Here is a 55569-nt window from a genome sequence, read left to right as displayed (position 1 = left end):
GTCCTCCTTGACCAGCACGAACGTCAACGCTCCCGTACGGCCGTCGTCGACGTGCTTGATCAGGCCGGCCAGCGCCACGTCCGGCCGCAGGAATGTGATGTCGAGCAGCTCGTTCCTGGTCAGCACGTCCTTCAGCGGGGTGCGCAGCGCGCCGGCCATGACCTCCCTGACCTGGGCGCGGCCGCGCAGCCGGGTGCCGGTGAAGTTGACCAGGCTCACCTCCTCGGTCAGCAGCCCGGTGAAACCGGCCACGTCGCTCTGCAGCTTCTCGGCGTCCCGGACCACCTGCTCGATCGCCTCGATGTCGGCGTTCATGTCACATCTCCTCAAATAGCGGAGCGAATCGCTCCGCTATGAGCGTATGCCGGAGCGATTCGCTCCGCAAGGGGTAAGCTGAAGGACGATGACCACGCGCAAGAACCTCACGGAACGCAACGACCGCGCGCTGCTCCAGGCCGCCCGGGACGTGCTCGCCGAGGACGGGGCGCACGCCTCCGTCGCCGCCATCGCCGCCCGCGCGGGCCTCGGCATCGGCAGCCTCTACCGCCGTTACAGGACGAAGGAGGAGCTGTTCCAGCGGCTCAGCGTGATGTCCCTCGACCACTGGAACGAGGTGGCCGAGCGGGGCCTGGCCGAGCCGGACCCGTGGGCGGGCCTGGCGGGGTTCGTGCGCGGGTGCGTCGAGTTCGGGCAGGGCTCGCTGGGGCCCATCGCCGGCGCCATCGCGGTGACCCCGGAGATGGACGCCAAGGCCCGGCGCGGCGACGAGCTGCTCGACGAGCTGGTACGGCGAGCGCACGAGGCCGGCGTCCTCCGGGGGGACGTCACCGCGGTCGACATCTCACTGCTCATCGAGCAGCTCGGCCGCTCCCCGGTGGTCGACCAGCTACGCAAGCAGGGCAGGGACGACCTGCTGCCCGCCGCCGCCGAGGCGCGCCGGCGGCTGATCGCGATAGCCCTCGACGGCCTGCGGCCGGGACACGGCCCCCTGCCCGGTTCGCCGCCGGGGGAGGAGCTCTTCACCGGCCGCTGGTCGAGCCCGCGGGACGCCGGGCCGGTCGCGGCCGAGGAGGACGCGCCCGGCCACGGAGGTGACGCCGGTCGCTGACGGTCGCCGCGAGGTGGCCGGCCGCCTTCGTTCAGCCGGTCGTCTTCGTTCAGCCGGGTGCCTTCGTTCGGCGCGGCGCCGTGGGCCGGTGGTGCGGGAGCAGCAGGCCGGCCGCCGCGACGGCCACCCCGAGCCCGGCCGCGATGAGGAAGACGCGGTCGTAGCCGGCGGCGAGGGCGGCCGGGGAGCTCCCGCCGTCCGTGGCCCAGGTGGCGGCGGTGGCGAGCACCGCCAGGCCCAGCGAGCCGCCTGCCTGGCCGGCGGTCTGGGCCAGGCCGCCGACGGTCCCGGCGTCGCCCTCGGGCGCGTCGGCGGTGGTGGCGGCCATGAGGGTGGGGAAGGTCAGCCCGATGCCGGTGGCGACGAGCAGGGTGGGGCCGAGGACGCCGGCCAGGTAGCCGCTGCCGGGGCCGGCCTGGGCGAGCCAGCCGAACCCGGCCAGGAAGCAGGCGCCACCGGCGAGGATCAGGGGCCGTACGCCGGCGCGCGGCAGCAGGGTGGCGGCCACCCGCGCGACCACCAGGAACGTCACCGCCGCCGGCGTCTGCCCGAGCCCGGCCCGGAACGCGTCGTGGCCGAGGACGTTCTGCAGGAACAGCGAGGTGAAGTACCACATGGCGATGGTGATCCCGCCGAACAGCAGTAGCATGCCGCCGCCGACCGCCACCCCCCGGATGCGCAGCAGCCGCAGGGGCACCGTCGGCCGGGCGGCGAACCGCGCCTCCACCAGGACGAAGGCACCGAGCAGGAGCAGGCCCGCCACGACCGGCCCGAGGACCGGCGCCGAGGTCCAGCCCTGCTCGGTGCTGTGCATGATCCCGTAGATCAGCGCGGCCGGCCCCGCCGTGCCGGTGACCGCGCCGAGGAGGTCGAGCCTGTCCCGCCGGGCGGCCCGGGTGCCGGGCAGCGCCCTCAGGGCCGTGACGATCAGGGCCACGCCGATCGGCACGTTGATCAGGAAGACCCACCGCCAGGACAGGCCGGTGGTGAGGGCACCGCCCGCGACGGCACCGGCCATGCCGCCGACGCCGCCCGCGGCCGACCACGCGCCGAACGCGCGGGCCCGCGGGCCGCCCTCGGCGAAGCTGGTGTTGATCACGGCCAGCGTGGCCGGGGCCAGCAGCGCGGCTCCCACGCCCTGCACGACGCGGGCCGCCACCAGGACGCCGGGGAGGGTCGCCAGGCCGGCGGCCAGGCTCGCGGCGCTGAACAGCACCAGCCCGGCGGCCAGGACCCGGCGCCGGCCGAACAGGTCGGCGGCGCGGCCGCCCAGCAGCATGAAGCCGGCGAAGGTGAGCAGGTAGCCGTTCACCACCCAGGCCAGGCCGGCGGGGGAGAAGCCGAGGTCCCGGTCGATCGAGGGCAGCGCGACGTTCACGATGGAGGAGTCCAGGATCACCATGAACTGGCAGGCGCACACCAGCGCCAGGACCATCCAGGCGGGGCCGGCCCGCCCCGGGTCGCGGACGCCGGGCACGGAGATGGCGGACGGTTGAGAGGTCACGAGGGCTCCTGAAGGGGACGAGGGCGGGGTGGTGGCGCCGCTCACGCGCCGTGGGCGGCCGCTTCGAGCCCGGCCCCGCCGTCGTCGGCGGCGGGGCCGCCCGCCAGCAGCCGGGTCGTGATCTCGGCCAGCCGCCGTCCCTGGTGGCGGGCGGCGTCCAGTGCCGCGCTCCCGAGGTCGGCCCCGGTCGGGCCGGTCACGGCGGAGGCGCCGTAGGGGTTGCCGCCGGCGGCGTACACGGCCGGGTCGGTGAAGCCGGGCGGGACGATCAGCGCGCCCCAGTGGTAGAACACGTTGCCCAGCGACAGGATCGTGGCCTCGTTGCCGCCGTGCCGGTTGTGGGCCGAGGTGAAGGCCGTGACCGGCTTGCCGGCCAGGCCGCCCTCCTGCCACAGCCCGCCGGCCTGGTCGATGAACTGCTTGAGCTGCGCGGCCGGCGTGCCGAACCGCGTCGGCGTCCCGAACGCGTACGCGTCGGCCCACACCAGGTCCTCGATCGACGCCTCGGCGATCGTGGTGGTGGCGTCGTGGTGGCGCTGCCACCGGGGGTTCTGGGCGATCGCGCTGCCGGGTGCCAGCTCGGCGACGCGCCGCAGCCGTACCTGGGCCCCGGCCGAGGCGGCGCCTTCGGTGACGGCCTGGGCGAGGGCGTGCACGGTGCCCGTCGCGCTGTAGTAGATGACGGCGACCTTCGCGGTCATGTCGGCTCCCTGAGGGTCGGATAAGATTAGTTATGCGGATAACGTTAGGCGCATAATAGTTATGCGCCTAACGAAGTTGTCAAGGGAGTGTTCGTGGACTTCGACCAGGCCGACGCCGTCAACCAGGCCATCCGCCTGCTGAGCCTGCGCCACCGGGCCAGGATCGCCGAGCTGTTGGCCCCTCACGGGCTGCACCCCGGGCAGGAGGCGCTCCTGCTCGAACTCGCCCGTACCGGCCCGATGATCCAGGCCCAGCTCAGCGAGGCGCTCGGCGTCGAGCGGCCCAGCGTCACCCTCATGGCCCGCAAGCTCGAAGCCGCCGGCCACATCCGGCGCAGCTCGGCTCCCGGCGACCAGCGCGCCACCGTCGTCGAGCTCACCGACGGCGGCAGGGCCCTGACCGACCAGGTCAAGCAGCTGTGGTGCGTCCTGGCACAGGAGACCGTCGCGGGGCTGAGCGCCGGGACGGTGGCGGAGCTGCCCGGCCTGCTCAGGACCCTGGCGCGCAACGTCGACACCAGGCACCCCCACAGGCGCCGGGACGACGCGGCCCCCGGCCCGCGTCCCGAGGACCCCCCGGCGTGACCCCGCCCTCCGGCGGCAGCTCGTGGACGAGTCCTGACGACCCCGACGACCCTGACGACCCTGACGACCCTGACGAAAGTAAGGGCGCGAGCTGGTCTTTCCGGCATGTCGGGCAGGATGGCGCCGTTTCTACAGTGCTGAGCGTGATCAGAAACCGACGTAACCCCGCAGCCCTCCTCCTCGCGATGGCGCTGGCCCTGCCGGTCGCGGCCACGACCGCCGCCGCCACGTCATCGCCCGCCGCCGCCACGCCCACCGCGCCCACCGCCGCTGGCGCCTCCGACGTGCGCTTCGCGATCCCCCGCCCCACGGGCCGGTACGGCGTCGGGCGCGACACCCTGCACCTCGTCGACACCGGCCGCCGCGACCCGTGGGTGCCCGCCGCCGCGCGCGAGCTGATGGTGTCGCTGTACTATCCGGCACGCACCGGCGGGAGCGCCGCGCCGTACATGACCGTCGACGAGGCCCGTGCCCTCCTCAAGGGGCAGCGGCTCGACACCGTCTTCGAGCCCGGGCAACTCGCCGGCGTCAGCACGAACGCGCGCCAGGACGCCCGCCCCGTCGGCGGCAGGCACCCCCTGGTGGTGCTCTCGCCCGGATTCACCCTCAACCGCGCCACCCTGACCACCCTCGCCGAGGACCTCGCCTCCAGGGGCTACGTCGTCGCCCTCGTGGACCACGCCTACGAGTCGTTCGGCACGAGTTTCCCCGGCGGCCGCACGCTGACCTGCGTCGCCTGCGAGGCGGTGGAGAGCGCCCCCTCCGACGAGGCGGAGAAGGAGCTGATGGCCAGGGCCGCGGCCGGCCGGGCGGCCGACCTGTCCTTCGTCATCGACCGGCTGACCGGCCCCGCGCGCTCCGTGCCCACCTGGAAGCACCGGCAGATGATCGACCCGCGCCGGATCGGCGCCGCAGGGCACTCGCTCGGCGGCAACGCCGCGGCCGCCGTCATGGCCGCCGACCCGCGCGTCCGCGCCGGGGTGAACCTGGACGGCTCGTTCTTCGCCCCCGTCCCGGCCTCCGGCCTCGGCGGGCGGCCGTTCCTCATGCTCGGCACCCAGAACCAGCACTCGCCCGGCGCCGCCGACACCACCTGGTCACGCGACTGGCCGCACCTGGACGGCTGGAAGCGCTGGCTGACCGTGGCCGGCGCCGGCCACTTCACCTTCATCGACCTGCCCATCCTGGGCGCCCAGGCCGGCATCACCGACCCCGGCGCGCCGCTGCCGGGCGGGCGGTCGGGAGAGATCACCACGTCGTACGTGGGCGCCTTCTTCGACCAGCACCTCCAAGGCCGGCACCAGCCCCTGCTGGACGGCCCGTCCGCCGCCGACCCCGAAGTGACCTTCCACAACCCCTGAGCCCGGGGCCCGTCGTTAAGCGAGAGGTTAACGCACGTTGTCGGACCTGCCGTTGTCGCCTGCCCCGGCCCGCGACCAAGCTGGAGCCGGAGATTTTCCCGGCTGAATCCGATGAGAAGGTAGGAAAGCGGTCATGAACCTGCACGTCACCGGCGACCCCCTCGGCGTCGCGGACATCGAGCAGCGGCAGCCCGAGCGGCGCCGAGCGAGATTCACGCTCAACGGCGTCCTCTGGTCGCTCCAGGTGGTGTTCGGCTTCTTCTTCGCCGGCAGCGGTTTCGGCAAGGTCCTGTTGTACGACGACGCCCTGTACGCGGCGGCGCCCCGGGCCGTGGCCTGGTACGCCGCGGTGCCGCAGCCGCTGATCGTCTTCATCGGGGTCTGCGAGGTGCTGGGCGGCGTCGGCCTGATCCTGCCGGCGATGGCGAGGGTCAAGCCGGTGCTGACGCCGCTCGCCGCCGCCGGGCTGACCCTGACGATGATCCTCGCGGCCGGCTTCCACATCATGCGCGGCGAGTACGCCCTGGTGCCGGCGAACCTCCTGCTGGGCGGCGCCTCGGCGGTCGTGGCGGCCGGGCGGTGGAAGCAGCGGCCCATCGCGCCCGCGGCCCTCACCACCTCGCGCGCGTTCGGGCCGGCCGCGGTCCTCGTCGCGGTGGTCCTGCTGACCTTCGTCCCGACGTGGTACACGATGACCAACGCGCCGTTCTGACACCGTGCCACGGCATGGGGGAGCGCCACGCGCAAAAATTGCGAGTCTCGCACTTTTGCGCGTGGCGCAAGTTCGTGTAGGGTCGTCTCATGGGGCTGCGAGAGCGCAAGAAGCAGGAGACCCGGATCGCGCTGAGCTGGGCGGCCATCAAGCTGACCGTCGAGCGCGGCTTCGACAACGTCAAGGTGGAGGACATCGCCGCCGAGGCGGGCGTCTCGCACCGCACGTTCAACAACTACTTCTCCAGCAAGGGCGAGGCCATCGCGGCCCGGCACCTGGACCGGGCGGTGCAGATCGCCGACGAGCTGCGGTCCAGGCCGGCCGGCGAGCCCCTGTGGGAGGCCATCGCGCACGCGGTGTTCGCCCGGTTCGCGCTGGGCGCGCGACCGGATGAGCACACGGTGGACGAGCGCTGGATCGCCGGGATCAAGCTGATGACCCAGCACCCGGAGCACCGCGGCGAGTTCCTCAAGGCCCACACGGCCGCCGTGGACGCGCTGGCCGCGGCGGTCGCCGAGCGCACCGGCACCGACACCACTCGCGACCTGTACCCGCACCTGGTCGCCGGCTCGGTCGGCGCCGCCATCCTCGCGGCCATCCACCTGTGGCTCCACGGGGACGCGCCGGCACCGTTCGAGCGGCTGCTGCGCGACGCCCTCGACCAGGTCGCCGCCGGCCTGCCCACACCCTGACCCTTCCCGTTCCCCCGTAGAGGACGCGCCGGCCCGCCGCCGGCCGATCCGTCATGCCCTGAAGGAGCACCATGATCGCCGATGTCGTCATCTCCGGAGCGGGGCCGAACGGGCTGATGCTGGCCTGCGAGCTGAGCCTGGCCGGGGTCCGCCCCCTGGTTCTGGAACGCCTGCCGGAGCGCACGGCGGACAACCGCGCCAACGGCCTGGTCGGCCAGGTCGTACGGATGCTCGACCGGCGCGGCCTGTACGAGCGGCTCACCGGGCACCAGGATCCGCCCCGCCCCGCTCCCGGGTTCGTCTTCGGCGCGCTGCCGCTCGACCTGGGCGTGCTGGGCGACGACAACTCCCTCTACCTCCTCCAGGTCCCGCAGCGCAGGATCGAGCAGATGCTGGAGGAGCGGGCCGTCGAGCTGGGCGCCGAGATCCGGCGCGGCCACGAGGTGACCGGCCTGCGCCAGGGCGCGGACGGCGTGAGCGTCGAGGTCGGCGGGCCGGCCGGGCCGTACACGATCGAGGCGCGCTACCTGGTCGGCGCCGACGGCGGCCACAGCGTCACCCGCAAGCTGGCCGGGATCGCCTTTCCCGGCGTGACGACCGACGAGGCGATCTCGCGCACCGCGCACGCCGCCGTGCCGGCCGAGCTCGTCGATCCGGTCACCGGCGGGCTCGACGTTCCCGGGTACGGGCTCGTCCCGCCGCTCATGCACCACCGGACCGAACGCGGCCTGTTCGTGTACGCGCCCCTGCCCGGCGCCCCCGCCCCGCTGATCTCCACCATCGAGTGGTCGGGACAGGACGCCGAGGGGCCGCTCACGCTCGCCGAGCTGCGGGCCAGCGTCCGCCGCGTGCTCGGCGCCGACCTCGCCCTCGGGCCGCCCGAAGGCCCAGGGCCGCACCTGACGCGCAAGCTCAACGGCGGCAGCACGCGCCTGGCCGAGCGTTTCAGGGACGGCCGGGTGCTGCTGGTCGGCGACGCCGCCCACGTGCACTCGGCGATCGGCGGCCCCGGGCTCAACCTCGGCCTGCAGGACGCGATCAACCTCGGCTGGAAGCTCGCGGCCGACGTGCGCGGCACGGCCCCCGCCGGCCTGCTCGACACCTACGAGTCCGAGCGGCGCCCGGTCGCCGAACGGGTGATCATGTCCGCGCGCGCCCAGTCCGCCCTGATCGCCCCGGGCGGCGAGGTCACCGGCCTGCGCGCGTTCCTCGCTGAGCTGCTCGACGACCCGCGCAACCTGCGCCGGGTCGCCGACCTGATGTCGGGCGCCGACATCCGTTACGACGTGGGCGGCGACCACCCGCTGGCCGGCCGGTGGGCCCCCGACCTGGAGCTCAAGGACGGCGCCCGGCTCGCCGAGCTGACCAGGGACGGCCGCCCGCTGCTGGTCGACCTGACCGGCGGCGGCGACTGGGGGTGTCCCGCGATCGCGGGGCTGCCGGACCCCGGCGTACCGTGCACGGCGCTGCTGCTGCGGCCCGACGGGTACGTGGCGTGGGCCACCGACGCCGCGCGGCCGGACGCCGGGTCCCGCGCGTCGCTCCGGGCGGCGGTGCGGCGCTGGCTGGGGGAGGGGGTGCCCCCACTGGACGGCGACTATCCAACCGCATAGTATCCTTTTCATCCGCACAACCAACTGTGCGGTTGAATAGGAGTCATGGGCTGTGACGACACCAACACCCGATCCTGAGGACCTGACCGCTCGCGCGCGGATCAGGGACGCGGCCCTGCGGCACTTCGGGGAGCACGGCTTCGAGCGGGCGACGACCCGGGCGATCGCCGAGACCGCGGGCGTCTCCCCGGGGCTGCTGCGCCACCACTTCGGATCCAAGCAGGCGCTGCGCGAGGCGTGCGACGCCCACCTCGTCAAGCTGATCAGCGGGGTCAACGAGCAGGCGGCCGGCGACCCGAGCGGGGTGAGCGGCGTGAACCACGTCGCGGCCTCCATGGCCGCCCTCGGCCCTTACCAGCGGTACCTGGCGCGAGCCCTGACCGAGGGGTGGGCCGAGCCGGTGTTCGACGCGATGGTCCGGATGGGCGAGCAGTGGCTCGCGCGGCGGGACGAGCGCCGCTCCGATCCCGCCTTCGCCGACCGCAAGGCCAGGGCGACGGTGAGCACGGCGATGGCGCTGGCCGTCGGCATCCTCCACAAGCACGTGTCCCGGGGGCTGGGGGTCGACGTGTCCAGCCGGGAAGGCGCCCACCTGCTCGCCCTGGCCGTGCTCGACCTCTACTCCCATCCCTGGCTCGACCCGGAGGAGGCCGCCACGTACCGCGACGCCCTGGACAAGATCCAGGCGGACGCCGGAGCCACCCCCCGCGAGACCGAGGAGCACGGCGATGAGTGAAGCGATCTCCGTAACCGGCCTGGTCAAGACGTTCGGCACCACCCGCGCGCTGGACGGCCTCGATCTCGTGGTGGGCACCGGAGAGGTGCACGGCTTCCTGGGGCCGAACGGCGCGGGCAAGAGCACCACGATCCGCACCCTGCTCGGCATGCTGCGCGCCGACGCGGGCACCGCCCGGCTGCTCGGCGGCGATCCGTGGACCGAGGCGGCGGAGCTGCACCGCAGGCTGGCCTACGTCCCCGGCGATGTCACGCTGTGGCCCCAGCTGTCCGGCGGCGAGGTGATCGACCTGCTCGGACGGCTGCGCGGCGGGCTGGACGAGCACCGCCGCGCCGAGCTGCTGGAGCGCTTCGACCTGGACCCCCGCAAGAAGAGCCGCACCTACTCCAAGGGCAACCGGCAGAAGGTCGCCCTGATCGCCGCGCTCGCCTCCGACGTGGAGCTGCTCATCCTCGACGAGCCGACCACCGGGCTGGACCCCCTGATGGAGGAGGTCTTCCGCGAGGCCGTCAGGGAGGAGCAGCGCCGCGGAGACCGCACCGTCCTGCTGTCCAGCCATATCCTGGCCGAGGTCGAAGAGCTCTGCGACCGGGTGACCATCATCAAGGACGGGCGCACGGTCGAGAGCGGCACCCTGGCCGGACTGCGCCACCTCACCCGCACCTCCGTCCAGGCCGACCTGGCGGCGCCGGCGGACGGGCTGGCCGGCCTGCCCGGCGTGCACGAGCTGCGTACCGAGGGCAGCCGGGTGTGGTTCGACGTCGACACCGCCGACCTGGACCCCGTGCTGCGCCACCTCGCCGACCTCGGCGTACGCGGGCTGGTCAGCCGGCCCCCCACCCTGGAGGAGCTGTTCCTCCGGCACTACGACCGCACCGGCGGGAGCGGCGGGCGGCACGCGGGGGCGGGACGATGAGCGCTCTCACCGGCACCGGCCACCTCGCCCGCCTGGCGCTGCGCCGCGAGCGGGCCATCGCCCCCTGGTGGATCCTGCTGACCGTGTCCCTGGCCCTGACGATGGTCGCCTACGTCAACAAGAACATGGGCACCTACGAGCTGAAGCTCGCCTACCTCGACATCATCCGCGACAACGCCTTCCTCCAGGGGCTCGGCGGCCGGTCCGTCGAGCCGCGGCTGGAGGTGCTCGCCACGTGGCGCAGCGGCGGGTTCCTCTACGTGGCGAGCGCGTTCGCGGCCGTCATGTCGGTCGTCCGCCACACGCGGGCGGAGGAGGACGCCGGCCGCGGCGAGCTGGTCCGCTCGGCCGTGGTGGGCCGCCACGCCCAGCTGGCCGCCGCCCTGCTGGTGGCGGCGGGGAGCAGCCTGCTCGGCGGGCTGCTGACGGCCGTCGTGCTGATCGGGATCGGGCTCGAACCGGTCGGGTCGCTCGCCTACGGGGCCGCCGTCGCGGTGGCGGGCTGGGTGTTCGCGGGCGTCGCCGCCGTCGCCGCCCAGCTCGCGCGCAACGCCCGTACGGCCACCACGATCGGCCTGTCCGTCCTGGCCGTCTCCTACGTGATGCGCTACGCCGCTGACGCGAGCGGGCAGGACTGGCTGCGGTACCTGTCCCCGATCGGCTGGAGCCATCTGGTGCGGCCCTACCAGGACGAGCGGTGGTGGATGCTCGGGATCTCGGCCCTGGCCGCCGCCGTCCTGGCCGCCGGCGCCCACCGGCTGCTCGCCCGGCGCGACCTCGGCGCCGGGCTGCTGCCCGAACGCCTCGGGCGCGCGAGGGCACCGGAGCTGCGCGGCCCGACCAGCCTGGCCTGGCGGCTGCACCGCGGCCTGCTGGCGAAATGGACGGCAGGGGTCGCCTTCTTCGCGCTGGCGGCCGCCGGGCTGAGCCCGCTGGGCCGGGACCTGCTGTCGCGGCCGAGCCTCGTGGTCGACAACATCAGGCACACCCTCGGCCTGCCCGCGGACGAGATGCTCGGCGCCTACTCCTGGTACATGATCCTGATCCTCGCGTACGCCGTCGCCCTCTACCCGGTGCTCATGACGCTGCGGCTGCGCGCGGAGGAGATGTCGGGCCGCGCGGAGGCCGTCCAGGCCACCGCGGTGACCCGGCTCCGGTGGGCGGCCGGGCACCTGGTCGTGACCGGGCTCGGCACGACGGCGCTGATGGCCGCCGCCGGGCTCGTGTTCGGCACGCTGTACTCGGTGCTCGTGGGCGACCTCGCCACCGACCTGCCCCGCTTCCTGGCCGGGGCGCTGGGCGCCGTGCCGGCCGCCTGGTGCGTCGGCGCGCTGTGCCTGCTCGCCTACGCGGTGCTGCCACGGGCGAGCGCGGCGATCTGCTGGGCCGTCTGGGTCCTGACCGCCGTGCTCGGGCAGGTCGCCGGCCCCCTCTACGGGCAGTGGGGCGGCAGCCCGCTGGAGCCGTTCCACTACATCCCCAACGCCTTCGCGGCGACACCCGTGGCCGCGGGACCGGTCCTGGCGCTGCTCGCCGTCACCGCGCTCCTGCTCGGCGGCGCCCTGCTCGCCCTCCGCCGCCGCGACTTCGGGTGAGGCAGGGCTCCCGTCGTCCGGTGTCCGGTCAGTGTCCGGCGCGTGTCCTGGCCGTGGGCGGGCTGGTAGCACAGCATCGGCCGTACACCGGCGACCCCGCTGGATCGAGAGGAGAGCTATGACCCGCAAGGCGCTCATCATGGCGTTCCTGACGCTGCTGGCCTTCTTCGTCAGCACCCTCCCCGCCAGGGCAGGCGTCAGCGAGCGGTCCTCCGCGACCTCGCACGCGACGGCGGCGAACGTCCCCGCGACGGCGCTGCTCGCCTCGTGCTCCCCGACGCCGCCGCCGTGGTGGTACAACTACAGCGCGTCGTTCACCAGCACCGACCCGTGCAACAAGTGCCTTGAGATGGGAAGGGTGTGGAACGCCCGGGGCTACCAGTCGTACTGCTGGAAAGTCGCCGACTGGCGGATCGAGCTCTGGCTCTACCACCCGTAGGAACTCGCCGTGACCGGGGCCCGCCGGGTCATGCCGGCTCCTGGAGCCGGACGACGGCCTTGCCGATCGTGGACGCCCCGCTGTGCAGCAGGCCCAGGAGGGCTTCGGGCACCCGCTCGATGCCGTCCAGCACCGTCTGGCGGTGGCGGATCTCGCCCGAGCGCACCCAGGAGCCCACCTCGGCGCGGAAGGCGGGCATCTGGTCCAGGTGGTCGGAGACCAGGAAGCCGCGCGCGGTCGCCCGCTTGGTGACCAGCTCGTACAGGTTACGCAGGCCGTAGGGCTCCCGGCCGTCGTACTGGCTGGCCATCCCGCACAGGGCGAGCCGGGCGCCGACCCGGAGCCGCGCGATGGCGGCGTCCAGCTGGGCGCCGCCCACGTTGTCGAACACCACGTCGATGCCGTCCGGCGCGGCCTGCGCCAGGTGCTCGCCGGCCGCGCCGTCGTGGTGGTCGAAGGCGGCGTCGAAACCGAGGTCGTCCACCAGGTGCCGTACCTTGGCGGCGGACCCCGCGCTGCCGATCACCCGCTCGGCCCCCCGCAACCTGGCGATCTGGCCGGCGACGCTCCCGACCGCCCCGGCCGCTCCCGTCACGAACACCGTGTCGCCGGGTCGCACCGACGCCACCTGGGTGACGCCCAGCCAGGCGGTCAGGCCCGTCGCGCCGAGCACGCCGAGGTAGACCTCGGCGGGCAGCTCGCCGGTGTCGATCGGGACGACCCCGGACGCGTCGGTCACGGTGGCCTCGCGCAACCCCAGGAAGTGCTCGACCACCTGGCCCGGCTCGATGCCGTCCGCGCGGGACTCGACGACCACGCCGACCGCCGCGCCCTCCAGCGGCGCGTTCAGCGGGAACGGAGGGATGTAGGACGGGCGGTCGTCCATCCGGCCCCGCATGTACGGGTCCACCGACAGGTGGGTGTTGCGGACCAGCACCTGGCCGGGGCCCAGCTCGGGAATCCGGGCTTCGACCAGCGCGAGGTCGTCCACCGACGCCTGCGCGGACGGCCGCCGGACCAGGTGCCACTCCCGGGCGTACCCCTTGCTGGTGATCGTCGTCATCGGAACTCCTCCACAGATACTTGATCCAATCAAGCATCATCCTGGCACAGATACTTGAGTCCATCAAGTTGTTGTAGGGGTGGCCGCATGGCCGTCCCACAGGGGCCCGTCACCGCGTCGACGGATGCCGAACGAGCGATGGTCGACTTCGTCGACGCCTACGATCGCACCTACGAGACCACCGCCCTGACCGCCCGCGAGCAGGACCACCTCCACCGCCGGTCACCCCCTGGAGTTCACCACCAGCGCGGGGTCCAGGGTCAGTGTGGTCACGGCCAGCGCCAGGAACACGATCGCCAGGTAGAACTGGGGCACGAAGTCGTGGACGCGCAGGTGCGTGTAGAGGGCGCAGACGAAGTACAGGACGAGGCCCGCGGCGCTCGCCGTACTGATCAGGGGCACGCCGAGAAGGCCGAGCGCCAGCCCGAGCGCGCCCGCGACCTTGAGCGCCCCGATCGGGAACACCAGCCACGTCTCCGGCACTCCGGCCCGGTCGAGCGCCGGCCCGAGAGTCCGCATGATCGGCTTGAGGCGCGTCATGGCGGCGAGGCCGGAGAAGGTGTTGGCGGCGATCGTCACGATGGCGGTCACCTCATAGGCAAGGGACATGAGAGCTCCGTGGGATGGTCCGGTGGCGGCGCCGCTCGCCGGCAGCCGTCGATGGGTTGGCTCATGCGGCGGGCGGTTCGGGGAGGTGCGTGAGCTTGTCGGGGTTGCTGATGGCGTAGATGTCGCGCACCTGCGAACCGTCCGGGGTGAGGTCGACGACCATGACGGCGTACGGGGCGTTCTGGACGAACAGCACCGCGGACGGCTCGCCGTTGACCTGCCGGTACCGGACCTCCAGGCCCTCGACGGGCCGGGCGGTGCTGGCGACCAGCACGCGGGCCACGTTGTCGCGGCCGCGGACCGGACGCGGGCCGGCGGCGGACGACTTGCCGCCGCCGTCCGACCACAGGGTCACCTCCGGTGCCAGGAGCTCCATCAGGGCGTCCAGGTCGCCACCGAAGGCGGCGGCCACGAACCGCTCGGTCACCAGCCGCTGAAGGCGGGGGTCGATCCGGGTGCGGGGGCGGCGGGCCTGGACGTGCTCACGGGCGCGGTGGGCGAGCTGCCGCACCGCGGCGGGGGTCCGGTCGATCATCGCGGCGATCTCGGTGTGCTGGTACGCGAACACCTCGTGCAGGATGAACACCGCGCGCTCCAGCGGGGTGAGGGACTCCAGCACCACGAGAAGCGCGATCGACAGCGACTCCGCGCGCACGGCGTGGTCGGCGGCGTCGGCGGAGGTGACGAGGGGCTCGGGCAACCAGGATCCGACATAGGTCTCGCGCCGGCGGCGCAGCGCGGTCTGGTGCGCCAGGGCCTGGTTGACGGCGACGCGTACCAGGTAGGCGCGCGAGTGGCCGATCCGGGCCGGATCCCTGGACGACCAGGCCAGCCAGGTCTCCTGCAGGACGTCCTCGGTGTCGGTGACGCTGGCGAGCATGTTGTAGACGATGGAGAACAGCAGCTCCCGATGGGCCGCGAACAGCTGGGTGGCATCGGACATCGACAGGTCTCCCTCAACGTGTGACTGCTGCCTGAGAGCGCCGGCGGAGGCCGGCGTGTGACACCGTCCCGCCGAAAGTGACTCAGATCTCATCCCCGGCGAATCCGTTCACCGCTCGCTCGAACGCGGGCCAGGGCCGCAACGCCCCCGCCCGCCACCTGCTCCGCCAAGGCCGGGACGTGCGAACGCTGACCCGTGGCCCCGGGACGCGGCGTGACCCGCCAGGCGATCCGACGCCGCCCGCCGCCGCTGCCGGCGCGGAGAAAAACGACATGATCGTCCGTTGGCCTTGGCATGGGAGATGCGGACGGTGGACGAGGCCCTTCAGCCGGCGGCGAGAGCGCGGGCGGGCGGGCGAAGGTGATGGCCGGGCTGGGCGTGGTCGCGGCGGTCCTGGCGGGGCTGGTGGCGGGGGCCGGCGCGCTGTGGGCCGGTGCCGCCGCGAGCGGCAACCGGTACGTGGCGTCGGCCGCGGCCGCGGCGGTCCTGACCGGCGTCGCCTGGTATCTGTGCCGGTCGGCGCTGCGGCGCGTGGCGAGCGCCCGGGCGCGGCGCTGGGTGCCGATCGCGGTCGCCGGCATCGAGCTGGCGGCCGTGGCCGTCCCCGTCGCGGGCCTGCTGTTCGGCGGGCCGCCGTACCGGCCGGCGGTGGCCGGGCCCGGCACGCGGTACTGGGACCTGCCGACCGGCTCGCGCATCGCCTACGTCCGCACGCCGGCCGCGGGCGAGCGCAGGGAGACGCCGGTGATCCTCGTGCACGGCGGGCCGGGCTCCCCGGACCCCGAGCCGTCGCCGCTGGCCCCCGCGCTCGCCGCCGCGGGCTTCGACGTGTACGACTACCACCAGGTGGGCGCCGGCCTGTCCAGCCGGCTGCCCGACGTACGCGCTTACACGGTCGCCCGGCACGTGGCCGACCTGGACGCCATCAGGGCGGCGATCGGCGCCGACCGCGTCGTGCTGGCCGGCGTCTCCTGGGGCGGCCAGCTCGTCGCCGCCTACCTGGCCGCGCATCCCGACCGGGTGGCCCGCGCGGTCGTGGCCTCGCCGGGAACCCTGTGGTCCCCCGCCTTCCCGGGCAACCGGCACCTGACGGCCGGCGGGCTGCGCGACCAGAACCAGGTGCTGTGGGAGCACCACCCGCGTTTCCTGCTGGCGCACCTGCTCACCGAGGTCACCGGGCCGCGGACCGCGCACGCGCTGCTGCCCGACGAAGCGATGAGCGGCGAGTTCGAATCCCTCACCGGCGCGTTCGACATGCGGGCGGGCTGCCCCGGGCGGCCGCTGCGGGTGCCGCGCTCGGGGGCGGGGTTCGGGTTCTGGGCCAACGCCATGACCACGCGCGACGCGCGCGGCGTCGCCGACCCCCGGCCCGTGCTGCGCCGGGTCGCCGTGCCCGTGCTGGTGCTGCGCGGCTCGTGCGACTACCTGGCGCCCGAGGTGGCCCGCGAGTACGCCGACGTGCTGCCGAACGCCGTCCTCCGCACGATCGACGGCGCCGGCCACGACATCGCCCACGACCGGCCCGCCCCGTACGGGAAGCTGGTCACCGCGTTCCTGCTCGACCGGCTCCCCGCCTGAGCCGGCCGCCACGGCCCCTCCTGCTCGCCTCGGCAGGCTCTCGTACGCGCCCCGCCTCATCGCCGCAGGGCGGCCAGGGTGTGGAGAGGGTTGTCCAGGAGGCCGGCGAAGGCGAGCTCGGCGGCCCCGGCGAGCGTGGTGTCGGCGCCCAGGGCCGTCACCGCCAGGCGGACACGCTCGCGCGACACCGGCAGCACGTGCGCGTCGATCCGGGCGCGGACGCGCGACGCGGCACCCGGGTAGACGTCGCGGAGCATCCCGCCGAAGACCACGAGCGCCGGGTTGAACAGGTTGATGAGGTTGACGACGCCGACGCCGAGCCAGTCGCCGACGCGGTCGAGGGCGTACCGCGCGCGGGCGTCACCGGCCCCGGCGAGGGCGACCACGGCCCGGATGCCGTCGCGTCCGACGAGGTCGGCGGAGCGGCCCGCGTAGTCGAGCAGCGCCTCCTCTCCCACCTCGGCCTCCAGGCAGCCGCGCGACCCGCACAGGCAGGGCCTGCCGTCGAACGGGTTGACCAGCATGTGCCCGAGCTCGCAGCCGTAGCCCGCGTCGCCGTCCAGGAGCTCGCCCCCGACGATGATCCCGCCGCCGACGCCGACGTCCCCGTGCAGGTAGATGAGGTTGTCCACGTCGCGCCCGGCGCCGCGCACGTGCTCGGCGATCGCGCCCAGGTGCGCCTCGTTGCCCACCTCGACGGGAAGGCCGAGGCCGAGCCCGGCGGCCAGCTCCGGGCCGAACGCCTGATCCACCCAGCCGAGGTGCGGGCCGTACCGGACGGTGCCGTCGGCACGCCTGATCAACCCGCAGTACGACGCGCCGACACCCACGCACCTCGCGTCCGGGCCGGCCCCGGCGACCAGCTCGCGGCCGAAGGCGGCGAGGACGCCGACGACGTCCTCCAGATCGACCCCCGCGCGGGTGCGTACGGCCTCGCGGCGGTCGTGGACCCGGCCGCCGAGCCCGACGCGGGCCGCCACCAGCCGGTCCACGGCGACGTCGAAGGCGAGCCCGTACACCGTGCCCTGCTCCGGCATGACGACGATGGACGGCCGCCCCGCGCGGCCCTGACCGGTGGGGGCGTCCTCGCGGACCAGCCCGGCCGCGATGAGCTCGGCGGTCAGGTCCATGATGGTGCTGCGGTTGAGGCCCATCCGGCGGCTGAGCGCGGCCCGCGACACCGCGCCGTCCTGGTGGACGCGGCGCAGCACCTCGCTCAGGTTCCGCTGCCGCACCTGCTCCTGCGTCCGCACGCCCGCCGCCGATCCCGTCACCCCCGCCAGCCTAGAGCGTGTACGGAGTCGCGGTCAGGGGGATCCGCCCGCGGCGGGCCGGTGGAGCGCCCCGCCGACGGGGCCGGCGCGCCGGCACCGGACAGTAGAGTGATCACGATGACGGACCCGCGGCTGACCACCCACCGTGACCTCTCCACGGCCATCGCCCGCCACGACGACCGGGAGCTGGCCGAGCTGCTGGAGCGCGAGGCCGTGCCCCTCGGCACCGGCATCGGCGGGGCGTCCGCGCGGCTCGATCTCGGCGGCACCTCGGTCTTCGTCAAACGCGTGCCCCTCACCGAGCCCGAGCTGCGCCACCCGCACTCGACGGCCAACCTGTTCGGGTTGCCGCCCTTCTGCCAGTACGGCATCGGCTCGCCGGGTTTCGGCGCCTGGCGCGAGCTGGCCGCGCACACGATGACCACCGAATGGGTGCTGACCGGCCGGTTCCCCGGCTTCCCGCTGCTGTATCACTGGCGGATACTGCCCAACGCCGAGCCCGCCCCGCTGCACGGGGAGCTGGCCGACATCGACCGGGCGGTCGCCTTCTGGGAGGGCGCGCCCGGCGTGCGCCGCCGCCTCGAAGCGCTGGCGGAGGCGCCGGCGAGCCTGACGCTCTTCCTGGAGTACTTTCCCGCCAACCTGCACCAGTGGCTGGGCGAGCGGGTGCGCGCGGGCGACGCCGACCGCGCCTGCGCCCTGGCGGGCCAGGGGTTACGCGAGGCCGTGTCCTTCATGAACGCGGGCGGCCTGCTGCACTTCGACGCGCACTTCGAGAACGTCCTCACCGACGGGCACCGCCTCTACCTGACCGACTTCGGGCAGGCCGTGTCGAGCCGGTTCGACCTGTCGGCGGAGGAACGGGCCTTCTACCGCCGGCACCTCACCTTCGACCGCACCTACACGCTGACGTACCTGGTGAACTGGCTGGCCGGCACCTTCCACGGCGCCGACTGGCCGCGACGCCGCGAGCTGGTGCGGCAATGGGCGGCGGGACAACGGCCGGCCGGCGTGCCCGACGGGGTCGCGGCCCTGCTGTCGCGGCACAGCCCCCTGGCCACCGTGCTGAACGACTTCTACCACGCTCTGCAGAGCGACAGCAGGAAGACGCCGTACCCGCTGGAGGAGATCCGCCGGTTCCCGCCGACCGGTCGCGGCGCGTACTGAACGCGCGTCACCCCCACGCCCGGGTGCCACAGGATTCGGCCGAACCTGTCCGGCGACCCGGCCGCCACGACCGCGGCCAAGGCCGCGAAACACTGCGGAGCGGCGAGCCAGACGGTCCTCGCGGGGTCGGCGGTGTTCACCGGCGCCCAGCGGATCCACCACGTCGCCCCGCCCCCTCGTGAGCCGCGGTCAGAAGGTGGCGATCGGGTTGATCGGGCTGCCGGACGTGCCGGCGAGGCGCAGCGGCGCGACCGCGAGCTGGAAGTCCCACTGGCCCAGCTCGGCGGCCGTCGCCGCGCACGCCTCCAGGTCGCAGTTGTCGAGCATCCACAGGCCCATCGCGACCAGGCTCACGGCGTGGACCGGCATCAACACGTCGTCGTACCCCGACGGCTGAACGTCCTGAGGGCTGTCGGCGCCGATCAGCGCGACCTGCCGCTCGTGCAGCCACGGCAGGCAGGACGCGTGCCAGCCGGGCTGCGTGAAGCCGCCGTCCGCACCGGCCTCGTGCCGGGCGCGGCCGTGGCCGGTCCGCAGGAGCACCGCGTCGCCGGAGCGCACCCGCACGCCCTGGCGGCGCTCGGCCTCCTCCAGATCGTCGGGGAACACGCCCTGCCCCGGCTCCAGCCACGGCACGTCGCGGGCCCTCGCGACGTCCAGCAGGACACCACGCGTGACGATCCCGTCGGCCGCCGCCGTGACGGCCCCCCACGCCGATCCCGTCGCGGCGTCGACCAGCGCGTGCGACCGCCCGTTGTACATCGTGCCGTCCCAGAAGATGTGGCACGGCGAGTCGAGGTGGGTGAGCGTGTTGCCGTGGAAGGTGAGGCCGAGCCGCTCGGTCGAGAAGCCCCAGCGCCGGTCGTTGTGGAACGCGCCCGCCGGCATGTTCTCGGCGCCCGGCATGTCGGCGGCGTACGGGCACGCCGTCGTCGACCGCTCCATGTCGTCCGGCACGGCGACCTCCCACGCGCACGACACGCTCCTGCCGTGGCGCACGGCCCGCGCCGCCGCCAGCCGGACGTCGTCGGTGATGTGGTTGAGCGTGCCGAGCTGGTCGTCGTCGCCCCACCGTCCCCAGTTCGACAGCGTGTCGAAATATCCGAGCACGTCGTCCTGCGTGGGCATCGCTCGCTCCGCCGTCATCGCAGCATCGGCTCCTTCGGTCACGCGGCTTCGGGGCACCGCAGGCAGGTTATCCCGATCCGTCCTTCGCCATGACCCTGCCGGGAGCGGGAAAACGCGTTGCCCCGCCATCGCGTCGCCTGACATCCTCACGCCCGTGACCGCCGCCCGCCGCCCCGTCATGACCACCGTCGCCGTCCCCGTCGGCGTGCGCGACCTCCTGCCCGGCGACCTGCCCGCGTGCGCCTGGTCGGGTTCGGCCACCCACCTGCGCCAGGTGGGGCGGGCGCTGGCCCGCGCCGCGAAGGGGGAGGTGGACTATCTGGCGGTGTGCACCCCTGTGGACCTGCCTGTGGCCATCGGCGGCATCGACTACCAGGCCCGTGCGGGTGCCGGGACCCTGTGGCAGCTCGCCGTGCTCCCGGCGCTCCAGTCCCGTGGCCTGGGAACGCTGCTGATCGGCGCCGCCGAACGACGCATCGGCGACCGCGGCCTGCGCAGGGCGGAACTCTCCGTCGAGGAGGACAATCCCCGGGCTCGCGCCTTGTACGAACGCCTGGGCTACGTCGCCTATGGCCGAGAGCCCGAAGCCTGGGACGAGGAAGCTCCCGACGGTTCGGTACGCCGCCACGAGACCATGTGCGTTCTCATGCGCAAGAGCCTCTGAACCCCCGTCCCGTGCCCGAGACCACGAGAGGGGAGCGGGCGTGAGACCCATGCGGGCGGGTATCGACCTGACGGCGCTGCGGAGTCCCGCCTTCCGGCTGATCGCGCTGGCGCAGATCGGGTTCGTGACGGGGGAACAGGTCCTGGCGGTCGCCGTCACCGTCTCGGTGCTCAGCGCCGGGGGTGACGCGGCCGCGGTCGGTGTCGTGCTGGCCGCCAAGGGCATCGCGTCGTCATGCCTGCTCCTGGCCGGCGGGGTCTGGTCCGACCGGCTGCCGCGACGGCGGGTCCTGACCGTCATGCTCGCCGTCGATGCCGTGGCGGCGAGCGTTCCCATCCTCGTGGCCGGGCGTTCTGCCGCCGTGTGGTCGGCGGCCGCTGTCCTGTTCGTGATCGGGGCGGCGGAGGCCTTCATCCGGCCCGCGTTCAACGCCCTCCTGGCAAGCTCGCTGGACGAAGGCCGGCGGGTGTCCGGCCGGGCCCTGATCAACATCTGCACCCGGGTGGGGGTCATCGCCGGCCCGGTGACGGGCACGCTCCTCGCCGGCGGGAGCGGGGCCCTTCCCTTCGTCCTGGCGGCGCTGGCCTTCGCCGCCGGCGCGCTCGCCTTCCTCCGGGTGAAGGAGCCGCCGTGGACGCGGGTCGCCCGCCGTTCCCTGCTCGCGGAGGCGATGGCGGGGTTCGCCGACGCCGCACGGCGGCCGTGGCTGACGGCCCTTCTGCTCTTCTCGCCGATCAGCCTCATGTTCGTGATCGCGCCCAGCCAGGTGCTCCTGCCCGTGCTTACCCGGGACACCTTCGGCTCCTACACGGCGTACGGCACGGCCCTGGCGTGCTACGGCGCCGGCGGGCTGATGAGCAGCCTCACGATGATGGCCTGGCGGCCGCGGCGCCCGGGAGTCGTGGCCATGTGCTCGATGTCCCTCTACGCCGTCGTCCCTCTCGGCCTGCTGTACGCCCCTTCGGCCTGGGTGCTCTTCTGCTGCTACCTCGCGGCCGGCTTCGGCGTGGAGACCTACGCCCTCTGCTGGGACGTCGCGTTGTACCGCGAGGTGCCCGGCCACCTGATCGGGCGGATCACCTCGCTGGCCTGGCTCAGCACGTTCGGCCTCATGCCGTTCGGCCAGGCGGCCACCGGGCCGCTGACGAGCCTGGCCGGCGAGCGAGCCGTCCTCCTGGGCGCGGCGGGGCTCGTGCTCCTGATCCCGCCGTGCCTGCTCCTCGTTCCCGGGATGGCCCGGCTACGGGGCACGCGCCCGTCGGGTCTCAGCTGATGGTGGCGGGAACTTTCCCGCTTCGCGCGTCGTCGTACTCTCACGATCGGCTTGTCGGTATCGGGGAGTTCGTCATGAGGGCGTTGCGTGCGATCGCACGGTCGGCCGCCGCGCCGGCCCTCGTGAGCTGTACGACTCATCGCGCCGCGTCACGGCCCACCGCGCGGGCCGCCGTGGCGCGGCAGCCCGTCCCGGCCCTGCCCACGCCGACCGCGACCACCGACCCCGAGCTGAGCCTGGATCGCGGCCACCTGGACCCGCACTTCCGCTCCTTCCGCACCGCCACCGCCACCGCCGCCGCCAGGCCCTCGGACGGCACGGAGATCACCAAGCTGGTCCAGCACCACCACCCGTGAACGACCCCGGCGCACCCCGGCCCGCGCCCGCTCCTCCGGAGGCACGTTGTCCATGCGTCTTCATCCAGGCGAGACCGAGGCCGCCGGCTGGCGGGTGGTGACCGTGCTCGACGCCGTGCGGCGGCTGCGCGACGCGTCACCCGGCGTCACCGGACGTCCGCGGGTGATCGCGATCGACGGCCGGGGCGGCGCCGGCAAGACGACCCTGGCCGGGCGGTTACGGGAGGCGGTGGCCGGTTCCGCCGTCGTGCACACCGACGACGTCGCGTGGAACCACGCCTGTTTCGACTGGGGCGCCGTGCTCGTCGAGAACGTCCTGCGCCCCCTGCACCGGGGCGAGGCGGTGGACTTCCGCCCCGATGCCTGGAAAGACCACGACCGGCCCGGATCGATCACCGTCCCCGCCGGCGCCCCCGTCGTCTGGGTCGAGGGCACCGGCGTCATCCGCGAGGAGCTCGCCCCGTGGCTGGACGCCTCCGTGTGGATGCAGGGTGACCTGGACGAGCAGGAGCGCCTGCTGGTCGCCCGGGACGGCGACTCCCCCGAGCAGCTGGAGCACGTGGCGAACTGGCTGCTGGAGGAGTTGCCGTTCCTGGCGCGGGAGCGGCCGTGGGTCCGCGCCACCATGATCGTCGCCGGCCCGCCGCACCTCGCCCACGACCCGGACACCGAGCTGGTCGTCGCCCCGCCGGTCAGCCCCGAGGCCGGCCGCCCGTAGGCGAACATGGGGGTGAACGCGTCGCACCGCTTCGTCGCGGTGGCGCGGCCCTGCGGCGGGTGAAGCCCGGGAAGGCCGTTCCTACCTTTCTCTCCCCTTTCGCCGGATATCGACGGACAATCAGAGGGCGTCTCCGGTCAGCACCTCTGGCCGGCCCCCGTACGACACGCTCGATTGCCGGATGGAAGGAGAAGCACGCGGTGGCGACGGCTGAGGTGGTGCCGAGACGATGGTCCCTGGTGGGCCGTGACGCGGAGCTGGAGGCGTTCGGGGCGGTCCTCGACGACCCCGGGTGCAGCGGTTTCCTCATCTTCGGGGAGCCCGGCGTCGGCAAGACACGGCTGGCGGAGGAATGCCTCGCCCTCGCCGACCTGCGAGGACACGCCGTGGCCCGCGCCGCCGCGACCGGCGCGGCGGCCGAGATCCCCCTCGGGGCGATAGCCCATCTGCTGCCGGACGGGGTGGACCTGTCGCACCCCGTCGCGGGCTTCGCCGCGGCGGTCCGGCTCATGTCGCGGGCCTACGCCGCGACGGCCCGCCTCGTCCTGCTCATCGACGACCTGCACCTGCTCGACTCCGCCTCGGCCCTGCTGCTGCGCCAGCTCATGGAGACCGGCGCCGTCTTCCTGGTGGGCACGGTACGCTCGGACGCCTCGTCCGGGGAGAGCGCCGTGACGCTCGGGCGGGGCGACGCCGTCCATCACGCCGACCTCGCGCCGCTGACCTGGCGGGAGGTGAGCGAGCTCCTCGGGGCCGCCCTGGCCGGGCACGTCCACCGCGAGAGCGTCGACCGATTACACGCCGCCAGCGGGGGCAACCCGCTCTACCTGGGCGAGCTGGTGCGCGGCGCGCTGGCCGAAGGCCGGCTGACCAACGACGGGGAGATCTGGCGGCTGGCCACCGACGAGCCCCTTCCGGTCACCCGCCGCCTCACGGACCTGATCCGCCACCGGCTCGCGACGGTCGCCCCGCCCGCCCGCCGCGTCCTCGACGTCCTCGCGCTGTGTGGCCCGGTGTCCGTCGCCGACCTGGAGCGCGATCCCGGCGCCGACGTCCTGGACGAGCTGGAACGGGCCGGGCTGGTCACCGTCGTACGGGAACGGCGGCGCGCGTACGCCCGCCTGGCACACCCCCTCTACGCGGAGGTGCTGCCCGCGGACGTCACCGAGCCGCGCCGCCGGGAGATCCTGCGCGAGCAGGCGGACCGGCTGGAGGCGACCGGCGCCCGCCGCCGGGAGGACGCCATGCGCCTGGCCTCCTACCGGCTCGCCGGCACCGGCACCGCCGATCCGGCCCTGCTCCTCCAGGCCGCCCGGCTCGCCGCGTACGGCGACGACCACGCCCGCGCGCTCGCCTTCCTCCGGGCGATCCCCGAGGAGGAGCTGACCTTCCCCGCGCTGCTCCTGCTCGGCCGCACGCTGTCGGAGGCGGGCCGGCCGCTGGAGGCCGAGGACGTGCTGCGCAGGGCGGACGGGACGGCCAGGACGGAGTCCCGCGCGCTCGCGGTGGCGCTGGCGCGCACGCACAACCTCATGTGGTGCCGGGGCGCCGCCCGCGAGGAGGCCGTCGCCGCGAACGACGCCGCGCGCGACCGCGTCACGAGCCCCGCGGGCCTGCGGGCGCTGCGGGTGAACGAGGCCAACATCGTCTCCAGCCTGGGTCACCACGCCGAGAGCCTGGCCCTGCTCGACGGCATGCCGGACGAGGAACCGCCGGTGGACGACATCGCGGGCGTGATCGCGTGGACGGCCGCCGCCGCGACGAGGGCCAGCGCGCTGTCCTTCCTGGGGCGCGGGCAGGAGGCGGTGCGGTGGGCCGAGCGCGCCGTGGCCCTGTGCGTGAGGGCGCGGGACGAGGGCCGCGGGTACGCCCCGCAGGAGGCCGCCGCGCGCTCCGCCCTCGTCCTGGCCCTGACCGAGAGCGGGCGCCTGGAGGAGGCCCGCGTCACCGGCGAGCACGCCTACACCGACCCGGCCGGGGCACCGACCGGCTGGCAGCGCACCCTCCTGCTCTTCCCGCTGGCCCGCAACGCCTGGCTGGCCGGCCGCCCGGCCTCGGCGCGCCGCTGGTACGCGGAGATCGTGCACGACACCCGCCCGCAGGGAGTGATCATCCGTCCGCTGGCCCTGACCGGGCTCGCGGCGGCGGCCGCGCTGCAGGGTGACGTGCGCGCGGCGGAGGCCGCCCTCGCCGAGCACGCCGGCCTCGCGGCCCCGGCGGCGCGGGTGCCCGAGGAACGGCTCGGCGAGGCGTGGACGCACGTGGCGCGCGGGGAGCGGGGCGAGGCCAGGAGGGTGCTCCGGGCGGCGGCAGCCGAGGCCCGCGAGCGGGGCCAGTTCTCCTCCGAGGCCGTGCTGCTGACGGACCTCGCACGGCTCGGGGCCGCCGCCGAGGTGGCGGGCCGTCTCGCGGAGCTGGCGAGGGCCGGGGGTCCCTTCACGGCCGCCCGCGCGGAACTGGCGGCCGCACTGGCCGCGGCCGACCCGGACGGCCTGTCGGCGGTGGCGGGCGACCTCGACCGGATGGGGGCGGGCCTGCTCGCGGCGGAGGCGGCGGGCGCGGCGGCGGAGCTGTGGCGCCGCGCGGGGAACTCCCGGCGGGCGTCGGCCGCCGCCGCGCGTTCGGCCGCGAACGCCGCCAGGTGCGAGGGCGCGCGGACCCCCGTGCTGCGGACGGCCGGCGCGGCGACGCCGCTCACCGCCAGGGAAGGGGAGGTCGCGATCCTGGCCGCCGAGGGGCTGGCCAGCAGGGACATCGCGGCCAAGCTGTCGATCTCGGTGCGGACGGTGGACAACCACCTGCAGCGTGTCTACGCGAAGCTGGGCGTCTCGACCCGCGGGGAGCTGGCCGGCCGTCTCGGGCACCGGAGCACGTGAGCCGGCGGGCCCCGCCCGTGCCGGGTGGCACGGGCGGGGCCCGGAGGTCGCGGGCGGGACCCGGAGGTCGCGGGCGGCGCGTCAGGCCGCTTCGAGCCAGTAGTCGGAAACCCCGAACAGGCAGCCGGGCTCGTTCTGCGAGGGGGTGGTGAAGCTCGCCCAGCGCCCCTCGACGACGGTCTTCACCTCGCCCCGGTAGGTGAACCCCCACGAGCAGCTGGTGACGAGCCGCACCCGCGCGCTCATGACGAACGCCTTGGTATGGCACTCGTTGGCGAAGGCACGGTAACCGGAGGGTTCATAGGTGTCGTGGTAGGTTCCGGTCGCCCACACCGGACAGGCCACCTTGTCCGTCTCCAGATACTTGCCGACGGCGGCCGCCGGGGAGGACGAGCCCAGGACGGCGATCGCGGCGACGGCGGCGCCGGCCGTCGCCAGCGCTTTCTTGACGGCATTCTTCACGGCGTTTCCTGTCCTCTCGAATTCACGACGGGCTTTCTCACAACGCTGACGAGAACGCCACCGTGACGTTCTCGCTGCCGAGGGTGAGCTTGCTCTGCGGCAGGTTGCTGGCGTAGCAGGCGAACTGGGCGATGCAGAGGTTGACCGAGCGCGCCATGTGGGAGAGGAAGCGCGAGCCGGCCCCGGTGGTGTTGGTGCCGATCGCCGCGCCCACGGGGGCGTTGAGCACGTCCGTGACCAGGCCCTGCGGGTAGACGACGGAGCTCTTGTCGGTGAAGTAGTCGCCCCGGTTGTAGGGGGCCCAGGTGATGACGCGGGTCGTCTCCCAGCCCGAGATCTGGTTGGCCGTGCAGTAGGAGAAGGCGTGGTGCCAGGTGTAGATGGTGGTGCCCGACCAGGACGTCAGGGTCAGCGGGACGTCGATGTTCAGGCATAACTGCTGGTACGACGCCAGCGCCGCGCGCAGCGCGGAGGAGTCCCGGCCGCCGGAGCGCTGGGGCGGGTCCACCTTGGTGACGACCGGGGTGCCCACCTTGGCCGAGACCGGCACCGTACGGGCGAGCTCGGGGTCGTTCTTGATGATCTCCAGGTCCGCGGCGGTGGCCTTGCCCGACACGGCGTGCTCGACGGCGGCCCTGACGTCGGCCTCGGAAGGGTGATTCGCGGCGTTCGCCGGGCCCCCGATGGCCGTCACCGCCGTGGCCGCGACAGCGAGTCCCGCTGAAACGGTGCGGAGTTTCATTCTCATCATTCCCCTTCGAAATCGGAATTCCGCCTTCCGGCAGAAGAAACTCTGGCAGTCGCGAAATTCGGGGGGCAGAGTAATGACTACTCATTTCCGGGTACGCGATTCCTCATGCTCACCGCGGCCGGCGGGCCGGCCGGTGAGCGCTCGTCGCCGCGCCCCGCGCCGCCCCGCCGCGCGCACTGGCACGGCGGGGCCGGGCGGCGATAATGGGGTGATGCCGGATCCGTGGAAGGTTCCCGAGGCCGAGGTGGTCGCTCTGGTGGCGTCCGCCGGAGGGCTGGACGCGCTGTCGGCGGTGCTGCGGGAGCTGCCGGCGGACCTTCCGGCGGCGGTGGTCGTGCAGCAGCACCTGGGCGGCCGGGGCAGCGTGCTGCCCCAGATCCTGCGGAGGCTGACCGGGCACCAGGCGGAGTGGGCGGCCGACGGCGCGGCCCTGGTGCCGGGGCGGGTGAGCGTCTGCCCGCCGCGCCGGCAGCTGGAGGTCCTGCCCGACGGCACGTGCTCGCTGAGCCCGCTGGCGCCGCTGGAGCAGCGGCCCCGGCCGCACGACGTCCTGCTGACCTCGCTGGCCGACTCCTTCGGGACGCGCGCGGTGGCCGTCGTGCTCAGCGGATCGGGCAACGACGCGGCGGCGGGCGTGGCCGCGCTGAAGGCCCGCGGCGGCCTGGTCATCGCCCAGAGCGAGGACAGCGCTGAGTACCCGGCGATGCCGGGCGCCGCCGCGCGCGCCGGCGCCGACCTGGTGCTGCCGCTGCACGAGATCGCCGGCGTGCTCGCCGACCTCGCCGCCGGCGCGCCGGTGGCGCGGCCGGGCTCGGAGCGCGAGGCGATCCTGGCGACGTTCGGCGAGCCGGGCGAGGTGGCCGCCGCCGCGCACCAGATCGACTGGGACGCCACGCCGCTCGGCCAGGTGCACCTCTGGCCGGCCTGCCTGCGCGCGGTGGTGCGCCTGGCGATGGACGCGCCCGAGCCGGCGGCGGTCCTGTGGGGGCCCGAGGGGCTGACGCTGGCCAACGACGCGGCCACGGCGTTCCTGCGCCGCGCGCCGCTGGAGGTCCTGGCCCGGCCGCACGACGAGGTCTTCCCCGAGGCGCGGGCGCGGCTCGCGCCGCTGCGGCAGCGCGCGCTCAGCGGGCGGACCGCGTACGCCGAGCGGTTCAGGAGCGCGCTGCTGCGCGACGGGCGGCTGCGCGACGCCTGGTGGGACGTCGGGTTCCGCCCCGTCCGCGACCTGGACGCGCGCGTCGCCGGCGTCCTCGCCACCTTCCGCGAGCGTACCGGCGAGGTGCTGGCCGCGCGGCGGCTGCGCACGCTCAACCGGCTGGCGTCCGCGCCTCCGGCGCCCACGCGGCGCGAGGAGCTGCGGCAGGCGCTCGCGGGGCTCGGCGAGGCCGAGGACCTGCCGTTCGCGATCGCCTACCTGCTGGACGGCGGGTGGGCGAACCTCGCGGGCGCGAGCGGCGTGGCGGAAGGCGGCGCGCCGGCCCCCCGCGCCCTGCCCCTGACGGCCGGCGGGGCCTGGCCGCTGGCCGAGGTGGTGCACACCCGGCGGCCGATCGTGCTGGACGACGTCCACGAGCGCTTCCGCGGGCACGTCTTCGGTCCTGAGCGCCTGACGGTGCGCCGCGCCGTGCTGCACCCCTTGTACGACAGGACGGAGGGCCAGGCGAGGGACAAGGTGTCCGGGGTGCTCATCCTCGGCACCGAGCCGCGGTTACCGCTGGACGACGCCTTCGGCGAGTTCCTCTCGCTCGCCGCCGGGACGATCGACACCAGGCTGGCCGGGGCGGGCGAGCGTGACCGCGCGCGCAGGCAGCTGAAGCGGCTCGCCGAGCTCGACCGCGCGAGGACGGCGTTCTTCTCCGACATCTCCCACGAGTTCCGCACGCCGCTGACGCTGATGCTCGGCCCGCTGGACGAGCTGCGCAGGCACCCCGACAGGACCGCCGGCGAGCAGGCGGCGTACGTCGACCTGCTCGACCGCAACACCCGGCGGCTGCTGCGGCTGGTGGACACGCTGCTGGACTTCTCCCAGATCGAGGCCGGCCGGATGCGCGCCAGGTTCGCCCCGACCGACCTGGCCGCGCTGACGGCCGAGATCACCGCGATGTTCCACAGCGCCGCCGAGGCCGCCGACCTGAAGCTCACCCTCGACGCGCCGCCGCTGCCGGAACCGATCTGGGTGGACGCCGAGATGTGGGAGAAGACGCTGTCCAACCTGCTGTCCAACGCGCTCAAGTACACCTGGACCGGGACGGTCGGGGTCACCCTGCGGGCGCTGGCCCAGCACGCCGAGCTGGTGGTGCGCGACACCGGCGTCGGCATCCCCGCTGAGGAGCTGCCGCACGTCTTCGAGCGTTTCCACCGCGTACGCGGCGCCGGCGGGCGCTCCCACGAGGGCGCCGGGATCGGGCTGGCGCTCGTCCAGGAGCTGGTGCGCATCCATCACGGCCGCGTCCGCGTCACCAGCCACGTGGGCGAGGGGACCACGGTCACGGTGTGGGTGCCGCGCGGCGCGCGTCCCAGGATCCAGGACACCTCCCGCCCGGCCGACCGGGCCGCCCCCGCCGGGAGCCTGGCGACGGCGCTGGCCGGCGAGGCCGCCCGCTGGGAGACCGGCCCGCCGACCGGCCCGCAGTCGGGCTCGCCGACCGGCCCGCAGCTCGGTCCGCAGACCGGCTCGCAGTCGGGCCCGCTATCGGGCTCGTGGGCCGGTCCCGCTGACGCGGTCGGGACCGGCGGACGGCTGCCGCTGCGAGCCCCGGGAGCCCACGTCCTGATCGTGGACGACGACGGTGACCTGCGCGACTACCTGACCCGGCTGCTCGCCCCGGCCTGGCGCGTGACCGCCGCCGCCGACGCGGCTCAAGCCCTGGCACTGATCCGCGACCGGCGACCGGATCTGGTGCTGGCCGACGTGATGATGCCCGGCCTGGATGGTTTCGCTCTGCTGCGCACCATCCGCGCCGATCCGATCCTGGCCACGCTGCCGGTCCTCCTCCTCACCGCCCGCGCCGGCGAGGAGACCGCCATCGAAGGGCTGCTCGCCGGCGCCGACGACTACGTCGTCAAACCGTTCTCGGCCCGCGAACTGGTCGCGCGCGTCGGCGCGCAACTCGAACTGTCCCGGGTCCGCCGGATCAACCAGGAACGGCTGAGCCTCTTCCTGGAGACCGAGAACGTCGGGATGTTGTACTTCGACCACACCGGCACCGTCGTGGACGCCAACCAGGTCTTCCTGCGGATGAGCGGCTACACCCGCGACCAGATCGAGGCCCGGGCCCTGACCTGGCAGGCCATGACGCCACCGGAATGGCTGCCGGTCAGCGAGGCGCAGCTGGAGCTTCTGGCCGCCACCGGCCGGATCGGCCCCTACGAGAAGGAGTACATCCTGGCCGACGGCACCCGCCGCTGGATGTTGTTCGTCGGCCGCGGCCTCGCCGACGGCGACATCTGCGAGTACTGCATCGACATCACCGACCTCGACGACGCCCGGGGCGCCCCGCGCCCTGCGCGGTGAGACCGCGGCGCCGGGCCACTGGACCCGGGGCCGCCCGCGCACCCGGCTCATCCGTCGGCCGGCGGCTCCGCCCGCGACTCGTCGTCACCACTGCTCAGCCACCGGCGCCGCAGCTCCACCGCCTGCTCGGCGAGGTACTGGGCCCGGTGCCGCGCCGCCACGGCGCTCTGGCGGGCCAGCTCGCCCTGCCGGGTGGCCTCCGCGATCCGCTCCCGGAGATCGCGCGCACTCGCGGACACCCACCCGGTCGCCAGGTCGTCCACGCGAGCGGCGGGTGGCTGGTCCCGCTCCACCACGACCTCGCCCGCCACGATCCCGCCCGCCGCGATCCCGCCCGCCGCGACCTCCTCCATCGCGATCCCGCCCGCCGCGGCCTCCTCCATCGCGATCCCGCCCGCCGCGGCCTCCTCCATCGCGCTCTTGGCCGCCGCGACCTCCTCCGCCACGCTCGCCTGCTCGCGCTCGATGGCGTCCTGCTCGCGGTCGGCCCGCGTCGCCTGCCGGTCGGCGTGTGCGGCGGCACGATCTCGCGCGCCCGCTTCACGGTCACGCCGCGCCTGCAACCGGTCCTGCCCGGCGCCGGTCGCGTCGGCTCGGGCCGCGTGACGCTCCTTGTCCATCAACGCCCACGCGTCACGCAGCCGGATGCGATCCTGCTCGTTGCGTTCCCGGTCGGCGTCCCGCATCCGCCACTCCCCGGCCGCCTGCGTCCCCGCCGGGCCCTCGCCGTCCGACCGCCCGCCGTCCGGCCGCCCGCCGTCCACCTGCCCGCCGTCCACCTGCCCGCCGTCCACCTGCCCGCCGTCCGGCCCCGCGATCGTGCCGTCACCCGAACCGGCAGCCCGATCGCGCAGCTCGGCTGCCTTCAGCAGCTCGTACACGGCCTGGTCGCTGGCCTCCATCGCGGCCCGGGACCCCCGGCCCTCCCGGCGGCGCGCGACGGCGTCGGCATCACGCTGAGCCGCCGCCTCGTCCCGCAGCCGGGCGATGGAATCCCGCTGCTCCGCTGCCTCCTCCCTGTCCTCGGCCAGGCTCGCGCGCAGCTCGGCGGGCGAGGGAGGCGGCCTCACCACGCCGCCGCGCGCCTCGTCGAGCCGGCCGCGCAACACCGTGGCCAGCCGCTGGGCCTCGGCGCCGAGCGGAAACCCCCTGGCCTGGACGCTCACCTGCTCCAGCACCGCCAGGACCGCCAGGAGCTCCTGCTCGTTCACCATCTCTGGACCTCCCAGCGGGGGAGAAGCGCCGCCACTGACCTCGCCACTGGCACTGCCACTGACACTACGCTCGGCTCCGGCCCGGCGCATCCGCGGTCCGGGGCGCGGGCATCCGGTCGACGCGCGCCCGCCCGCCCGCCCGGCCGGATGGCAGTCATGTTCGCTATATTTAGTAAATGGTGAATTTGACGTCGACGCTGGCGTTGCACGGTTGTGCTCTCCACTACGCCGACAGTGGCGGGGACGGCGTCCCCGTGGTGTTCTCGCACGGCGCCGGGGCCGACCACGTGATGTTCGAGGCCCAGTTCGAGTACGTACGGGCCCAGGGCCATCGGGTCGTGATGTGGGACCTGCGCGGCCACGGCGCGTCCCGCCCGGCCGGGGCCGGCTTCACCGCCGAGCGGGCGATCGCGGACCTGCGCGCGCTGATCGAGCACCTCGCGCTCGACCGGCCGGTGCTCGTGGGGCAGTCGCTCGGCGGCAACCTCGGCCAGGCGTTCGTACGGCGCCATCCGGACCTGGCCCGGGCGCTGGTCGTCATCGGCGCGACCTGGAACACCGCACCACTGTCGTGGAAGGAGCGTCTGCTGGTGAAGACGGCCGCGCCGAGCCTGGCGATGATCCCGGCCAGGCACCTCCCCCGCCTGATGGCCGAAGCGTCCGCGGTCACCCAGGCCGCGCGGGCCGATGCGAGACGGGCCTTCTCGCAACTGCCGAAGAAGGAGTTCCTCCAGGTGTGGCGGGCAACTGTCGGCTTCCTCGCCTCCGACCCCGGCTACCGCACGCCGGTTCCGCTGTGCCTGATCCGGGGCGGGCACGACCGGACCGGCAACATCGCCACGGCGATGCCCGCGTGGGCGCGGGCCGAAGGCGTCGAGGAGGTCGTCATTCCCGGCGCGGGCCACATCGCCAACCAGGACGACCCCGGGGCGGTCAACGAGGTGATCGGGACGTTCCTGCGTACGCTCCCCGGGCCGAGGCGGGCGTCGTGACGAGCGCGACCAGGCGGCGCGCGTTCGTCACGTCGGTGGGCGACCTGCTGGCCTCGTGGAACCTGCCGCACGTGACCGGCCGTGTCTACGGGCTGCTCCTGGTCACCGAGGAGCCTGCCTCTCTCGACGCGATCGCCGCCGAGCTGGAGCTGAGCAAGGGGGCGGTGAGCACCGCGGTACGGCAGCTCAACGCGTGGGGACTCGCCAGGGTGATGCCGCAGCCGGGCAGCCGCAGGCTCCTCATCGAGGCCACGGCGGGGATCGAGGCGCTGCTGGAGGCCAGCCACGCGCGGGCCAGATCCCTGATCGCCGCCCTGCGCGACGGCGAGGGTCTGGTCGGCCCCGGCCCTGCCCAGGACCGGCTCCACGACGTGATCACCCTGTTCACCAGTTACGTCGGCGTCGGGGACCAGATGCTCGGCATGAGCCGTCGGCAACCCCCTGGACCTGGTGCGGGGTCTCGGTGAACGCCGATCGCGCGCGGCCGGGACGTCCTTCCGCTCAGCGCAGTACGGCCGTCAGCAGGTCGGTGCCCAGCGCCGTCAGGCCCGGGAGGTTGAGGGCATGGCGGACGTAACGACCGTGGCGCTGGGCCGTGAGCAGGCCCGCGCGGCGCAGGACGGCGAGGTGGCGGGAGACCTCCGGGGCCGAGAGCTCCCAGGCGTGGGCCAGCTCGCCGGTGGTGTGCGGGCCGCGGGCGAGGGTGCGCAGCAGCCGCAGCCGTACCGGATGCGCGAGTGCCTCCAGCCGTAGCGTGACCGTTTCCAGCGACACCGGCTCCGACGGCCCCGTCTCGGCCACGGGGTACTGCACCACCGGCTGCCAGCCGGGCGCGTGGACCACCACCAGGTGCGGGCGGCCGAAGACGCTGGGGAGGAAGGTGACCCCCGCCCCGTGGGCGGTGGTGGTGTTGTCCTGCAGCTTGTCCACGACGATGCAGGTGCCGTCCGGCGCCAGGGTGACGGCGCCGGAGACCGACGCGAGTGCCGCCCCGAGGCCCTGGCGCTTCAGCAGGTCGTTCTTCAGGCGCAGGTCGGTGGCGAGCCGCACGGCGATGTCGGTCCAGGCGGCGTCGAAGAAGGCCGCGGCGCACTGTTCGAGGGTGTGACGCACCCGCGCCCGCACGGCGGCCGGGTCCGCGAGCAGCCGCTCCGCGAAGGCCTCCTGGAGCGCGCCGCGGGCCTGGGCCAGGTCCAGGGCCCGCTCGCGCGCCGTGGCGTCGGCGAGCGGCGACGGCGCGGCGAAGTTGACCCGGTTGCTGCCGCAGGTGGTGATGAGCGCGGCGGTCACATAGGTCTCGTCGTCGATCAGGTCGACATCGTCCAGTTCCTCGGCGAGGGTCGGCCGGGGACGGGCCGGGACCAGGAAGTCGGCTCGCGAGGACCGCCAGAGGAACTCCGCCTCCCGCAACCGCTCGGCCAGCTCCGGCCGCAGCCCGGCCCAGACCTCCGCGGCCCAGCCGGCGAGCTGCGGGTGATGCTCGGGCTCGGCCAGCACGTGCAGCATCGCGGTCAGCTCGGCCAGCGGGGAGGCGGCGAACCGCAGCCGCCCGGACGGCAGGCCGCCGATGTCGATCCTCAACGTCATCCCTCCATCATCGCGGTCCGGGCGGCCGGCGGCCGCGACGATTGACGGTGTCCGTCAACCGACGTGGCCGGCCCTGCGGCCGGGCGCATCGTTGGCGCCATGGCAACCACCACCAAGATCCGGCCGCGCGCCCTCGTCCGCGCCTCCGGAGGCCCCCGCTATGCCGTCGCCCTGGCCGTGGACGCGCTCGGCACCGGCCTGCTGCGTCCCTTCCTGCTGCTCTACGGGGTGCTGGTGCTGAGGCTGTCCGCGCCGGTCACCGGCGTCGCCATGACGGCCGGCGTGGTGGTGGGCCTGGTGTGCGTGCCCGCGGTCGGCCGCTGGCTGGACCGGGGCGCGCGCAGCACGGTCGTGGCGGCGTCGATGCTGGTACGGGTGCTGGGCGTGGCGCTGCTGCTGGCCGCTCCGGCGGGGCACGTCTGGCTGTTCGCGGCGGCGGCGCTCTTCCTCGGCATCGGCAACCAGTCCTGGCCGGCCGCCCACGCGGCCCTCGTGGCCACGGTCGCCCACGGCCGCGAGCGGGACGCCGCTCTCGCGGCGGGCCGCGCCCTGCGCAACGCCGGCCTGGGCGCGGGTGCCCTCATCGCCACCGCGTGCCTGGCGGGCGGCACCACCGCGTTGCGGGTGCTGGCGGTCGTCACCGGGCTGGCCTATCTGGCCGCGGCGGCCCTGACCTGGTCGGTCCACCTGCGTACGCACCCGGCCGCCGCTCCGGCCGAGGGCGTGGCCGGCGGGCCCGCCCCCCGGATGCGCGCGCTGCCGGCCGCCAACGTGGTCTACGTCTTCTGCCTCAACGTCCCGGAGATCGCGCTGCCCCTGGTCCTGGTGACGCAGTTGCACGCGTCCCCGGTGTGGTCGGCGGCGATCTTCGTGGCGAACACCGTGCTGGTGGTCACCCTGCAGGTCCCGGTCACCGTCCTGATGTCCCGCTTCCCCCGGCGGGCCGTGCTGGCTCTGGCCGGCGTGGTGCTCGCCGCGTCCTATCTCGGCTTTCTCGCGGCCACCGGGCTGGGACCCGGCTGGGGCGCCCCGGCGGTCGCCGCGGTGTCCGTGGTCTGCACCATCGGCGAGATCATCTATGCGGGCAGCGCGACCGCGCTCGTCACCGCCCTCGCCCCGGCCCACCTCCTGGGACGCGCACTCGCCCGCTTCCAGCTCTCCACGGGCTTCGGCCTCGCCGTCTCGCCGGCGGTCATCACCGCTCTGGCCTCCCACGGCCCGGCCGCCCTCTGGGGCGGCCTCGCCGGCGCGACGCTCCTGTCCGCCTCCGCCGTCGCCGCCGAGAAGGACCGGGGAACGCGGCTCGGCGGCCTCCGCCGCCGGGCGCGAGCAGGCGGGTGAGCCCGCCGTTCCCCGGCACGGACGGTCACGGGGCGGTGCCCGCGCCGGGCCGCGGGCGGAGCGCGTCGGTGAGGAGGTCGAGCAGGCGGTCGGTCTGCTCCTGGGGAGCGCCGGCGGTGATGGCGAGGAACACGCCGGTGAGCAGGGTGGTGACGTCCTCGGGATCGACGTCGGAGCGGAGGGTGCCCTGCGCGGCGCCCTGGCGGAGGATCGTGGCGACCGTGGTGGTGACGCGCTCGCGGGAGGGGGGCGCGATGCGCCCGGAGGCGTATCCGGCGCGCAGCGTGTCCATCATCCCGCGTTTGGTGGTGACGAAGGCGGCGTAGCGGCCGAGCCAGGCCCGCAGTGCCTGGTCGGCGGGGTGCCGGCCGAGGAGAGTGGACACGCTGGCGGTGACGGCGTCGAGCTCGGCGGCGTAGACGGCGTCCACGAGGTCTTCGCGGGTGGGGAAGTGGCGGTAGAGGGTGCCGATGCCGACCCCGGCCTGGCGGGCGATGGCCTCCAGCGCGACGGGGCCGTCGGCCGCGGCGAAGGCGGCCTGGGCGGTGGCGATGAGCTTGTCGCGATTGCGCCGCGCGTCACGGCGTCCCGGCCGCTGAGCGGCGTCGGGCGGATCCGGTGGGGTCCCGGGCGACGGGGTCTCGGGCCGGCTCAAAGCGGAGGCACCTCCGGTAGTGCTACAGTGGAAGTAACGGAGGTACCTCCGTTTCGTCCATTCTCTCATGAGGGCAGGTCACCCATGACGTCCCCATCCACTCCCGCCGCTCCCGCGCCGCGCCCCGGAGGCGCCGGCGAGCTGGCCGGCCGTACGGTCTCGCGCGTGGGCTACGGCGCGATGCAGCTCGATCGCCTGCGCGGCGACCGCCGGGCCGCCGTCGCCCTGCTGCGCCACGCCATCGACCTCGGCGTCGACCACGTCGACACCGCCCAGTTCTACGGCGACGGCTTCGCCAACGAGATCATCCGCGAGGCGCTCCGGCCTGGGGACGACGTGCTGGTCGTCAGCAAGGTCGGCGCCGTCTCCGACCCCGGCGGCCCGACCCCGCTGCGGCTGGCGCAGCGGCCCAAGGAGCTGCGCACGAGCGTCGAGGACAACCTCGCCACGCTCGGGACGGAGCAGATCCCGGTGGTCAACCTGCGCCGCGTGGACTCCGGCATCACGATCCCCGTCCCCGACGACCAGGTCGTCGGCCTCGACGACCAGCTCGCGGAGATGATCGCGCTGCGCGACGAAGGCAAGATCGGCGCGATCGGGCTGAGCAGCGTGACCGCGGACGTCCTGCGCCGCGCGCTGCCGGCGGGCATCGTGTGCGTGCAGAACGCCTACAGCCTCGTGTCCCGCGACGACGAGGACGCGCTCCGGCTGTGCGAGGCCGAGCGGATCGCCTGGGTTCCCTACTTCCCGCTGGGCGGCGCGCTGCCGGGGCTGGCGAAGGTGGCCGACGAGCCGGCCGTGCTCGCCGCCGCCGAGCGCCTGGGCCACACCCCGGCACAGGTCGCCCTGGCCTGGCTGCTGCACCGCTCGCCCCGCACGCTGCTCATCCCGGGCACCGCCGACACCGGCCACCTGGAGGCGAACCTGGCCGCGGGCGCGATCACCCTCGACGAGCAGACCCTCGCCGCCCTCGACGCCGTGCCCACCCGCCCGTTCACCGCTCCCGGCGCGCCGTCGTCATGACCGGCGGCGTCTCGGGCGGAGTCAGCCGGCGGGCTCGCCGAACCAGCGGGAGAGGTGGCCGTCCAGGTCCTGCTGGTCGTCGCCGATCCAGGCGACGTGGCCGTCGGGACGCAGCAGGACGCACGGGACGTCCAGGCCCGCCGTGGGGTCCGCGAGGTGATCGACCCGGTCCGACCAGCCGGTGACGGACAGGCGGCCGGTGCGGTCGAGCAGCAGGCCGCGGCCGCGGCCCAGCAGGCCGTAGAGGCGGCCCTGTTCCACGTCGATGTCGGGCATGCGGCGGCCGAGCAGGTCGGGGCCCTCGCCGAAGTCGTAGCGGACGCCGATCGCGGTGATCTTCTCGATCAGGTGGCGGTTCACCGCGTCGAAGTCCATCAGCTCGGTGAGCAGCCTGCGCACGGCCCGCGGCCCCGGTTCGGCGGACAGCAGCTCCGTCTGGGCGCGGGTGTTGTCCAGCACGTCCTCGGCGACCGGGCGACGCTCGGCCTGGTAGGTGTCCAGCAGCGTTTCCGGGGCCCAGCCGCGGATCTGCGCGGCCAGCTTCCAGCCGAGGTTGAAGGCGTCCTGGACGCCCAGGTTGAGGCCCTGGCCGCCGATGGGCGGATGGACGTGCGCCGCGTCACCGGCCAGCAGCACCCGCCCGACCCGGTAGCGGTCGGCCAGCCGGGTGGCGTCCCCGAAGCGGGACAACCAGCGCGGGGAGTGCACGCCGAAGTCGGTTCCGGCGACGGCCCGCAACTGCCGCCGGAAATCGTCGAGGGTGGGCGGTTCCGCGCGGTCGCTGACTCCCGCGGCGGGGACCAGGACGCTGTAGACCCCCTCGCCGAAGGGCCGCAGCCAGAATCGCTGATGGGACCCGCGGATCTCGGCCACCCTGGCGGCGACCTCCTCCTGCGGCACGCCCACGCGCATCTCGCCCATCAGCGTCTCGTTCCGCGAGGGCTCGCCGGGGAAGCCGACACCGAGCAGCTTGCGCACCGTACTGTGCGCGCCGTCGCAGCCGACGAGATAGCGCGAGCGCAGCCGTTCCCCGCCGGCCAGCTCGACGGTCACGCCCTCGCCGTCCTGCTCGAAACCGGTCACCGCGCGACCGCGCCGGACCCGCGCGCCCAGCTCGGTCGCGTGCTCTTCGAGCAGCCGCTCGATGACCGGCTGGGGGACGCCCAGCATGTAGGCGTACGCGGGATCCAGGCCCTCGGGCGCGGGTTGGGGAATGGCGGCGAAGACGCCGCCGATCGGACGTCGCCTTCCGTGCGGGAGAACGCGGTCCAGCAGCCCGCGCATCGCCATGAGTTCGAGGCTGCGCATGTGCAGGCTGACGATGCGCACGAACGACGCGGGCTCGGTCTCCTTCTCCAGAACGAGCACTCGCACGCCGTGCAGCCGCAGTTCGGCGGCGAGCACGGCACCGGTCGGCCCGCAGCCGGCGATGATCACGTCGAGGACGCCGGGCGCATGGCCGGCGGTGGTCCGATGCTGATGAGGCATAGGTGTTGTCGCCTTTCGGGAGTGCCTTGTCGGCGGCGCTCCCGGCGACACCTACCTCGGTCGCCCGGCCGTGACGGGAAGGGGGAGCACCCACGTCGATACAGCGTTCATGGGTCTCACCTCCTCGGGCGGTGTCACGGCCGCCTGCAAGCTACAAGCCGGAGCGTCAGCCCGTCCACCTCTTTTCCGGCCCGCATGATCACGGCCGGTTCCGCTCGGGCGCGTTTCTTGGATCTTGATCGACATGACCTTTCCGATGAGGAACGGGGGCGGCTGGAGCCGCTGCCGCCGCGCAACCCGGGCCGTGGCGGCCGGTGAGCCGAGCACCGCGCCGTGGCCACGCGCTTCGACATGCGCGAGGTCGTCTACCAGGGCACCCATCGACGTCGCGTCCATCAAGACATGGCTCCGCGACCCGGTGTGATCCCTGCGGCCGTGCCTAAGGTTCGACGCCGAAGGCGGACAGCAAAGCAGCGATGAACTCCTCACTGTCGCCGGGGGCGGCATCGACCCGGCGCAGCGCTGCCGTGCCCAGGTAGGCCGCATACGTCACACTCGCGTCGTACCGGGCCCGGTCGGCGGAACGACCCAGTTCGACGAAGGCCGCCTCGATGACCGCCAGCCGCCGCCGGGTGACTCGCTCCACCACCGGCCGGACGATCGGGTCGCCCGACTCGGTCAACAGCCGCAGCGTCAGGTCCGCGCCCTCGGTTGCCGCGTGCGCATGCCGGACCAGCACCCGCAGCCGTTCGGCCGGGTCGGCGATCGCCGCCAACGCTGGAAGTATCGCGTCGGTCTGACGCTGCTCCCACCGCTGCAGCGCCGCCTCCAGCAAAGCCTGCCTGCTGGCGAACAGCCAGTAGAAGCTGGATTTGGAGGCGCCCAGCCGGGCCGCGACCGGCTCGACCGCCACCGCCGCCGGGCCACTTTCGGCGAGCACCGCCAAGGCGGCCTCAGCCCAATCCTCACGAGTGAGACGAGCGGTCCGTGGCATCGATCACCTTCACTGGACAGCGTTCTGGACGGTTCCGTACATTACCATTCTGTACGGCACCGTCCAGAAGGGAGATCGCCATGGAGCGACTCATCGACCAGCTGCTATCCGCCGATGACTTCCGCACCCGCTACACCCGGCGGATCGCCGCCGAACCCGCGCAAGTCTGGGCGGCCCTGCACGCGGTCACCCACGACGAACTCCCGGTCACCCGGCTGCTCATGGCCGCCCGCAGCGCCGGCCGGACCCATCTCAGTGGCCCGATCCTGCAGACCGGCCCGATCCCCCTACTGGGCCGCCAAGAAGCCCGCGAGGTCACCGCCGGGAAGGTGGCCAAGTTCTGGCGCCTGCGTCCCACGCCAGGCCCGGACTCGACCACGACACCAGAGGGCTTCGCCGCCTTCGCCGAGCCAGGATGGGTCAAGGCGGCGATGAGCTTCCAGCTCTCCCCCCTGCCCGATGGACGCACCCTGCTGGCCGCCGAAACCCGCGTCCACGCCACCGACGCCGCCGCCCGGCGCGCCTTCGCCCCCTACTGGCTGCTCATCCGCACCGGCGGCGCCGGCTTCATCCGCTTCGAAATGCTCCGCGCCATCGCCCACCGCGCCGAACGATCCGAGCAGGACAACTCGTCAGTCCAGCACTCCCAAGATCCAGGCAGCAGACCCTAGGTCTCGGTCGCCGCCGGCGCCGTACGCGGCCGGAGGCCGGCGAGGACGAGCACGGCGCTGACGAGGGTGACGATCACGTTGACGGTCAGCGCCAGATGGATGCCGGTCAGCTCCGGCGTCTGGGACGCGGCGATCGCGCCCAGGATCGGGATGCCGATCGTGATGGCGACGTTCTGGGTCATCGTGGTGAGGCCGGTGGCCAGGCCCTGCTCCTCGTTCGGCAGCCCTGAGGTGCCGGTGACCGTGTAGGCCACGATGGCGGTCACGTGCCCGAAGAAGCTGACGAGCAGCGCGGGGATCAGGATGGCCAGCCCGGCGCGGCCGGAGCCGACGAAGATGAGCGGGAGCGTGGAGAGCCCCTGCACGGCCAGGGCCGCGGGCAGCACCCGGCGGTAGCCGTGGCGGCCGATGAGGCGCCCGGCGATCGGGCCCGCGAGCACCGCCGCCAGGCCCGGGCCGCCGAAGACGAGGCCGGTGACGAGCGGGTCGAAGGCGAGGACCTTCTGGAGGTACAACGTCATCATGAAGATCATCCCCGTCTCCATGCTGAACACCACGAGGCCCGCGTAGTTGCCCCACTTGACGGTCGGCCGCCGGAGGATGTGCAGCGGCGCGAGCGGCGCGGCCGCACGCAGCTCGATCGACCAGAACGCGGCCAGCAACACGACGCCGACGGCGGCCGCGGGGACGCTCCGCTCGATGACCGCGTAGACGACGGCCAGCAGGCCGCCGGTCACGGTGACCGCGCCGGGCACGTCCAGTTTGACGCGATCGGGCACCCTGCTCTCGGCGATCAGGAACGGCGTGAGCACGAGGATGGCCACGGCCACGGGCACGTTGATGAAGAACGCCGCCCGCCAGCTCAGCAGGCTGACCAGGGTGCCGCCGACCAGCGCGCCGACGGTGAACCCGCCCGACAGCAGCGCGCCGTTGAGCCCCAGGACCCGGTCGCGAGCCGGGCCCTCCTCGAAGGTGACGGTGAGCAGGGACAGCGAGGCCGGGACGGACAGGGCGGTGGACAGGCCCTGCAACGCGCGGGCGGCCAGCAGCGTCTCGGGCGCGGTGGCGAACCCGCCGAGCAGCGAGGAGGCGGCCAGCACGATCATGCCGGCGAGGAACAGCCGGCGACGCCCGAACAGGTCGGCCAGCCGCCCGGACAGCAGGGTGAAACCCGCCGCGGGCAGCGCGTAGGAGGAGGCGATCCACGGCAGCGCGGCCAGTTCCAGCCCGACTCCCTGGCCCACCTCCGGCAGCGCGACGTTCAGGATGGAGAAATCGACGGACAACATGAATCCGGCGCCGAGCAGGATCAGCAGGATCAACCGCTGCCGGCCGGTGAAGCGTGGTGGTGGTGAGGTGGTGGTGATGGTGGTGGTGTCGGTAGGCACGAGAAGGTTCCCTTTCTCCAGGACACGGCTTCTCCAGGACACGGCTCGATCGGTACGCGGCGGGCCGTGGCGTGGTGTCATGACGCGGGCGGGCGGCTGCGCTCCGGCTGGGTTCGCCCGACTTCAGGGCACGCTCAGCACACCCCGTGGCGCGGGGTGTGCTGAGCCGTTCCGGGGCTGCCCGGGGCCCGCTCCCGGGGTGATCAGCCGGTCCGGCCGGCGCCGATCACTGCGGTGGCTGGTCCTGCTCCCGCTCGGCGGCCTCGGCGGCCTCGGCGGCTTCGGCGGTGCGCTTGATCAGGGCCAGCCGCCGATCCCAGTCGGCCGCGAGCGCGGTCATCCACCGCGCAGCGGCGTCCAGTGCGGCGGGCCGTACCGCGTACCGGACCTCCCGTCCCACCCGGACGCCGGAGACCAGGCCGGCGGTGTCCAGGACGGCCAGGTGTTTGACCACCGCCTGCCGTGAGACGGGCAGTTGCCCGGCGAGCGTCGTCGCGGTGGCCTCGCCCTGTGCGGCGATGAGATCGAGCATGTGACGTCGCGTGGGATCGGCCAGCGCGGCCAGGATGGTGTCGACCGCCTCGGCCGCGTCGCGACGTTCCGGTGTGGTCACCCGGCCTGTTCGGCGCGGGCCTTGGCCGCGTCAAGCTCATGGGCCCAGCCGGTGATGTTGTCGCAGCGCGCCTGCTCGCGCTTCTCGTCGGGCGCCTTCAGCGTCGCGAAACCGCTCTCGACGACGCGCAGGCGCGTCCTGCCGCCTTCCGTGCTCAGCGTGAACTCCACCAGGGTGCTGTTGTCCTCGCTCAGCTCCTCCCCGGGGAACACGCTGTTCCAGCGATAGGCCACGTAAGTGGGCGGCTCGACCTTCTCCACCCGCACCCACACCTCGCCCAGATGGGGATTCTTCGCGGCCAGCAGGGCGCCCTCCGTGGCCACGGTGCCCGCCACGCTCGCCTCCTCGGCCACCCAGAACCCGGGCACGGTCACCAGTGACCACACTCGCTCCAGCGAAGCGTCGATCAGGGTCTCGCGTTCGATCCGGTCCTCGCTCATCAGCTCTCCTGTCGCCGCTTGTCCCGCAACTTCATGGTTGCACATGGCTTCTCCGAAGCGCAACCCTGCGGTTGCGTCTCCTCCGCGGTACGCCCGGCCGGTCCGGGCGGATCCTGCGCCTTCCCGGCCGGGGGTGGGGTGTTCCCTACCAGGAGTGGGAGGTGGGCGGGATGGGGGACGTCGGTCGTGATCCGTAGCGTTTCCGCCATGACACCTCCCACGAGAACGCGGCTGCTCGCGCTGGCCTGCGCCGGATCACTGCTGGCCTGGGCGGTCGTGCCGGCGGCCGCGACAGCCCAGGCCGCGGCCGTGCCGGCCCAGGCCGCGGTCGTGCCGGCCCAGGCCGCGGTCGTGCCGGCCCAGGCCGCGGCCGCGCCGGCCGTCGGGCCGGCCGTCGCGGCGGGCCGGGCCGCTCTCGGGGTGCCCGCGGCGCAGCCGGTGACGATCGACGACAGGGGCTCGATCGTCACCGCCACGCTGCTGGCGCGCCGCTCCTCGAAGCAGGTCGCCCGTTACCTCGCCCGCGCCGGGCTGCCGGTGCCGGCCCGGCCGCAGGGCGCTGACCTGTACGCCGTCGTCCACCGTACCCTCGCCGTGGACGGCACGCCCACCACGGCGAGCGGCGTGGTCGCGCTGCCGCACAGGTCGAGGAAGCACCTGTGGACGGTCACGTACGAGCACGGCACCCTGGCCACCAAGGCCGACGCGCCGTCCATGGACGAGGGGGACGGGCGGGCGGTGCCGCTCATGTTCGCCGCCGCCGGGTTCGCCGGCGTCGCACCCGACTACCTGGGGCTGGGCAAGGGACCCGGGTACCACCCCTACCTGGACGCGGCCACCGAGGCGTCCGCCTCCGCCGACCTGCTGAGGGCCGCCACGGAGCTGGCCGGGCGCCAGGGGCGCGCGCTGAGCGGCGACCTCCTGGTGACCGGGTTCTCGCAGGGCGGGCACGCGGCCATGGCGCTGGCCCGGTCGCTGCGGGACGACGACACGTGGCGGGTGAGGGCGGTCGCGCCCGTCTCGGGGCCGTACCGTTTGCGTACGGCCGAGATGCCCGCCCTGCTCGGCGGCCGGCTCGACCCGTCGATCGCGGCTTTCTACCTGGCGTACTGGACGGTCTCCACCAACCGGCTGCACCGCCTCTACGACTCGCCCGGCGAGGTGTTCCGCCGTCCCGCCGTCGAACGGCTCTTCGACGGGGCGCACAGCTTCCGCCAGATCACCGCCGAGCTGCCCCGCACGCCGCGGGAGCTGGCCACCCCCGCCTACCTGAAGAGGCTCGCCGCGCCGTCCGGGCCCCTGCTGGAGGCACTTGAGGCCAACGACGGCACCTGCGCCGGCTGGCGGCCGGGCGTGCCGGTCCACCTGTACGGCGCGCACGGCGACAAGGAGGTGGCCTTCGCCAACTCCCGGCAGTGCCTGGGACAGCTCCGGGCGGCCGGGGTCAAGGCCACGTTGACCGACGTCGGGGACGTCCCTCACATGGCCACGCCGCACAGGGCGCTGCCCGAGGTGTTCCGCTGGTTCACCCGGATCCGCGGGGCCTGACACCGCCCACTTGACACCGCCCGCCTGACCACCGCCCATCTGACCACCGCCCGCCTGACCACCGCCGCACGCCGGTGGGCGAGGGTCAGCGGGGGTCGGCGACGCAGAACTCGTTGCCCTCCGGGTCCCGCATGATCGTCCAGGAGTCGAACGTGCGCGCCACCGACGCGCCCAGCGCCACCAGCCGTTCGACCTCGGCCGGCCGGTCGGCGGCGACGAGGTCGAGATGCAGGCGGTTGCCGGGGCCGTCGAGCTCGGCGGCCTCGCTGAAGAACAGGATCGGCCCGGGACCGTCCACGGCCACGCTGGGGTCGGTCTCGGGCGTCCGGCCCAGGCCGGCGAGCCGTTCGATCTCGGCGTCGTCGTACGGCCGGATCGCGTACCCGTCCAGTGCCTGCGCCCAGAACCGGGCCAGCGCGGCGGGCCGCGCACAGTGGAAGACGATTTCCCGTAATGCCGCCATTTATCTCCTCATAGCCGTTCGAGCAGCCCTTGCTCGGCTCGATGCGTGCCCCGGTCAGTCCTGCATGGCCTCGGTGAAGAACTCCGGTGGTGCCTGCAGGTCGTGGGCGCGGAACAGCACGGCGTGCTCCACGCCCATCGCCTTGCCGCTCATCGCGGCGAACTTCGGGATGAAGTCCTCGGGGGCGGGGTGGCCGGGAAGTGCGGCCAGGTACGCGGCGTGCGCCTTGAGCGAGGCGATGCCGCGGCGCAGCGGCTCGCCCGTCACCTCGACGCCGTGGGTGGCGGAGCCGGCGAACGCCGGGACGATGAGCCAGCGCACGGAGTGCGGTTCGAGGCCCTCGTCCTCGACCTGCTCGGGGAAGACCCACCGGTTGCCCGCGTCGCGGATCGCGTCGAGCGTCGCGAGCCCGGCCGCCCGGTGGTCGGCCTGGTCGAAGCCGAAGGGCGTCTCGATCTCGTAACCGGCGCCGAGCACGACGTCGGGCCTGAACCGGCGGATCTCCCGGCAGATGTCCCTGCGCAGGTCGAGGCCGTAGACGAGCACGCCGTCCGGGTGTTCGAGAACGGTCAGGCGCTTGACGCCGACGACGTCGCAGGCGGCCCGCTGCTCGGCGACGCGCAGGCGGGCCGTCTCCTCGGGAGGGTTCGGCATGCCGGCCTCGCCACGGGTGAGCAGGAGGTAACCGACCTCGATGCCGCGCGCGGTCCAGCGGGCGACGGCCGCGGACGTGCCGTACTCCATGTCGTCAGGGTGCGCGACGACGCAGAGCACGCGCTGGAAGGATTCCTCGGGGAGAGCAGGCAGTGTCATGTCGGACATCCTGCCGCGATGAGGACACCAGGGCCGGGCGTTTCGGCGAGACCGCGATCAGTCCGGATTTTCTGCGGCGGTTTTCGGTGGCGGTGCCGGACGGCCAGAGCTGCGAGGCGGCGTTCGCGCTGGGGAGAGCGGGTCTCCTCGTGTGAGGAATCCACGGGGAAGGGGTGAGAAACGGCATCTGTACCGAGCGGGTGTCCGCTCCTATCGTCGGGACATGTTGGTCAAACGTCTGTTATGCGTCCTTGCCGCGGCGCTGCTGCCGGTGCCTGTCCTGGCATCGCCTGCCCGGGCGGAGGCCGTCGTGCCGTTCCGGGTCGCCGCGGGCGGCTGCCCGGGCGCGATCACCGAAGGCACGCTGACGTGGGCCGGCGACGAGGTGGTGAAGGTCGAGGGGTACGCGATCGAGCACACCGCGATCCCGTCGTGCACCCCGGAACGGGGATTCCACTCGGTCGCCTTCCGCGCCTACGACGGCGACACGCAGATCGCCCAGCAGTCCTTCTACGTTCCCCCCGACAGGCCCGACCTCTCCCTGGAACTGGCGGCCCCGCAGGGCACCGCCGTCGATCGGGTGACGGTGCAGATCTGCCAGTTCCGGGTCCGGCCGCCCGGGTCGACGCCCTTGCTGGACATCTCGTGTCTGGTGCCCGCGCAGTACCGGCCGCCGGCGTAGGACCCGCCAGCAGGTGAGCACACCTCAGGAACACCCGCGCTCCGATGCCGTGGCAGGCTCGCCGGGCTCCGGGGAGCCGGTGGTCCCGCGGGCGGTTGTCGGTGAGGATGGGGGTGTGTCCGCGCGGTTGGCCTGGCTGGCTTCGGTGCGGCGGTCGCGCAGGGTTCCGGCCGGGGTCGCCACCGTCCTGGTGGTGCTGGGCGTCGTGGCGACCGCCGTCACGCTGGACGCGCCGTCCGACGGCGGCGTGGTGCTGCTGGGCGGGCCGGGGTGGGGTCTCGGCGGCGTCGTGGTGGATGTGCCGGCCGCGTCCCCGGGGCCCGGGCTGCGGACCGGGGACCTGGTGGTCGCCGTCGCGGGCCGGCGCCTGGCCGACGGGCTCGGCACCGTTCCCCGTCCCGGCCTGGGCGCGAGCGTTCCCTATGGCGTGGCCGGCGAGGACGCGCGGGTCGTGGCGGTGCGCGTCGATCGGCCCGATCCCTACCCGCTGCTCGTGCAGGGCTGGGGCGATCTGGTGTTCGTCCTCGCGCTGGCGGGGCTGGCGGCCGCGCTCTACCTGCGGCGGCCGGAGGCGCCCGCGACGGCCCCGCTGCTCGTGCTCGCGGCCGGGCTGCTGGGCAGCACGCTCACCGTTGACGCCGGGCTGCCCGTGCTCGCGCTGGCCACCGGCGGCCCCCAGCTCTGGCTGTTCCACCTCAACACGATCGTGTCGTACTCCATCGGCTGGGGGGCGTTCCTGGCGTTCGTGCTCGCGTTCACGGCCCGCCAGCCCCTGACGCCCCGCGTCCGCAGGACGATCGCCGTCGCGTACGCCGCGCCCCTGGCGGTGATGGCCGCGTGGAGCGGGGTCGCGGCGCTGGTGGCGCCGGACGCGCTGCGGTGGCTCGGCCTGCTGCACAGCGGCCAGACGGCGGTGGTGGCGCTGGCGCTCGTGGCCGGAACGGTCTGGGGCGTGATCGGCTATCGCGGCAACCCGGACCCGCTGATGCGCGGGCGGATGCGCTGGATCCTGGGCGGCGGCGCGGTCGCGGCCGTCCTCGGCCTCGCGGGCTGGCTCCTCCCTGAGCTGATCACCGGGACGCAGCCGCTGCCGTGGGGCGCGCTCGGCCTGTCGGGGCTGCCGTTCGTGGCCGGGATCGGGGTGGCGTTGCGCAGCCACCGCCTGTTCAACGTCGAGCGGCTGGCCAACCGCTCGCTGGTGTACGCCACCGTGGTCGCGATCCTGGTCGCCGGGTACGCGGCCGTGGTCGCGCTCCTGGTCAGCGTGCTGCGGTTGTCGAGCACCGCGGCCGCCGCGCTCGCCGCGACCGGCGCGGCGCTCGCACTGGCGCCGCTGCGCAACGCCGCCCAGAGCACCGTCAACCGGGTGATGTACGGCGACCGTCACGACCCGGAGGGGGCGCTGACCCGCCTCGGCACCCGGCTGCAGGCGGTGCTGCTGCCCGCCGAGGTGCTGCCGGCGATCGTGGAGACCGTGGCCCGGTCGCTCCGGGTGCCGTACGTGGCGATCGACCTGGTGGACGGCGCGGGCGGGCGCCACCCGGCGGCCCGGCACGGCGCCCCGGCGGGCGAGGTGCACACCGAGCCGCTGCGCTACCACGGGACGCTCGTCGGGCTCCTGCTGGTCTCGGCGCGCGGCCCGGACGACCCGCTCGACCCCATCGACCTCGGCCTGATCGCCTCGCTGGCGCAGCAGGTGGGAAGCGCGGTGCAGGCGGTACGGCTGCACGACGACCTGGCCCGCTCCCGCGCCGAGGTGGTGGCCTCGCGCGAGGACGAGCGCCGCCGGCTCCGCCGCGACCTGCACGACGGGCTGGGGCCGGCGCTGGCCGCGATCGGGCTCAAGGCCGCGCTGGCGGCCCGCGCCGTGCCGGGCGACTCGGCGGCGCGTTCCCTGCTCGGCGAGATATCCGCGGAGGCGAGCGCGTCGGTGGCCGACATCAGGCGCCTGGTCGAGGCGCTGCGCCCGCCCGCGCTGGACGAGCTGGGCCTCGTCGGAGCGGTACGCTCCCGGGCGGCGACCCTGGCGGGAGCGATGCCGATCGAGGTCGTCGGCGGGGAGGGCCTGCCGCCGCTGCCCGCCGCGGTCGAGACGGCGGCCTACCGCATCGCCGTCGAGGCGATCACCAACGCGGTCCGGCACAGCGGCGCGACCGGCTGCACCGCCGAGATCGCGCTGGCGGCCGGCGGCGTCGAGGTGACGGTACGCGACGACGGCCGCGGGCTCGACCCGGAGCGGGCGCCCGGGGTGGGGCTGCGTTCCATGTGGGAGCGGGCGGCCGAGGTGGGCGGGGAATGCTCGATATCCTCCCTGCCCGAGGGGGGCACCCGCGTGCGGGCCTTCCTGCCGGCGGATCTGGGCGAGTCTGGGAGGGCACGATGATCCGGCTGATCCTGGCCGACGACCACCCGGTGTTCGCGTCGGGCCTGCGGGCCCTGCTCGACTCCGAGGAGGACATGACGGTGCTCGCGGTCGCGGTGACCGGCGAGGAGGCGCTGCGCTCGGCGGTCGAGCACCGGCCCGACGTCGCGGTGCTCGACGTCAACATGCCCGGCGGCGACGGGCTCACGGTCGCCTCCCGGATGCGGGCCGCCGGCCTGCCCACGCGCGCGCTGATCCTGACGATGTACGACGACGACGAGAACGTCCTGGCCGCCCTGCGGGCCGGCGCCCACGGCTACGCGCTCAAGGGCGCGGGCCCCGAGGAGATCACGGCCACGGTCCGCGCGGTCGCCCGCGGCGAGGCGGTCTTCGGCGCCGGCGTGGCGACGCGGCTGCTCGCGCACTTCTCCAAGGCCGTCGCGGCTTCCCCGTTCCCGCAGCTCACCGAGCGGGAGCACGAGGTGCTCGGGCTGGTCGCGCGGGGCCTGGACAACGCGGCGATCGCGCGGCGGCTCGGCGTGAGCGGCAAGACCGTGCGCAACCACGTCTCGAACGTCCTGACCAAGCTGCAGCTGAGCGACCGGTCCGCGGCGATCGTCCGGGCCCGCGAGGCGGGACTCGGCGGAGCGCCCGAGTCCTCCTGACGCCGCCGCGGCCGGCACCGCGCCCGGGAGGACTTCCCGGACCGGCCGGGACCCGCGACCCATGACGGCGGGACGCGGCGCCGCCCACCCTGAGGGTGACCGACGAGCCACCTTCAGGAAAGGACGATCCGATGCGCGGGACCCGAAGGGCGCTGGGCGCCGTATCCACCACCGCTGCCCTGGTCGCGGGGCTGACCCTCACCACCACCGGAGCCGCCCACGCGCAGGACGGCACCGCCCTGGCCACCAGGACCTTCACGTTCGCGACGATGCGGTCGGGCGACTGCACGATGCTCTCGGGCGCCCGGTGGACCCTGACCTCCGACGGCAGGGCGTTCTTCGACGGCACGGTCACCAGCAGCGACGACGACGACGCCTGGCTGATGTGGGCGAAGATCAAGGACGAGAACGGCGCCGTGCTCGGCTGGCTGCGGCACACCCGCTCCAACCCCACGAACCTGACGAAGTTCGTCAAGAACCTGCCCAGCCACACCGAGCGGTACCGGTGGCAGATCAGGCCCGCCGACGCGGAGTTCGACGCCGGCCTGTTCCCGCTCGTCAAGCACATGTCACTGAGCAACCACTGCTGAGCCCGCACCTCCGGCCCTGACGACGGACATGAGAGCGCGGGTGCTCGGCGGGCTGGGGCTGCTGGCCTCGGCGGTGCTCTGCCTGGCCGGGACCCTGACCGCGTCCGCCGAGGTGTGGCGGGGGGCCGGCGCATGGGCCGGGGCGGCGGCGACCGCGACGGTGTACCGCGACGTCGCACGGCACGCGGGACGGGGGCGGGCCGCCGTCTCCCTGGCCCTGCTCGGGGTGGCCGCCTCGGCCTGGACGGTCGGGGCGACGCTGCGCATCGCCGCCGGGCGGTGCGTCGGGGCGCAGCCCGTCCCGGGGCTCCCCCTGGCCGGCGCCGCCGCCGTCGGCCTCGCGCTGCTGGCGTGCGGCCTCGCCCGCGCCGGGCTGGTCCGGCCGGCGTCCGCAGCGGTCATCGCGTCCGCCGCGCTGCTCGGCCCGCTCACCGGCGACCCGGGAGCCCCCTACCTCCTGGGTGCCGGGCCCCTCGGCGCCGCCCTGCTCGCCGGCGCGATCCGGCTCCGCGGGACGGCCCGGCCGGGGACCCGCCCCGATCGAACGACCTGACCCACCCGACCAGAAAGGAAGGACCGCCATGTCCAACCCGAACTTCTCATCGTGGCAGAACCAGCAGAACGCCTCCCGGGACGCGGCCAGGGCGGCTCAGTGGGCGCGCCAGTCCACCCAGGACTCGGCGCGGCTGGCGCGCCGGTCCGGCGGGTCGGGCTTCGTCGGCAACACGATCGCGCTGCTGATCGTCATCGCCGTGCTCGTCGTCGCCGCGCCGTTCGTGCTGGAGATCATCGCCCACGTCGGCTTCTGACGGGGCCGGCGGGCGCCCCGCTCACCGCGGCCGGCGCGTCCAGGTGGCGGCGGGGCCGTCGCTGTAGGGGTCGCTCGACCAGACGGCCCCGGTGACGGTCTCGCCGGGATCGGCCAGCACGGGGGCGCAGGTGCGGTAGGACTTGCCGGGCGGGAACCTGCGCGTGTCGGGGTAGCTGTCGCACCTGGCGAAACGGCCGATGACCGACAGGCTCCTGGCCTGCTCGCCGCTCGCCAGCACCCCGCGCGGCCCGGGCGGCATCGTCAGCGACAGGTCGGTGGTGCCGGCGTTCCTGATCGTGGCGTGGATGTAGTACGGCACCATCTTCCTGGCCCTGCCGCTCAGGCTCAGGCCGGACAGGTCCGCGGTGCGGCCCTTGACGATGCGGGTGACGGTGACCTGGAGCTTGCCCTTCTTGCCGTTGTACGAGAAGTCCATCACGGCGGGCCGGCCGAAACCCAGCGCCGCGTCCGCCCGCGGCTCCCCGGCCGCCGTGGTGCCTGCCGGGGAGGGCACCGGCGACCCGCTCGCGGACGGCGGCGGGGCCTCCTTGGCCTCGGTGCCGGACGACGGCGCGCACCCGCCCAGGGCCAGGCCCAGCACGGCGACGGCGACGGTGACCTCAAGGGCACGACCTGCGACGACCTTCATTCGGACCATCTTCGGGCATCCGTCCATCGCACCTCAAATCAGCCGGCGGTCGGGCTCGGGCAGCCACTGACGGCCCGGGTCGAAGCGCGGGCGCCGCTCCGCGACGAAGCGGACGAGGGCCGCCAGCACCGGATGGCGGTTGCGCTGGTGGAACAGCAGCGAGGACGGGTAGACGGGCGCCGGGTCCACGAGCGGGATCCGCACGGTGTCCGGATGCCAGGGCAGGCGGATCATCTCCCCGACGAAGCTCACCCCCCGGCCGGCGGCGACGTCCGCCACGAAGTGGTGCCAGCCGAAGTCGGGCCCCGAGGTGTCGATCCCGATGCCGAACGCGGCGCCGAGCAGCGCGTAGAACTCCTCCCACTCGCTGCCGGGCGCGTTGCCCGGCATCCACACCACCGACCCCGACAGCTCCGCCGTCCGCACCGACGCGCGGCCGGCGAGCGGATGGTCACGGCTGACGAGCAGGTGCACCGGCTCCAGGAAGGCGGGCACGCTGCCCAGCTCGTCCAGGGGGCCGGTCGTGCGGCAGAAGGCGGCGTCCACCGATCCGCGTTCGAGCGCGAGGCGGGCGGTGGGCGATCCTCACCGTCGAGGACCACGACGCCGCCGTGGAGTGCCTCATCTTCCCCAGGACGTACGCGTTGTACGGTGAGGAGATCGCGCTGCTCGACCTGGTCCCGTTCCGGGTCACCCCCGGCCCGGCGTTCCACGGCGACATCAAGGCGCTCCTGGGGGCCGCCTCGATCGGCGGCGCCTAGCGTGCGAGCCCGTACGGCTCCAGCGGGCGGGCGCCGAGGACCCATCCGGCGGCGACGCGCGCCAGGCACGCCTGCACCCCGCCGGGCTCCTCCCGGCCGATCGACCAGTCCATCCGCGGCGACCCCTCGCCCATGACGACCGCTTCCATGAAATCGTTCCAGCGCCCGTACGAGCTGAGCAGGACGGCCTCGTCCGGCACGTCCAGGTCGAGCACCACGTAGCGGGCGTACTCCTCGGGGGTCCGCGGGCAGAGGAGCAGGTCCGCCGTCAGCGCCACGGCGTCGTCGCGGGTGTCCGGCCCGGCCCACGCCCACACCGGCGGCCGGCCTCCGGTGTCGAGGCCGCGCCGGGCCATCTCCGCGACGATCTCCTCGTAGCAGGCTCGGTAGTTCCTGACCATGATCCGGTCCCAGCTCCCCACCAGCTCGCCGGTGTCCTCCAGCGACGCGAGAACCGCTCGGTGCTGGACCGTCCACAAACGCATCGGACGATTGTGCCAGTGCGCGGCCGGCGGGATCCAGGCGATCACCCGGCTGCTCCAAGATCACCGGCGGGCGGAGCCGTGGCCAGCGTGGCGAGCTCGGTGCGGTTGGCGACGCCGAGCTTGGCGTAGACGTGGGAGAGGTGGGTCTTGACGGTGCTCCGGCTCATGAAGAGCCGCGCGCCGATCTGCGGGTTGCTGAGGCCCGCGGCGGCCAGCCGCACCACGCTCAGCTCGGTCGGGGTGAGGCTGTCCCAGCCGGCGGCCGGCCGGTCGCGGGCGCCCCGGCTGCGGCGGACGTAGGCGACCGCGTCGTCGAGGGACAGCTCGGCGCCCGCCGCCCACGCCGGCGCGAACTCCGCGCCGAGCGCCTGCCCGAGCCGGGCGACCAGCTCGTCGTGCTCGCGCCGTCCTGCCGCGCGCCGGGGATATCCCATCGCGGCGCGTGCCGCGGTGCTCGCGGCCAGCGTGCGTACCGCGTTCGGCGGGGCCAGGTGCGCGGCGATGGCGTCCAGGCTGTCCACGCAGAACGTGCGCAGCCCGTGGGCGACGCGGATGGCCAGCGCCTCGTGGTGCAGGCCGGGGTCGCCGTCGAGGTGGGCCCGCTGGTGCAGCACGTCCGCGAGGACCCGCGGCATGCCGAGCTTTCCGGCGACGGCCGCCGCCCGCCCCAGCTCGCCGCGGGCGTCGTCGTACCGGCCGGCGAGCCGCAGGGCCTCCGCGTAGCCGGCGTGCGCCTGCGCCGCGAGATAGGTCGGCGCGGCGTGCGCGGCCTGCCGCACGTCGTGCTCGAACCAGCGCAGCGCCTCGTCGAGCTCGCCGCTCGCCATCCGCACGTGGGCCAGCGCGGAGCCCATGCCCGGTACGAAGGCCGCCGCCCCGGCGCTCTCCATGAGCAGCAGCAGCGGCCGCATCGCCTCGGTCGCCGCGGCCACGTCCCCGGACGCCGCGTACGCGGACGCCAGGGCACCGCGTGCCATGCCGACGCGCAGGTAGTCGCCGAGCGGCTCGGCCAGGTCGAGCGACTGCCGGGCCAGGCGGCGGGCCTCGGGCAGCCGGCCGCACGCGAGCGCTCCGCCCGACAGGAACGCCAGCGTGGTGGACGCGATCCCGCGGTGGCGGTGGCGCAGGCCGTCGAGGGCCGACTCCAGCAGCGGGCGGGCCTCGTCGTGCCGGTCCTGGAGCTGCCTGATCATGCCCCGCAGCGCCCGCAGGGCATGCCCGAACAACTCGTCGCCCGCCAGTTCGGCGGAGCGGGTGGCCTCGACGGTGAGGTCCCAGGCGGCGGCGAAGTCGGTGTAGAACCGGCCGACCGCGGCCAGCGAGAGGCACTGGCTGCGCAGGCTCTCGTCACCGTGCGCGGTGGCCAGTTCGAGCGCCTGCCGGGCCACGTCGTACTCCAGGTCGAGCGGGCTCGTGGTGTCGGCGACCAGCGCCAGCCCGCCGAGCAGCCGGGCCTGGAGCGGCGAGCGGTCCGCCGGCGCCCGGTCGATGGCGCGCCGCAGGAAGGCGATGCCCTCGTGCCCGTGCCCGTGCAGGTGCCACAACCACGCCAGCTCGGCGGCCAGGCGGCGCCCCCTGCCGGGGTCGGCGGCGGCCAGCCCCCACTCCAGGGCGGCGCGCAGGTTGTCGTACTCGCCCTCCAGCCGGGCGCGCCAGGCGTCGAGGTCGGCGGTCCGCCCGGGCCCGCCGGCGGCGAAGGCGAGGAAGTGGCCGAGGTGCCGGTCGCGGACGAGGTGGCCCTCCCCGGCCTCCCGCAACCGGTCGGCGGCGTACGCGCGGATGGTCTCCAGCAGCAGGTAGCGGGAGGCGCCGCCGCGGGGCTCCGCGACGACCAGCGACTTGTCCACCAGCCGGCCGATGCTGCCCAGGACGTCGCCGCGGCCGACCGTCCCGCCGGCGCAGACCGCACGCGCGGCGTCCAGCTCGAACCCGGAGGGGAACACCGCCAGGCGGCGGAACACCGCGCGGTCCAGCTCGCCGAGCAGGTCGTGACTCCAGGCGAGGGACGCCGCCAGCGTCTGCTGGCGCGCGGCGACGCCACGCGGGCTGCGGACGAGCAGGCCGAACCGGTCGTCCAGGTGCTGCTCGATCTGCTGCGGGGTGAGCGAGCCCAGCCAGGCGGCCGCGAGCTCGACGGCGAGCGGGACGCCGTCGAGCCGGGAGCACAGCACCCGCGCGGCGGCCTCACCCGCCCGGTCCAGGCCGAAGCGCTGCCGGACCTGGCGGCCCCGCTCGACGAACAGCCGCAACGCCTCGTCCGGGGCCAGCGGCGGCACCCGCCAGACCACCTCGCCCGGCACGGCCAGCGGCTCGCGGCTGGTGACGAGCACCGACACCTCCGGGCACGAGGACAGCAGCGCGCCGGCCAGCTCGGCGGCGCCGTCGATGACGTGCTCGCAGTTGTCCAGGCAGATCAGCGCGCGGCGGCCGCGTAACTGCGCCGTCATGGACGGGATGGGGCCCTGCCCGGGATCGACCAGTACGCCGAGCCGCGCCGCGACCAGGTCGGCGAGCCGCGTCTGGTCGCTGACGGCCGCCAGCTCGGCCCACCGGACACCGTCGGGGCGGCGCGCGGCCTCGGCGGCGGCCAGCCGCGCGGCCAGCCGGGTCTTGCCGACGCCGCCGGGGCCGGTGAGCGTCACCAGCCGCCCGGTGTCCAGCAGGGCACGCACCGCGGCCAGCTCGGACCGCCTGCCCACGAAGCTGGTGAGCTGGACGGGCAGGTCGGGGGGCGCGGCGGAGGTCATGGCACGGCCCAGTCTGCCATCGACGCGCCTGGACCGGCCACCGGAGGGACCGCGGCCTCGGCCACCGGAGGGCCGCGATCTCGGCCACCTGGCCGATGTTCCCCCCGGCCGCCCGAGGCAGTCTTGCCGCGAGCACCCGAACCCGCCAGACCCGAACCCGCCAGACCCGAACCCGCCAGACCCGAACCCGCCAGACCCGAACCCGCCAGACCCGAACCCGCCAGACCCGAACCCGCCAGACCCGAC

General features: G+C 74.4%; 54 protein-coding genes and 1 pseudogene (1 of these 55 cut by a window edge). 31 read left to right on the top strand and 24 right to left on the bottom strand.

Translation table 11 applies throughout. The features are described 5' to 3' along the window. Window positions 1–315: the 5' portion of an SgcJ/EcaC family oxidoreductase gene (locus AB0H75_RS29500; RefSeq protein ID WP_367801756.1), read on the bottom strand. The gene continues 51 nt to the left of window position 1, outside the view; 315 of the gene's 366 nt are visible here — the first part of the coding sequence; its start codon is at window positions 313–315; its stop codon lies off the left edge, out of view. Window positions 316–403: 88 nt separating this feature from the next. Here AB0H75_RS29500 and AB0H75_RS29495 point away from each other — a divergent pair, with 88 nt between their 5' ends. Next, the gene (locus AB0H75_RS29495) at window positions 404–1108 is read left to right on the top strand and encodes a TetR family transcriptional regulator (protein ID WP_367801754.1); all 705 of its coding nucleotides are present in this window, start codon (window positions 404–406) and stop codon (window positions 1106–1108) included. A gap of 49 nt (window positions 1109–1157) precedes the next feature. Here AB0H75_RS29495 and AB0H75_RS29490 read toward each other — a convergent pair whose 3' ends face one another. Further along, on the bottom strand, window positions 1158–2612 hold the full coding sequence (locus tag AB0H75_RS29490) for an MFS transporter (protein WP_367801698.1): 1455 nt from the start codon (window positions 2610–2612) through the stop codon (window positions 1158–1160). A 41-nt stretch (window positions 2613–2653) separates the two neighbouring features. After that, window positions 2654–3313 carry an NAD(P)H:quinone oxidoreductase gene (wrbA, locus tag AB0H75_RS29485; RefSeq protein ID WP_367801696.1) on the bottom strand — a complete coding sequence of 220 codons (660 nt, stop codon included), beginning with the start codon at window positions 3311–3313 and terminating at the stop codon, window positions 2654–2656. Window positions 3314–3406: 93 nt separating this feature from the next. On the opposite strand from wrbA, the gene AB0H75_RS29480 reads away from it, so the two are divergent. From AB0H75_RS29480 to AB0H75_RS29440, 9 genes are all read left to right on the top strand, one after another. Then, entirely contained in the window at window positions 3407–3898 is a 492-nt protein-coding gene (locus AB0H75_RS29480; RefSeq protein ID WP_367801694.1) for a MarR family winged helix-turn-helix transcriptional regulator, read from the top strand. A gap of 143 nt (window positions 3899–4041) precedes the next feature. Beyond that, window positions 4042–5259, top strand: coding sequence for an alpha/beta hydrolase family protein (locus tag AB0H75_RS29475; protein ID WP_367801692.1), 1218 nt, complete (start codon window positions 4042–4044; stop codon window positions 5257–5259). Window positions 5260–5392: 133 nt separating this feature from the next. Continuing rightward, entirely contained in the window at window positions 5393–5971 is a 579-nt protein-coding gene (locus AB0H75_RS29470) for a DoxX family protein (RefSeq protein ID WP_367801690.1), read from the top strand. A gap of 89 nt (window positions 5972–6060) precedes the next feature. Continuing rightward, window positions 6061–6663: a TetR family transcriptional regulator gene (locus AB0H75_RS29465; RefSeq protein ID WP_367801688.1), complete on the top strand. Its 603-nt coding sequence runs from the start codon at window positions 6061–6063 to the stop codon at window positions 6661–6663. A gap of 71 nt (window positions 6664–6734) precedes the next feature. Beyond that, window positions 6735–8276: an FAD-dependent monooxygenase gene (locus tag AB0H75_RS29460; protein ID WP_367801685.1), complete on the top strand. Its 1542-nt coding sequence runs from the start codon at window positions 6735–6737 to the stop codon at window positions 8274–8276. A gap of 52 nt (window positions 8277–8328) precedes the next feature. Beyond that, window positions 8329–9012 carry a TetR/AcrR family transcriptional regulator gene (locus tag AB0H75_RS29455; RefSeq protein ID WP_367801683.1) on the top strand — a complete coding sequence of 228 codons (684 nt, stop codon included), beginning with the start codon at window positions 8329–8331 and terminating at the stop codon, window positions 9010–9012. Then, complete coding sequence (locus AB0H75_RS29450; RefSeq protein WP_367801681.1) at window positions 9005–9928, top strand: ATP-binding cassette domain-containing protein; 924 nt, start codon at window positions 9005–9007, stop codon at window positions 9926–9928. The genes AB0H75_RS29455 and AB0H75_RS29450 overlap by 8 nt, the downstream gene beginning before the upstream one ends. Further along, window positions 9925–11523 (top strand): ABC transporter permease, encoded by a 1599-nt coding sequence (locus AB0H75_RS29445; RefSeq protein ID WP_367801680.1) that lies wholly within the window; start codon window positions 9925–9927, stop codon window positions 11521–11523. Before AB0H75_RS29450 ends, AB0H75_RS29445 begins: the two co-directional genes overlap by 4 nt. A gap of 118 nt (window positions 11524–11641) precedes the next feature. After that, the gene (locus AB0H75_RS29440; RefSeq protein ID WP_367801678.1) at window positions 11642–11962 is read left to right on the top strand and encodes a hypothetical protein; all 321 of its coding nucleotides are present in this window, start codon (window positions 11642–11644) and stop codon (window positions 11960–11962) included. A 28-nt stretch (window positions 11963–11990) separates the two neighbouring features. Here the strand turns inward: AB0H75_RS29440 and AB0H75_RS29435 are convergent, their stop codons facing one another. From AB0H75_RS29435 to sigJ, 3 genes are all read right to left on the bottom strand, one after another. Further along, on the bottom strand, window positions 11991–13025 hold the full coding sequence (locus tag AB0H75_RS29435; RefSeq protein WP_367801676.1) for an NADP-dependent oxidoreductase: 1035 nt from the start codon (window positions 13023–13025) through the stop codon (window positions 11991–11993). 222 nt (window positions 13026–13247) lie between these two features. After that, on the bottom strand, window positions 13248–13634 hold the full coding sequence (locus tag AB0H75_RS29430; RefSeq protein WP_367801674.1) for a DoxX family protein: 387 nt from the start codon (window positions 13632–13634) through the stop codon (window positions 13248–13250). A gap of 61 nt (window positions 13635–13695) precedes the next feature. After that, entirely contained in the window at window positions 13696–14577 is an 882-nt protein-coding gene (gene sigJ, locus AB0H75_RS29425) for an RNA polymerase sigma factor SigJ (protein ID WP_367801672.1), read from the bottom strand. Between the two features lie 294 nt (window positions 14578–14871). On the opposite strand from sigJ, the gene AB0H75_RS29420 reads away from it, so the two are divergent. Then, complete coding sequence (locus AB0H75_RS29420) at window positions 14872–16155, top strand: alpha/beta fold hydrolase (protein WP_367801670.1); 1284 nt, start codon at window positions 14872–14874, stop codon at window positions 16153–16155. A 56-nt stretch (window positions 16156–16211) separates the two neighbouring features. Here AB0H75_RS29420 and AB0H75_RS29415 read toward each other — a convergent pair whose 3' ends face one another. Beyond that, on the bottom strand, window positions 16212–17438 hold the full coding sequence (locus AB0H75_RS29415; protein WP_367802056.1) for an ROK family protein: 1227 nt from the start codon (window positions 17436–17438) through the stop codon (window positions 16212–16214). 108 nt (window positions 17439–17546) lie between these two features. On the opposite strand from AB0H75_RS29415, the gene AB0H75_RS29410 reads away from it, so the two are divergent. Next, on the top strand, window positions 17547–18596 hold the full coding sequence (locus AB0H75_RS29410; protein ID WP_367801668.1) for a protein kinase family protein: 1050 nt from the start codon (window positions 17547–17549) through the stop codon (window positions 18594–18596). 189 nt (window positions 18597–18785) lie between these two features. Here the strand turns inward: AB0H75_RS29410 and AB0H75_RS29405 are convergent, their stop codons facing one another. After that, window positions 18786–19742: a cyclase family protein gene (locus AB0H75_RS29405; protein ID WP_367801666.1), complete on the bottom strand. Its 957-nt coding sequence runs from the start codon at window positions 19740–19742 to the stop codon at window positions 18786–18788. A 136-nt stretch (window positions 19743–19878) separates the two neighbouring features. Between AB0H75_RS29405 and AB0H75_RS29400 the strand changes: the two genes are divergently transcribed. The 5 genes from AB0H75_RS29400 (at window position 19879) to AB0H75_RS29380 (ending at window position 25611) form a co-directional block, all read left to right on the top strand. Beyond that, window positions 19879–20388, top strand: coding sequence for a GNAT family N-acetyltransferase (locus AB0H75_RS29400; RefSeq protein ID WP_367801664.1), 510 nt, complete (start codon window positions 19879–19881; stop codon window positions 20386–20388). Window positions 20389–20437: 49 nt separating this feature from the next. After that, entirely contained in the window at window positions 20438–21661 is a 1224-nt protein-coding gene (locus tag AB0H75_RS29395) for an MFS transporter (RefSeq protein ID WP_367802054.1), read from the top strand. A 74-nt stretch (window positions 21662–21735) separates the two neighbouring features. After that, the gene (locus AB0H75_RS29390) at window positions 21736–22017 is read left to right on the top strand and encodes a hypothetical protein (protein WP_367801662.1); all 282 of its coding nucleotides are present in this window, start codon (window positions 21736–21738) and stop codon (window positions 22015–22017) included. Window positions 22018–22069: 52 nt separating this feature from the next. Beyond that, a complete protein-coding gene (locus tag AB0H75_RS29385) occupies window positions 22070–22735 on the top strand; it encodes a uridine kinase (protein ID WP_367801660.1) in 666 nt (221 codons plus the stop codon). A gap of 200 nt (window positions 22736–22935) precedes the next feature. Beyond that, on the top strand, window positions 22936–25611 hold the full coding sequence (locus AB0H75_RS29380; RefSeq protein ID WP_367801658.1) for an AAA family ATPase: 2676 nt from the start codon (window positions 22936–22938) through the stop codon (window positions 25609–25611). Window positions 25612–25692: 81 nt separating this feature from the next. Here the strand turns inward: AB0H75_RS29380 and AB0H75_RS29375 are convergent, their stop codons facing one another. Both AB0H75_RS29375 and AB0H75_RS29370 read right to left on the bottom strand, forming a co-directional pair. Beyond that, window positions 25693–26073: a hypothetical protein gene (locus tag AB0H75_RS29375; RefSeq protein WP_367801656.1), complete on the bottom strand. Its 381-nt coding sequence runs from the start codon at window positions 26071–26073 to the stop codon at window positions 25693–25695. Between the two features lie 37 nt (window positions 26074–26110). Beyond that, window positions 26111–26815, bottom strand: coding sequence for a hypothetical protein (locus AB0H75_RS29370; protein WP_367801654.1), 705 nt, complete (start codon window positions 26813–26815; stop codon window positions 26111–26113). Window positions 26816–27035: 220 nt separating this feature from the next. Here AB0H75_RS29370 and AB0H75_RS29365 point away from each other — a divergent pair, with 220 nt between their 5' ends. Further along, window positions 27036–30341 (top strand): chemotaxis protein CheB, encoded by a 3306-nt coding sequence (locus tag AB0H75_RS29365; protein ID WP_367801652.1) that lies wholly within the window; start codon window positions 27036–27038, stop codon window positions 30339–30341. Between the two features lie 47 nt (window positions 30342–30388). Here the strand turns inward: AB0H75_RS29365 and AB0H75_RS29360 are convergent, their stop codons facing one another. After that, window positions 30389–31555, bottom strand: coding sequence for a hypothetical protein (locus AB0H75_RS29360; RefSeq protein ID WP_367801650.1), 1167 nt, complete (start codon window positions 31553–31555; stop codon window positions 30389–30391). 176 nt (window positions 31556–31731) lie between these two features. On the opposite strand from AB0H75_RS29360, the gene AB0H75_RS29355 reads away from it, so the two are divergent. Next, window positions 31732–32547 carry an alpha/beta fold hydrolase gene (locus AB0H75_RS29355; RefSeq protein WP_367801648.1) on the top strand — a complete coding sequence of 272 codons (816 nt, stop codon included), beginning with the start codon at window positions 31732–31734 and terminating at the stop codon, window positions 32545–32547. Then, window positions 32544–33014: a GbsR/MarR family transcriptional regulator gene (locus AB0H75_RS29350; RefSeq protein WP_367801646.1), complete on the top strand. Its 471-nt coding sequence runs from the start codon at window positions 32544–32546 to the stop codon at window positions 33012–33014. The genes AB0H75_RS29355 and AB0H75_RS29350 overlap by 4 nt, the downstream gene beginning before the upstream one ends. A gap of 34 nt (window positions 33015–33048) precedes the next feature. Here AB0H75_RS29350 and AB0H75_RS29345 read toward each other — a convergent pair whose 3' ends face one another. Then, window positions 33049–34134: a DUF5937 family protein gene (locus tag AB0H75_RS29345; protein WP_367801644.1), complete on the bottom strand. Its 1086-nt coding sequence runs from the start codon at window positions 34132–34134 to the stop codon at window positions 33049–33051. 99 nt (window positions 34135–34233) lie between these two features. On the opposite strand from AB0H75_RS29345, the gene AB0H75_RS29340 reads away from it, so the two are divergent. Beyond that, window positions 34234–35475: an MFS transporter gene (locus AB0H75_RS29340; RefSeq protein WP_367801642.1), complete on the top strand. Its 1242-nt coding sequence runs from the start codon at window positions 34234–34236 to the stop codon at window positions 35473–35475. Window positions 35476–35500: 25 nt separating this feature from the next. Here AB0H75_RS29340 and AB0H75_RS29335 read toward each other — a convergent pair whose 3' ends face one another. Next, entirely contained in the window at window positions 35501–36130 is a 630-nt protein-coding gene (locus AB0H75_RS29335) for a TetR/AcrR family transcriptional regulator (protein WP_367801640.1), read from the bottom strand. Between the two features lie 84 nt (window positions 36131–36214). Between AB0H75_RS29335 and AB0H75_RS29330 the strand changes: the two genes are divergently transcribed. Beyond that, entirely contained in the window at window positions 36215–37153 is a 939-nt protein-coding gene (locus AB0H75_RS29330) for an aldo/keto reductase (RefSeq protein ID WP_367801638.1), read from the top strand. Window positions 37154–37174: 21 nt separating this feature from the next. Here AB0H75_RS29330 and rox read toward each other — a convergent pair whose 3' ends face one another. Further along, window positions 37175–38641, bottom strand: coding sequence for a rifampin monooxygenase (gene rox, locus AB0H75_RS29325; RefSeq protein WP_367801636.1), 1467 nt, complete (start codon window positions 38639–38641; stop codon window positions 37175–37177). A 439-nt stretch (window positions 38642–39080) separates the two neighbouring features. Further along, a complete protein-coding gene (locus AB0H75_RS29320; protein WP_367801634.1) occupies window positions 39081–39587 on the bottom strand; it encodes a TetR family transcriptional regulator in 507 nt (168 codons plus the stop codon). 128 nt (window positions 39588–39715) lie between these two features. On the opposite strand from AB0H75_RS29320, the gene AB0H75_RS29315 reads away from it, so the two are divergent. After that, on the top strand, window positions 39716–40306 hold the full coding sequence (locus AB0H75_RS29315) for a hypothetical protein (RefSeq protein WP_367801632.1): 591 nt from the start codon (window positions 39716–39718) through the stop codon (window positions 40304–40306). On the opposite strand, the gene AB0H75_RS29310 is transcribed toward AB0H75_RS29315, so the two are convergent. The 3 genes from AB0H75_RS29310 to AB0H75_RS29300 all read right to left on the bottom strand — a co-directional run bounded on the left by AB0H75_RS29310 (window position 40303) and on the right by AB0H75_RS29300 (window position 42747). Further along, window positions 40303–41694 (bottom strand): MFS transporter, encoded by a 1392-nt coding sequence (locus AB0H75_RS29310; RefSeq protein WP_367801630.1) that lies wholly within the window; start codon window positions 41692–41694, stop codon window positions 40303–40305. The two genes, AB0H75_RS29315 and AB0H75_RS29310, sit on opposite strands and share 4 nt — an antisense overlap. A gap of 226 nt (window positions 41695–41920) precedes the next feature. Then, the gene (locus tag AB0H75_RS29305; protein ID WP_367801628.1) at window positions 41921–42307 is read right to left on the bottom strand and encodes an ArsR/SmtB family transcription factor; all 387 of its coding nucleotides are present in this window, start codon (window positions 42305–42307) and stop codon (window positions 41921–41923) included. Continuing rightward, window positions 42304–42747, bottom strand: a complete 444-nt coding sequence (locus AB0H75_RS29300; RefSeq protein WP_367801626.1) for an SRPBCC domain-containing protein — start codon at window positions 42745–42747, stop codon at window positions 42304–42306. The genes AB0H75_RS29305 and AB0H75_RS29300 overlap by 4 nt, the downstream gene beginning before the upstream one ends. Before the next feature lie 207 nt (window positions 42748–42954). On the opposite strand from AB0H75_RS29300, the gene AB0H75_RS29295 reads away from it, so the two are divergent. Then, window positions 42955–44295, top strand: coding sequence for a hypothetical protein (locus AB0H75_RS29295; RefSeq protein WP_367801624.1), 1341 nt, complete (start codon window positions 42955–42957; stop codon window positions 44293–44295). Window positions 44296–44380: 85 nt separating this feature from the next. On the opposite strand, the gene AB0H75_RS29290 is transcribed toward AB0H75_RS29295, so the two are convergent. Together AB0H75_RS29290 and AB0H75_RS29285 are read right to left on the bottom strand one after the other, a co-directional pair. Next, window positions 44381–44758 carry a VOC family protein gene (locus tag AB0H75_RS29290; protein WP_367801622.1) on the bottom strand — a complete coding sequence of 126 codons (378 nt, stop codon included), beginning with the start codon at window positions 44756–44758 and terminating at the stop codon, window positions 44381–44383. A 54-nt stretch (window positions 44759–44812) separates the two neighbouring features. Continuing rightward, a complete protein-coding gene (locus AB0H75_RS29285; RefSeq protein WP_367801620.1) occupies window positions 44813–45571 on the bottom strand; it encodes a PIG-L deacetylase family protein in 759 nt (252 codons plus the stop codon). Window positions 45572–45794: 223 nt separating this feature from the next. Between AB0H75_RS29285 and AB0H75_RS29280 the strand changes: the two genes are divergently transcribed. The 6 genes from AB0H75_RS29280 to AB0H75_RS29255 all read left to right on the top strand — a co-directional run bounded on the left by AB0H75_RS29280 (window position 45795) and on the right by AB0H75_RS29255 (window position 50679). Continuing rightward, on the top strand, window positions 45795–46253 hold the full coding sequence (locus tag AB0H75_RS29280; protein WP_367801618.1) for a hypothetical protein: 459 nt from the start codon (window positions 45795–45797) through the stop codon (window positions 46251–46253). Window positions 46254–46368: 115 nt separating this feature from the next. Beyond that, on the top strand, window positions 46369–48636 hold the full coding sequence (locus AB0H75_RS29275) for a sensor histidine kinase (protein WP_367801616.1): 2268 nt from the start codon (window positions 46369–46371) through the stop codon (window positions 48634–48636). After that, window positions 48633–49280 (top strand): response regulator, encoded by a 648-nt coding sequence (locus AB0H75_RS29270; protein WP_367801614.1) that lies wholly within the window; start codon window positions 48633–48635, stop codon window positions 49278–49280. Before AB0H75_RS29275 ends, AB0H75_RS29270 begins: the two co-directional genes overlap by 4 nt. 131 nt (window positions 49281–49411) lie before the next feature. After that, window positions 49412–49870, top strand: a complete 459-nt coding sequence (locus AB0H75_RS29265) for a DUF6294 family protein (protein WP_367801612.1) — start codon at window positions 49412–49414, stop codon at window positions 49868–49870. A gap of 28 nt (window positions 49871–49898) precedes the next feature. After that, complete coding sequence (locus tag AB0H75_RS29260; RefSeq protein WP_367801610.1) at window positions 49899–50423, top strand: hypothetical protein; 525 nt, start codon at window positions 49899–49901, stop codon at window positions 50421–50423. 28 nt (window positions 50424–50451) lie between these two features. Further along, complete coding sequence (locus AB0H75_RS29255) at window positions 50452–50679, top strand: hypothetical protein (protein ID WP_367801608.1); 228 nt, start codon at window positions 50452–50454, stop codon at window positions 50677–50679. Window positions 50680–50700: 21 nt separating this feature from the next. Here AB0H75_RS29255 and AB0H75_RS29250 read toward each other — a convergent pair whose 3' ends face one another. Together AB0H75_RS29250 and AB0H75_RS29245 are read right to left on the bottom strand one after the other, a co-directional pair. Continuing rightward, window positions 50701–51330 carry a hypothetical protein gene (locus AB0H75_RS29250; RefSeq protein ID WP_367801606.1) on the bottom strand — a complete coding sequence of 210 codons (630 nt, stop codon included), beginning with the start codon at window positions 51328–51330 and terminating at the stop codon, window positions 50701–50703. A 33-nt stretch (window positions 51331–51363) separates the two neighbouring features. Beyond that, a pseudogene (locus tag AB0H75_RS29245) lies at window positions 51364–51882 on the bottom strand (LysR substrate-binding domain-containing protein); the annotation flags it as partial. 59 nt (window positions 51883–51941) lie between these two features. Here AB0H75_RS29245 and AB0H75_RS29240 point away from each other — a divergent pair. Beyond that, a complete protein-coding gene (locus tag AB0H75_RS29240; RefSeq protein WP_367801604.1) occupies window positions 51942–52091 on the top strand; it encodes a hypothetical protein in 150 nt (49 codons plus the stop codon). Here AB0H75_RS29240 and AB0H75_RS29235 read toward each other — a convergent pair. Both AB0H75_RS29235 and AB0H75_RS29230 read right to left on the bottom strand, forming a co-directional pair. Beyond that, window positions 52088–52576 carry a DUF3841 domain-containing protein gene (locus tag AB0H75_RS29235; protein ID WP_367801602.1) on the bottom strand — a complete coding sequence of 163 codons (489 nt, stop codon included), beginning with the start codon at window positions 52574–52576 and terminating at the stop codon, window positions 52088–52090. The genes AB0H75_RS29240 and AB0H75_RS29235 overlap by 4 nt on opposite strands. 41 nt (window positions 52577–52617) lie before the next feature. Further along, entirely contained in the window at window positions 52618–55323 is a 2706-nt protein-coding gene (locus AB0H75_RS29230) for a LuxR C-terminal-related transcriptional regulator (RefSeq protein WP_367801600.1), read from the bottom strand. Between the last annotated feature and the right edge of the window lie 246 nt (window positions 55324–55569).

Origin of the sequence: Nonomuraea sp. NPDC050783, assembly GCF_040802095.1 — a bacterium.
In the GTDB taxonomy this organism is placed as follows: domain Bacteria; phylum Actinomycetota; class Actinomycetes; order Streptosporangiales; family Streptosporangiaceae; genus Nonomuraea.
Note: the sequence above shows the minus strand (reverse complement) of the source record. Positions and strands in the feature narration are given on the sequence as shown.

Bases quoted from the DNA above. Each gene is read 5' to 3' on its own strand.
- AB0H75_RS29370 (WP_367801654.1), bottom strand. From the start codon at position 26,815: ATGAAACTCCGCACCGTTTCAGCGGGACTCGCTGTCGCGGCCACGGCG.
- AB0H75_RS29470 (WP_367801690.1), top strand. From the start codon at position 5,393: ATGAACCTGCACGTCACCGGCGACCCCCTCGGCGTCGCGGACATCGAG.
- AB0H75_RS29390 (WP_367801662.1), top strand. From the start codon at position 21,736: ATGAGGGCGTTGCGTGCGATCGCACGGTCGGCCGCCGCGCCGGCCCTC.
- AB0H75_RS29300 (WP_367801626.1), bottom strand. From the start codon at position 42,747: ATGAGCGAGGACCGGATCGAACGCGAGACCCTGATCGACGCTTCGCTG.
- AB0H75_RS29230 (WP_367801600.1), bottom strand. From the start codon at position 55,323: ATGACCTCCGCCGCGCCCCCCGACCTGCCCGTCCAGCTCACCAGCTTC.
- AB0H75_RS29365 (WP_367801652.1), top strand. From the start codon at position 27,036: ATGCCGGATCCGTGGAAGGTTCCCGAGGCCGAGGTGGTCGCTCTGGTG.
- AB0H75_RS29285 (WP_367801620.1), bottom strand. From the start codon at position 45,571: ATGACACTGCCTGCTCTCCCCGAGGAATCCTTCCAGCGCGTGCTCTGC.
- AB0H75_RS29450 (WP_367801681.1), top strand. From the start codon at position 9,005: ATGAGTGAAGCGATCTCCGTAACCGGCCTGGTCAAGACGTTCGGCACC.
- AB0H75_RS29395 (WP_367802054.1), top strand. From the start codon at position 20,438: ATGCGGGCGGGTATCGACCTGACGGCGCTGCGGAGTCCCGCCTTCCGG.
- AB0H75_RS29250 (WP_367801606.1), bottom strand. From the start codon at position 51,330: ATGAAGGTCGTCGCAGGTCGTGCCCTTGAGGTCACCGTCGCCGTCGCC.
- AB0H75_RS29235 (WP_367801602.1), bottom strand. From the start codon at position 52,576: ATGCGTTTGTGGACGGTCCAGCACCGAGCGGTTCTCGCGTCGCTGGAG.
- AB0H75_RS29340 (WP_367801642.1), top strand. From the start codon at position 34,234: ATGGCAACCACCACCAAGATCCGGCCGCGCGCCCTCGTCCGCGCCTCC.
- AB0H75_RS29385 (WP_367801660.1), top strand. From the start codon at position 22,070: ATGCGTCTTCATCCAGGCGAGACCGAGGCCGCCGGCTGGCGGGTGGTG.
- sigJ (WP_367801672.1), bottom strand. From the start codon at position 14,577: ATGTCCGATGCCACCCAGCTGTTCGCGGCCCATCGGGAGCTGCTGTTC.
- AB0H75_RS29430 (WP_367801674.1), bottom strand. From the start codon at position 13,634: ATGTCCCTTGCCTATGAGGTGACCGCCATCGTGACGATCGCCGCCAAC.
- AB0H75_RS29355 (WP_367801648.1), top strand. From the start codon at position 31,732: ATGGTGAATTTGACGTCGACGCTGGCGTTGCACGGTTGTGCTCTCCAC.
- AB0H75_RS29290 (WP_367801622.1), bottom strand. From the start codon at position 44,758: ATGGCGGCATTACGGGAAATCGTCTTCCACTGTGCGCGGCCCGCCGCG.
- AB0H75_RS29405 (WP_367801666.1), bottom strand. From the start codon at position 19,742: ATGACGGCGGAGCGAGCGATGCCCACGCAGGACGACGTGCTCGGATAT.
- AB0H75_RS29295 (WP_367801624.1), top strand. From the start codon at position 42,955: ATGACACCTCCCACGAGAACGCGGCTGCTCGCGCTGGCCTGCGCCGGA.
- AB0H75_RS29265 (WP_367801612.1), top strand. From the start codon at position 49,412: ATGCGCGGGACCCGAAGGGCGCTGGGCGCCGTATCCACCACCGCTGCC.
- AB0H75_RS29410 (WP_367801668.1), top strand. From the start codon at position 17,547: ATGACGGACCCGCGGCTGACCACCCACCGTGACCTCTCCACGGCCATC.
- AB0H75_RS29280 (WP_367801618.1), top strand. From the start codon at position 45,795: ATGTTGGTCAAACGTCTGTTATGCGTCCTTGCCGCGGCGCTGCTGCCG.
- AB0H75_RS29420 (WP_367801670.1), top strand. From the start codon at position 14,872: ATGGGAGATGCGGACGGTGGACGAGGCCCTTCAGCCGGCGGCGAGAGC.
- AB0H75_RS29495 (WP_367801754.1), top strand. From the start codon at position 404: ATGACCACGCGCAAGAACCTCACGGAACGCAACGACCGCGCGCTGCTC.
- AB0H75_RS29460 (WP_367801685.1), top strand. From the start codon at position 6,735: ATGATCGCCGATGTCGTCATCTCCGGAGCGGGGCCGAACGGGCTGATG.
- AB0H75_RS29345 (WP_367801644.1), bottom strand. From the start codon at position 34,134: ATGACGTTGAGGATCGACATCGGCGGCCTGCCGTCCGGGCGGCTGCGG.
- AB0H75_RS29360 (WP_367801650.1), bottom strand. From the start codon at position 31,555: ATGGTGAACGAGCAGGAGCTCCTGGCGGTCCTGGCGGTGCTGGAGCAG.
- rox (WP_367801636.1), bottom strand. From the start codon at position 38,641: ATGCCTCATCAGCATCGGACCACCGCCGGCCATGCGCCCGGCGTCCTC.
- AB0H75_RS29270 (WP_367801614.1), top strand. From the start codon at position 48,633: ATGATCCGGCTGATCCTGGCCGACGACCACCCGGTGTTCGCGTCGGGC.
- AB0H75_RS29440 (WP_367801678.1), top strand. From the start codon at position 11,642: ATGACCCGCAAGGCGCTCATCATGGCGTTCCTGACGCTGCTGGCCTTC.
- AB0H75_RS29435 (WP_367801676.1), bottom strand. From the start codon at position 13,025: ATGACGACGATCACCAGCAAGGGGTACGCCCGGGAGTGGCACCTGGTC.
- AB0H75_RS29465 (WP_367801688.1), top strand. From the start codon at position 6,061: ATGGGGCTGCGAGAGCGCAAGAAGCAGGAGACCCGGATCGCGCTGAGC.
- AB0H75_RS29330 (WP_367801638.1), top strand. From the start codon at position 36,215: ATGACGTCCCCATCCACTCCCGCCGCTCCCGCGCCGCGCCCCGGAGGC.
- wrbA (WP_367801696.1), bottom strand. From the start codon at position 3,313: ATGACCGCGAAGGTCGCCGTCATCTACTACAGCGCGACGGGCACCGTG.
- AB0H75_RS29315 (WP_367801632.1), top strand. From the start codon at position 39,716: ATGGAGCGACTCATCGACCAGCTGCTATCCGCCGATGACTTCCGCACC.
- AB0H75_RS29255 (WP_367801608.1), top strand. From the start codon at position 50,452: ATGTCCAACCCGAACTTCTCATCGTGGCAGAACCAGCAGAACGCCTCC.
- AB0H75_RS29445 (WP_367801680.1), top strand. From the start codon at position 9,925: ATGAGCGCTCTCACCGGCACCGGCCACCTCGCCCGCCTGGCGCTGCGC.
- AB0H75_RS29260 (WP_367801610.1), top strand. From the start codon at position 49,899: ATGAGAGCGCGGGTGCTCGGCGGGCTGGGGCTGCTGGCCTCGGCGGTG.